Annotated in this window: 41 protein-coding genes and 7 pseudogenes (1 of these 48 running past the window's edge); 29 read left to right on the top strand and 19 right to left on the bottom strand. The window is 61.6% G+C overall.

The window, feature by feature from the left end; all coding sequences use genetic code 11:
• Positions 1-72: 72 nt before the first annotated feature.
• Positions 73-1,443 (bottom strand): MFS transporter, encoded by a 1,371-nt coding sequence (locus OKW39_RS39115; protein ID WP_429565494.1) that lies wholly within the window; start codon positions 1,441-1,443, stop codon positions 73-75.
• Between the two features lie 781 nt (positions 1,444-2,224).
• Between OKW39_RS39115 and OKW39_RS39120 the strand changes: the two genes are divergently transcribed.
• The gene (locus OKW39_RS39120; protein ID WP_429565086.1) at positions 2,225-4,678 is read left to right on the top strand and encodes a glycogen/starch/alpha-glucan phosphorylase; all 2,454 of its coding nucleotides are present in this window, start codon (positions 2,225-2,227) and stop codon (positions 4,676-4,678) included.
• Positions 4,679-4,791: 113 nt separating this feature from the next.
• On the opposite strand, the gene OKW39_RS39125 is transcribed toward OKW39_RS39120, so the two are convergent.
• Positions 4,792-5,181: a DUF6232 family protein gene (locus tag OKW39_RS39125; protein ID WP_429565087.1), complete on the bottom strand. Its 390-nt coding sequence runs from the start codon at positions 5,179-5,181 to the stop codon at positions 4,792-4,794.
• A 549-nt stretch (positions 5,182-5,730) separates the two neighbouring features.
• Here OKW39_RS39125 and OKW39_RS39130 point away from each other — a divergent pair.
• From OKW39_RS39130 to tssJ, 10 genes are all read left to right on the top strand, one after another.
• Positions 5,731-6,387 (top strand): hypothetical protein, encoded by a 657-nt coding sequence (locus tag OKW39_RS39130; RefSeq protein WP_429365154.1) that lies wholly within the window; start codon positions 5,731-5,733, stop codon positions 6,385-6,387.
• Positions 6,388-6,927: 540 nt separating this feature from the next.
• Positions 6,928-9,300, top strand: coding sequence for a DUF2345 domain-containing protein (locus tag OKW39_RS39135; protein WP_429565088.1), 2,373 nt, complete (start codon positions 6,928-6,930; stop codon positions 9,298-9,300).
• 75 nt (positions 9,301-9,375) lie between these two features.
• A complete protein-coding gene (locus OKW39_RS39140; RefSeq protein WP_429565089.1) occupies positions 9,376-11,655 on the top strand; it encodes a peptidase M23 in 2,280 nt (759 codons plus the stop codon).
• A 3-nt stretch (positions 11,656-11,658) separates the two neighbouring features.
• Positions 11,659-11,790 (top strand): hypothetical protein, encoded by a 132-nt coding sequence (locus tag OKW39_RS39145; protein WP_429565090.1) that lies wholly within the window; start codon positions 11,659-11,661, stop codon positions 11,788-11,790.
• Positions 11,787-12,125 (top strand): hypothetical protein, encoded by a 339-nt coding sequence (locus OKW39_RS39150; RefSeq protein WP_429565091.1) that lies wholly within the window; start codon positions 11,787-11,789, stop codon positions 12,123-12,125. Before OKW39_RS39145 ends, OKW39_RS39150 begins: the two co-directional genes overlap by 4 nt.
• Positions 12,126-12,158: 33 nt before the next feature.
• Complete coding sequence (locus tag OKW39_RS39155; RefSeq protein WP_187614594.1) at positions 12,159-12,419, top strand: PAAR domain-containing protein; 261 nt, start codon at positions 12,159-12,161, stop codon at positions 12,417-12,419.
• Between the two features lie 116 nt (positions 12,420-12,535).
• Entirely contained in the window at positions 12,536-13,726 is a 1,191-nt protein-coding gene (locus tag OKW39_RS39160) for a hypothetical protein (protein WP_429365158.1), read from the top strand.
• Positions 13,692-17,252, top strand: coding sequence for an ImcF-related family protein (locus OKW39_RS39165; protein ID WP_429565092.1), 3,561 nt, complete (start codon positions 13,692-13,694; stop codon positions 17,250-17,252). The genes OKW39_RS39160 and OKW39_RS39165 overlap by 35 nt, the downstream gene beginning before the upstream one ends.
• Entirely contained in the window at positions 17,249-19,108 is a 1,860-nt protein-coding gene (gene tssF, locus OKW39_RS39170) for a type VI secretion system baseplate subunit TssF (protein WP_429565093.1), read from the top strand. The genes OKW39_RS39165 and tssF overlap by 4 nt, the downstream gene beginning before the upstream one ends.
• Positions 19,108-19,623, top strand: coding sequence for a type VI secretion system lipoprotein TssJ (gene tssJ, locus OKW39_RS39175; RefSeq protein WP_429336207.1), 516 nt, complete (start codon positions 19,108-19,110; stop codon positions 19,621-19,623). Before tssF ends, tssJ begins: the two co-directional genes overlap by 1 nt.
• A 27-nt stretch (positions 19,624-19,650) precedes the next feature.
• Here tssJ and OKW39_RS39180 read toward each other — a convergent pair whose 3' ends face one another.
• From OKW39_RS39180 to OKW39_RS39210, 7 genes and pseudogenes are all read right to left on the bottom strand, one after another.
• On the bottom strand, positions 19,651-20,034 hold the full coding sequence (locus OKW39_RS39180; protein WP_429365162.1) for a hypothetical protein: 384 nt from the start codon (positions 20,032-20,034) through the stop codon (positions 19,651-19,653).
• Positions 20,035-20,088: 54 nt separating this feature from the next.
• Entirely contained in the window at positions 20,089-21,489 is a 1,401-nt protein-coding gene (locus OKW39_RS39185) for a transposase (RefSeq protein WP_429562721.1), read from the bottom strand.
• 402 nt (positions 21,490-21,891) lie between these two features.
• Positions 21,892-23,301: pseudogene (locus OKW39_RS39190) on the bottom strand (lactate utilization protein B).
• A pseudogene (locus OKW39_RS39195) lies at positions 23,298-24,041 on the bottom strand ((Fe-S)-binding protein). The pseudogenes OKW39_RS39190 and OKW39_RS39195 overlap by 4 nt, the downstream one beginning before the upstream one ends.
• A 32-nt stretch (positions 24,042-24,073) precedes the next feature.
• Positions 24,074-24,250, bottom strand: coding sequence for a hypothetical protein (locus tag OKW39_RS39200; protein WP_429334218.1), 177 nt, complete (start codon positions 24,248-24,250; stop codon positions 24,074-24,076).
• Positions 24,251-24,463: 213 nt separating this feature from the next.
• Positions 24,464-24,868 (bottom strand): cytochrome ubiquinol oxidase subunit I, encoded by a 405-nt coding sequence (locus OKW39_RS39205; protein ID WP_429565094.1) that lies wholly within the window; start codon positions 24,866-24,868, stop codon positions 24,464-24,466.
• A gap of 175 nt (positions 24,869-25,043) precedes the next feature.
• Positions 25,044-25,559 carry a hypothetical protein gene (locus tag OKW39_RS39210; RefSeq protein WP_429334216.1) on the bottom strand — a complete coding sequence of 172 codons (516 nt, stop codon included), beginning with the start codon at positions 25,557-25,559 and terminating at the stop codon, positions 25,044-25,046.
• A gap of 475 nt (positions 25,560-26,034) precedes the next feature.
• On the opposite strand from OKW39_RS39210, the gene OKW39_RS39215 reads away from it, so the two are divergent.
• Entirely contained in the window at positions 26,035-26,448 is a 414-nt protein-coding gene (locus OKW39_RS39215; RefSeq protein ID WP_429565095.1) for a hypothetical protein, read from the top strand.
• Positions 26,449-26,508: 60 nt separating this feature from the next.
• Here OKW39_RS39215 and OKW39_RS39220 read toward each other — a convergent pair whose 3' ends face one another.
• A complete protein-coding gene (locus OKW39_RS39220) occupies positions 26,509-27,180 on the bottom strand; it encodes a response regulator transcription factor (RefSeq protein WP_429334214.1) in 672 nt (223 codons plus the stop codon).
• 277 nt (positions 27,181-27,457) lie between these two features.
• Entirely contained in the window at positions 27,458-28,480 is a 1,023-nt protein-coding gene (locus OKW39_RS39225; protein ID WP_429562353.1) for an IS30 family transposase, read from the bottom strand.
• A gap of 389 nt (positions 28,481-28,869) precedes the next feature.
• Here OKW39_RS39225 and OKW39_RS39230 point away from each other — a divergent pair, with 389 nt between their 5' ends.
• Complete coding sequence (locus OKW39_RS39230; protein WP_429565096.1) at positions 28,870-29,256, top strand: DUF3331 domain-containing protein; 387 nt, start codon at positions 28,870-28,872, stop codon at positions 29,254-29,256.
• Positions 29,257-29,395: 139 nt separating this feature from the next.
• On the opposite strand, the gene OKW39_RS39235 is transcribed toward OKW39_RS39230, so the two are convergent.
• From OKW39_RS39235 to OKW39_RS39255, 5 genes and pseudogenes are all read right to left on the bottom strand, one after another.
• Positions 29,396-30,841 carry a two-component system sensor histidine kinase NtrB gene (locus tag OKW39_RS39235; protein WP_429565097.1) on the bottom strand — a complete coding sequence of 482 codons (1,446 nt, stop codon included), beginning with the start codon at positions 30,839-30,841 and terminating at the stop codon, positions 29,396-29,398.
• A gap of 830 nt (positions 30,842-31,671) precedes the next feature.
• Positions 31,672-31,884: pseudogene (locus tag OKW39_RS39240) on the bottom strand (helix-turn-helix domain-containing protein); the annotation flags it as partial.
• A 795-nt stretch (positions 31,885-32,679) separates the two neighbouring features.
• Complete coding sequence (locus OKW39_RS39245; protein WP_429565098.1) at positions 32,680-34,812, bottom strand: ATP-binding protein; 2,133 nt, start codon at positions 34,810-34,812, stop codon at positions 32,680-32,682.
• Positions 34,809-35,960: a substrate-binding domain-containing protein gene (locus OKW39_RS39250; protein ID WP_429334210.1), complete on the bottom strand. Its 1,152-nt coding sequence runs from the start codon at positions 35,958-35,960 to the stop codon at positions 34,809-34,811. Before OKW39_RS39250 ends, OKW39_RS39245 begins: the two co-directional genes overlap by 4 nt.
• Before the next feature lie 717 nt (positions 35,961-36,677).
• A complete protein-coding gene (locus OKW39_RS39255) occupies positions 36,678-37,154 on the bottom strand; it encodes a hypothetical protein (protein ID WP_429565099.1) in 477 nt (158 codons plus the stop codon).
• A gap of 666 nt (positions 37,155-37,820) precedes the next feature.
• Between OKW39_RS39255 and OKW39_RS39260 the strand changes: the two genes are divergently transcribed.
• Positions 37,821-38,261, top strand: coding sequence for a response regulator transcription factor (locus OKW39_RS39260; protein WP_429334208.1), 441 nt, complete (start codon positions 37,821-37,823; stop codon positions 38,259-38,261).
• Positions 38,262-38,321: 60 nt separating this feature from the next.
• Here the strand turns inward: OKW39_RS39260 and OKW39_RS39265 are convergent, their stop codons facing one another.
• Positions 38,322-38,993: a response regulator transcription factor gene (locus tag OKW39_RS39265; protein ID WP_429334207.1), complete on the bottom strand. Its 672-nt coding sequence runs from the start codon at positions 38,991-38,993 to the stop codon at positions 38,322-38,324.
• A 1,117-nt stretch (positions 38,994-40,110) separates the two neighbouring features.
• Between OKW39_RS39265 and OKW39_RS39270 the strand changes: the two genes are divergently transcribed.
• The 4 genes from OKW39_RS39270 to OKW39_RS39285 all read left to right on the top strand — a co-directional run bounded on the left by OKW39_RS39270 (position 40,111) and on the right by OKW39_RS39285 (position 43,673).
• Positions 40,111-40,536, top strand: coding sequence for a hypothetical protein (locus tag OKW39_RS39270; protein ID WP_090810464.1), 426 nt, complete (start codon positions 40,111-40,113; stop codon positions 40,534-40,536).
• Positions 40,537-40,553: 17 nt separating this feature from the next.
• Positions 40,554-40,913: a hypothetical protein gene (locus OKW39_RS39275; RefSeq protein WP_429334205.1), complete on the top strand. Its 360-nt coding sequence runs from the start codon at positions 40,554-40,556 to the stop codon at positions 40,911-40,913.
• A 688-nt stretch (positions 40,914-41,601) separates the two neighbouring features.
• Entirely contained in the window at positions 41,602-41,883 is a 282-nt protein-coding gene (locus OKW39_RS39280) for a hypothetical protein (protein WP_429565100.1), read from the top strand.
• Positions 41,884-42,308: 425 nt separating this feature from the next.
• Positions 42,309-43,673: a lyase family protein gene (locus OKW39_RS39285; RefSeq protein ID WP_429565101.1), complete on the top strand. Its 1,365-nt coding sequence runs from the start codon at positions 42,309-42,311 to the stop codon at positions 43,671-43,673.
• A gap of 44 nt (positions 43,674-43,717) precedes the next feature.
• Here OKW39_RS39285 and OKW39_RS39290 read toward each other — a convergent pair whose 3' ends face one another.
• On the bottom strand, positions 43,718-43,969 hold the full coding sequence (locus OKW39_RS39290) for a hypothetical protein (protein ID WP_143037265.1): 252 nt from the start codon (positions 43,967-43,969) through the stop codon (positions 43,718-43,720).
• A 25-nt stretch (positions 43,970-43,994) separates the two neighbouring features.
• Here OKW39_RS39290 and OKW39_RS39295 point away from each other — a divergent pair, with 25 nt between their 5' ends.
• The 10 genes and pseudogenes from OKW39_RS39295 to OKW39_RS39340 form a co-directional block, all read left to right on the top strand.
• Positions 43,995-45,080 (top strand): efflux RND transporter periplasmic adaptor subunit, encoded by a 1,086-nt coding sequence (locus tag OKW39_RS39295; RefSeq protein WP_090809417.1) that lies wholly within the window; start codon positions 43,995-43,997, stop codon positions 45,078-45,080.
• The gene (locus OKW39_RS39300; protein WP_429365171.1) at positions 45,077-48,250 is read left to right on the top strand and encodes an efflux RND transporter permease subunit; all 3,174 of its coding nucleotides are present in this window, start codon (positions 45,077-45,079) and stop codon (positions 48,248-48,250) included. The genes OKW39_RS39295 and OKW39_RS39300 overlap by 4 nt, the downstream gene beginning before the upstream one ends.
• Positions 48,251-48,252: 2 nt before the next feature.
• Entirely contained in the window at positions 48,253-49,716 is a 1,464-nt protein-coding gene (locus OKW39_RS39305; RefSeq protein ID WP_429365172.1) for an efflux transporter outer membrane subunit, read from the top strand.
• 314 nt (positions 49,717-50,030) lie between these two features.
• Positions 50,031-50,669 (top strand): annotated as a pseudogene (locus tag OKW39_RS39310) (molybdopterin-dependent oxidoreductase); the annotation flags it as partial.
• A 1,106-nt stretch (positions 50,670-51,775) separates the two neighbouring features.
• Positions 51,776-52,315: a DUF4118 domain-containing protein gene (locus tag OKW39_RS39315; RefSeq protein ID WP_429565102.1), complete on the top strand. Its 540-nt coding sequence runs from the start codon at positions 51,776-51,778 to the stop codon at positions 52,313-52,315.
• Positions 52,312-52,395: pseudogene (locus OKW39_RS39320) on the top strand (hypothetical protein); the annotation flags it as partial. The gene OKW39_RS39315 and the pseudogene OKW39_RS39320, both read left to right, overlap by 4 nt.
• 15 nt (positions 52,396-52,410) lie before the next feature.
• Positions 52,411-52,965: a sensor histidine kinase gene (locus OKW39_RS39325; protein ID WP_429565495.1), complete on the top strand. Its 555-nt coding sequence runs from the start codon at positions 52,411-52,413 to the stop codon at positions 52,963-52,965.
• Complete coding sequence (locus OKW39_RS39330) at positions 52,953-53,408, top strand: response regulator (RefSeq protein ID WP_090809426.1); 456 nt, start codon at positions 52,953-52,955, stop codon at positions 53,406-53,408. The genes OKW39_RS39325 and OKW39_RS39330 overlap by 13 nt, the downstream gene beginning before the upstream one ends.
• Positions 53,408-55,321 carry an ATP-binding protein gene (locus OKW39_RS39335; RefSeq protein ID WP_429565103.1) on the top strand — a complete coding sequence of 638 codons (1,914 nt, stop codon included), beginning with the start codon at positions 53,408-53,410 and terminating at the stop codon, positions 55,319-55,321. The genes OKW39_RS39330 and OKW39_RS39335 overlap by 1 nt, the downstream gene beginning before the upstream one ends.
• Before the next feature lie 168 nt (positions 55,322-55,489).
• Positions 55,490-55,786: pseudogene (locus tag OKW39_RS39340) on the top strand (IS5/IS1182 family transposase); the annotation flags it as partial.
• Positions 55,787-55,794: 8 nt separating this feature from the next.
• Here OKW39_RS39340 and OKW39_RS39345 read toward each other — a convergent pair.
• A pseudogene (locus tag OKW39_RS39345) lies at positions 55,795-57,064 on the bottom strand (epoxide hydrolase family protein); the annotation flags it as partial.
• A gap of 208 nt (positions 57,065-57,272) precedes the next feature.
• On the opposite strand from OKW39_RS39345, the gene OKW39_RS39350 reads away from it, so the two are divergent.
• Positions 57,273-57,671 carry the 5' portion of a GlxA family transcriptional regulator gene (locus OKW39_RS39350; RefSeq protein ID WP_429565104.1) on the top strand. The gene runs 549 nt beyond the window's last position, so the window shows 399 of its 948 coding nt (coding positions 1-399); its start codon is at positions 57,273-57,275; the stop codon falls past the right edge of the window.

Raw genomic sequence — 57,671 nt, forward strand, 5'->3', positions numbered from 1 at the left:
CTCGTGCGCGCTCGTTCGAGGCGCGCTTCATTCAGGCTTCATCCCCGCCTCACGCGCCGTCCGGCGCATATCTCACTTGACCGCCGCCTTCGCCTGCACGCCCGCGCGATGCGACGGCGCGAGCAGCCGCAAGCCGCTCGCCAGGCTCGCCGCGCCGGCGAAGAACGCGCCGAGGCCGAGCGCGAGCGTCGGCCCATGCTGGCGGCCGGCAATGCCGAAGCACAGCGCGACCAGCGCCGCGCCGGTCGCCTGTCCGAGCAGCCGCGCGGTCGCCACGATGCCGCTCGCGCCGCCGCTACGCTCCGGCGGCGCGCTCGCCATCAGCGCCTTCAGGTTCGGCGACTGGAAAAAGCCGAAACCCGCGCCGCAGATCGCCATACGGATGCCGATGTCGAGCACGTGCGGATGGGCGGGCAGCATCGCCAGCGAGGCCATCCCCGCCGACAGCACCGCGAGCCCGATCGCGCCGAGCAGCCCCGGCGGGTAGCGGTCCGACAGGCCGCCCGCGAGCGGCGCGGCGAGCGCGACCACGACGGGCCACGGCGTCATCAGGAAGCCGGTTTCGACCTGGCTGCGCAGCAGCACGTCCTCGAAATAGAACGGCAGCGACACGAACGCGAGGCCCTGCGCGGCGAACGAGCACACGGCCGTCACCGCCGACAGCGCGAACACCGGCCGCTTGAACAGATCGACAGGCAGCATCGGCGCAGGGCGGCCCGCCTCGCGGCGGATCAGCAGCAGCCCGAACACGCCGGCGAGCGCCGCGGCGCTGAGCACGATCTGCAGCGACGCCCGTTGCGCCGCCTCGCCGAGCGCGAAGATCAGCGCGGCGAACGTGACCACGTTGAGCAGCGCCGCCACCGGATCGAGCGGGTGCCGGCTCTGCGCGGTATGCGGCAGCGCCGGCATCGCGAAACTCAGCGCGAGTACACCGAGCGGCACGTTGACCGCGAACAGCCACGGCCACGTCGCGACCGACAGAATCAACGACGCCACCGTCGGCCCGACCGCGAACGACACGCCGACGATCAGCGCATTGGTGCCAAGCCCGCGACCGAGCCGATGCGGCGGGTACAGATAGCGGATCAGCGCGGTGTTGACGCTCATGATCGCGCTGGCGCCCAAGCCCTGCACGATGCGCGCGGCGGCGAGCAGCGGCAGCGTCGGCGCCATCGCACAGCCGAGCGAGCTCAGCGTGAACAGCGCGATGCCGCCGATATAGATGCGCCGATGTCCGACGATGTCGCCGAGCGCGGCGAGCGGCAGCAGCGTCGCGACCATCGCGAGCTGATATGCGTTGATGATCCAGACCGAGGCGGCCGGCGCCGCGTGCAGGTCGCCGGCGATCGCGGGCAGCGCGGTGTTGGCGATCGCGGTATCCAGCGTGGCGAGCGCGACGGCGAGCATGATCGCGGCCATCGCGCGGCGGTTGGCGGCCGACATCGGGCCGTCGGCGGGGAGAGTCGGCGTGGGGACGCCGACGGCGGGGCTGAGCTTATCGGACAAGGCGTGGCTCGCGGGGTTGGGCATGCCGGTGTCGGTCGCTTCCGGAGAGGCGACGCGCTCGGGCGGCGGTTTCGTCGAGGGTGAGGCGCGCGCTGTCGGTCCACGGGGGATCGACGTGGCGGCTTGTGCGGCGCAACGTCGCGATTGTTGCAGAGACGGCACGATCGTGCAGGGAGGCGGGCAGGAACGGGAGGCGGCTAGAAGATGAGGCGCTTTGATCGATCTCAATGAAACGCAACTAACCGCCAATCCCACCCGCCATCTCCAAATCGGCGCGCGCCCCGCATCAAATCCAACACACACACGACAGAACCGCCCGGCAGAACGGGCCGCCCGATTCGATCACAAAATCAGGCTATTCGGGGCTTCATCCGCTCGTCGCGCATCGGAAAAATAATCGATGTGCGGCTCGCAGATGCTTCGGGCGTTTGCCTTCCCCAACCCGCTTTCGTCACCCGACTCACGCGCGCCGATGCCCACCCAGAGTGCCGCTGCCACGCAGCTTTGCACCGCGTCCGGGCGCCCGCCGCGGCTCGGTCGCGCGGCAGCGGGCGAGCTCGCTGGGCACGCCGTATGCATTACCGTCCGCTCGCGTGCCAGTGTGCGCGATCCCTAAAATGTCCTACTCTATTTTTTTAAACCGCTCCGACAGGCACGCGCCTCCCGTCCGTCTCCCGTGCGGTTCGCGTTTGCCATGTCGACCTTCCCGGAGGCTTCGATGACAGCCGTCGATCTGGAATTCGACCAGCTCAACAGTACCGTCGACGCGCTACGGCGCTCAATTTCGAATCGCATGATGTACGGCGTCGGCAAGGACGCTGTCACCGCTCACCCGCACGACTGGCTGCACGCGGCCGCGCTGGCCGTGCGCGACCGGCTCGTCGCACGCTGGATGAAGACCACCCGCCTGCAATACGAGCAGGACGTGAAGCGGGTCTACTACCTGTCGATGGAGTTTCTGATTGGCAGGACCTTTACCAACGCGCTACTCGCGCTCGGCATTCACGATCAGATGAAGGAGGCGCTCGCGAGCCTCGGCGTCGACATGGACGCGCTGATCGATCTCGAACCCGACGCAGCGCTCGGCAACGGCGGCCTCGGCCGGCTCGCCGCGTGCTTTCTCGACTCGATGGCGACGCTCGGCATTCCGGGCTTCGGCTACGGCATCCGTTACCAGTACGGCATGTTCCGTCAGGAAATCGTCAACGGCGAGCAGGTCGAGGCGCCCGACTATTGGCTGCGCGCCGGCAATCCATGGGAATTTCCGCGACCCGAAATCAAGTACATGGTGCACTTCGGCGGCCGCACCGTGCAGCGCGGCGACAAGACCGAATGGATCGACACCGAGCATGTGAACGCGACCGCCTACGACACCGTGATCCCCGGCTACGCGACCGACGCAACCAACACGCTGCGCCTATGGTCCGCGCGCGCGACCGAGGAACTCGACCTCGGCGCATTCAATCGTGGCGACTACCGCAACGCGGTCGACACCAAGAACATGTCGGAGAACGTGTCGCGGCTGCTCTATCCGGACGATTCGACGCCGGCGGGCCGCGAGTTGCGGCTGCGCCAGGAGTACTTCTTCGTGTCGGCGACGATGCAGGATCTGATCCGCCGCTATCAGCGCACGCACAGCACGTTCGGACGCTTCTCGGAGAAGGTCGCGGTGCATCTGAACGACACGCACCCGGTGCTCGCGATTCCCGAGCTGATGCGCCTGCTCGTCGACGAGCATCATGTGCCGTGGGACAAGGCGTGGAAACACTTGACGCAGATCTTCTCGTACACGAATCACACGCTGATGCCCGAGGCGCTCGAAACATGGGATGTCGAAATGTTGTCACGCCTGCTGCCGCGGCATCTCGAGATCATCTTCGAAATCAACGCACAGTTTCTGAAGCACGTCAGCGAGCACTCGGGCCACGACGCCGAGATGATCCGCCGCATTTCGCTCGTCGATGAATATGGGCAGCGGCGCGTGCGCATGGCGTATCTGGCGATCGTCGCGAGTCACAAGGTGAACGGCGTGTCGAAGCTGCATTCGCAGCTGATGACGCGCGACATCTTCGCCGACTTCGCGCGCATCTATCCGGACCGCTTCACCAACGTGACCAACGGCATCACGCCGCGCCGCTGGCTCGCACAGGCGAGTCCGTCGCTGTCGTCGCTGATCGACGCGCGCATCGGCACACACTGGCGCAGCAATCTGTTCGAGCTCGAGCAGCTGCGTAATCTGCGCAAGGACGACGAGTTCGTCGAAGCGTTTCGCGAGGCCAAACGACAGAGCAAGCTGCGGCTCGTGCACCGGCTCGCGCATCACACGAAGCTGCACTTCGATCCGGACGCGCTGTTCGATCTGCAGGTCAAGCGCATTCACGAATACAAGCGCCAGTTGCTGAACTTGCTGCACGTGATCGTACGCTACAACGAGATTCGCGCGAATCCGGAGCGCGACTGGGTGCCGCGCGTCGTGCTGTTCGCGGGCAAAGCCGCGTCCGCGTACCGGATGGCCAAGACGATCATCAAGCTGATCGGCGACGTCAGCGAGAAGGTCAATCATGATCCGCTGATCGGCGCCAGGCTGAAGATCGTGTTCGTGCCGAACTACGGCGTCAGCGTGGCCGAGCTGATCATTCCGGCGGCCGATCTGTCGGAGCAGATCTCGATGGCCGGCACCGAGGCGTCGGGCACCGGCAACATGAAGCTCGCGCTCAATGGCGCATTGACGATCGGCACGATGGACGGCGCGAACATCGAGATCTGCGACGCGGTGGGGCGCGAGAACATCTTTATCTTCGGTCACTCCGCCGACGAGGTGGACGACCTGCGCGCAAGCGGCTATCGGCCGCGGCGGATTTACGAGGAAAACGAAGCACTGCGCACCGCGCTCGATCAGATTCGCACGGGCTACTTTTCGCCGGACGATCCGCTGCGCTTCTCGGATATCTTTCACACGCTGGTCGACTGGGGCGATCACTATATGGTGCTCGCCGATTTCGACGCGTTCGCGAAGGCGCAGAACGAAGTGGATGCGCGTTTCGTCGACAAGCACGCGTGGGCCGAAAGCGCGATCGAGAACGTCGCGGGGATGGGGCAGTTCTCGTCGGATCGAACGATCGGCGAGTATGCGCGCAATATCTGGCGCGTGAGTCCGCTCAGTCTCGACTGAGCGCGAGATGACGGCAACGTAGTCGTTGCTTGCGGGCAAGCAGATCGAAAGCCGTGCGAGGCTGGTGCTGATCCGTCGCGCACGGCTTCGTCATGTTCGATCGTCGCCCCGCGTCAAGCCTTCGGCGCGGCAGCCGCGGCCTTCGCCCGATGCACTGCCTCGCCGACGCGTTCGACGAACTCGCGATCCGTGCTCATCAGCGCTTCGCGCTCGCCGTCGGCCGTCTTGACCATCAGCCGATGCGTGATGTCCTGGGTCACCCAGGTAAGCCAACCGACCACGATCAGCATCACCCCGCATACGAGTCCCGACGCCGAGTGCAGCACGCCTCCGACGATTGCGCCGAGCAGCCCGGCCACCGAGATCACGAGCGGCACGACCTTGTTCTTCTGCACGGTCACGACCCGCACGTCGACGATATCGCGCAGCGGGAAGACCTGACCTGCGGATGAGAGGGCGTTGCGCGTGACCGACACGCCGCGATCGTTGAAAGGGCTTTCCATCGTTTCAATGCGAGGGTGGTGAAGCGCGCAGCGTAGCAGACTTCCTTCAAATTCCTAAAGTTACGGACTTTTCTATCCCCTCTCAGGCCCGTGTTGCAAGGGAGAGCGAATCCAATGACTAAAAAAACAGTTGAGGGATTTTGACTAAAATATGGCGGCGCGAGTCAAAGACTGGTTGCGGCAGCCTTTGTGGCACATCCGTTAGATCCTGGCGCTCAGCTGGAAACTGAAAACCGTATCGGTTACTGAGTGTGCGTAAAATTTCAGTAATGGAGGATCGAGCAATGGGCTCTGAGCTTACGCACGATTCCCCGCAAAGCCGCGCCAGATGAGATTATGCAAAAGTGCCAGGACCCACCCGCAAACAGTCACCCGAGAAAGCTCGAACGGCAGCTTTGTAGCACTGCATACGGGCGTCCACTCCTGGCCTAACGGTGTCCGTACTGTACGGCCCGTACAGTGGCCCAAATCTCGGTTTGTGTCGCCGTCTCGAACACCCTGTCGATCTCGATGCTGAGATATTGAATCTCAATATCCAACTTGACACGATTGAGTAGCAACGACATCTTGCTCGCTGGCGTCAATCGCGTTCAGCAAGGACGCCATGCCGCGCGAATGGTAAGTTGGTGCCTATCTCCGCACGAGGATGACGTCGTACAGTTTGCCGCCGTCGTCTACGCATATGCCGCCACCACTGGCTCCCTGGCCGCGAAGGTCGCATCGCAGCCCGTGACCGTCGCTGGACGAGAGCAGCGCCTTGACGAACTTGTCGCCAATCGAATAACTGTTTCCGAATGCCGTCGCAGTGCCGCCGTGGCTATTGAACCCATAAGCCGACGCGAACCCAAACGTGTCGTTCGATCCAACGAGCCCATAACCCGGTCCGCGTATGACCAAAGCTACCAGGCAACAGCCTTCTTCCCGCCCCCCGTAGATGCGCTTCAGTATGAACGTCTCGCGCTGGCTGCCTTCCATCTTTGTGAACGGCAGGGACAGCAACTTCAACATCTGATTACGCTTGCGACTTCATTGTTCAGGAATCCTTTAACGCCTGAGGAAAGACACGACCGGCGGAATCTGCTTGAGGTCATGATCCATATCGGCGAGGACTACAGGCGCATGAACAATTGCGATCATGAACTGTTCACGGTTCTGGCGCTCGACGCCAAGGGTATTCCGGACCGCAATCCAATTAAGGCGGCTTGATGCCGCCTTTTTCGATTGCACGGCGAGAAGCAGACGTTTATTCGTGTTGCATATTGTGTCTGCATATGTTGTCACGCGCGTCCATCAGATAAATCATGTGCCTCCCGACCCGACCCGACCCGACCCGACCCGACCCGACCCGACCCGACCCGACCCGACCCGACCCGAACGAAACGCGCGAGGAGATGCTGGCCATGATTGAGCGCATCGCCGATCTTCTGGAGGCGCGCGCTCGCGGCGACGCCACGCTTCTCTCTACCACACTGCGCTATCACGAGCAGCAGCGCTGACCGTTTCCCGCGCGCGATCGACTCGCATGCGTCGTTCGCCATTAGGTGTTGCTGCACCCGTTTATCACGCATTTCCATCTCGAAAAAGCAAAGGATTCCGATTTAACGATCATTCACAAAATCGTTGGCAATTTCGCACAGGGTGAGTGGAGTGATTGACGGGCAGCGAGTACCGCCCTAGATTTTTTCGGTTGAAGGTTGCTGATGCAACAGTTGTGCCTCGTTTCTTTAACCATACAGGGATGTGTGGATGAATGCTGTCACGAAGAATTTTACCGCCGCGCTCAGCCACCCGAGCGCGCGCCTGACCCAGCACCTCAGGATCTGGATCGGCTCCCAGCCCCATGACCTCGACGTGCTCGATTTCAAGGCCAGCGGCGGCTTCTGCAAGGACTACCGCGTCGACGTCACGGTTACGTCGCCACGGCTGGAGATCGACGGAAAGCAGTATGTGGGCCGTCGCGCGGGCCTGCAGATCGACGAGCAGGCGGCGGTGCCCTCGGTGAGCTACGTGCAGCCCGTCAGTCACGACGCCGCCACCTTCAACGGCGTGGTGACGAGCTGGAAGCGCATCCGCACGAGCCGCGACGAGTCCGCGTACCGGCTGCTCATCGAGCCGCGCTTTGTGGCCCTCTGCAAACGCATCATCAAAAGCGACACATTTAAAGATGTGACTTTGCAGGAGCTGATCACCCAGGCGCTGGTCGACCGCAAGAATTTCGATGCCTTCGATGTCGAATTCCAGATCGAAGGGCTGCAGGAGAAGATGGAGCAGGTGGTGATGCTGGAGGAGTCGCTCTGGAATTTCATCGCCCGCCATTGCCGCCGCCTCGGCGTTTTCTGGTTTTACAAGCAGGGACGCGGCAAGGATGGCAAGCTCGACACCATCGTGTTCGCCAACAATCCGCGCGCCTATATCCGCTCGGTCGACGTGCCGCTGCTGGATGCCTCGGGCCTGCACGCGAGCTGGCACGAAGCGGCCCAGGCCGTGCATGAGCAGCGTGCGCTGGTGCCGGCCACCATCGAACTGTGGGAGCGCAACTACTGCACGCCGGACGATCCCCTTCGCGCCACGGCGAATGTCTCCATCGAAACGGATGACCGCTCGTCGTTCGGGCAGATCAGTCGCAGCGTCGAAGGCCATCTGACGCCAGCGCAGGGCGAAGCATTCGCGCAGACGCGGCGCGATGAGCAGATCGCGCGTCAGGCGACGCTGGCGGGCAGGACCGACGCCAAGGGCATCGCGGCGGGCGTGGTAATGAAGCTCACCAATGCGAAGATGCCGAGCGCCGAATACGGCTTCGTGATCACTTCGTTCAAGATGAAGGGCAGCCGCACCAAGCCGGCCTATACGCGCTTCAAGGCGATGCCGGCGAACCTGACCTACCGGCCGAGGTTTGACTTTGAGCGGGACTGGCGTTTTCTGCCTGGTCCCGCCGTGGGCGTGGTCACGACGAGCGACTCCGCCCCCTACGGCGACATGGACGACCACGGGCGTTATAGCGTGCTGCCGAAGTTCCTGCAGGACTCGGGCAACACCGACAACAAGCTGCTGAAGCTGCGCCTGCTGCGTCCGTCATCGTCCTACCAGGGCGGCTTCCATTCGCCCCTGCTGCCGGGGACCGAGGTCCTGCTCGACGCCGAAAATCGCGACGTGGACCGCATCTACATAGCGGGGGCCATGCACGACTACGCCCACCCGGACGTGGTGCGTGGAGACCAGTCGCTGTTTAGCTATGCCATCTGGCGCTCGCCGCTGCTGGGGGCCGAGGTCATTTTTAACGATCTGCAGGGCAAGGAAAGCGCGCGGATCGCGACGGTGTACAGCCAGTCGGTCGTCAATCTCGGTTATCTGCTCAACAGCAAAAAGCTCCTGCGGGGTGAAGGGTCCGAAATGACGACCCAGGGTTGGGGCACGATGCGCGCGGCGAAGGGACTGTTCCTCTCGGCGGATGCGGCGGCCGCAGCCGATACGCCGCACCTTGAGATGCCCGCAGCCGTCGCGCAACTCAAGGCGGCATTGCAGCGTGTAACGGACCTTGCGGCGGCGACGGCGCAGGCTGGGGCCGACCCTGCCGACCGGGCCACGCAGGCGGCGCTCCTCGACGGGCTGAACCAGCTTCGCGACGCGGGGCTACTCGCCAGCGCCCCAGGCGGCATGGCGTTCGTCACGCCGAAATCGGCCCAGCACTCGGCGGGGCAGAACGTGATCGTTACCGCAGGCCAGGACATGGACGTCAGCGTCGTGAAGCGACTGCGCATGGTGGCGGGTGATCTGATTTCCTTGTGCGCGCACAAGCTTGGTCTCAGCCTCACGGCGGCGAAGGGGAAGTTTACGGCGGCGGCGCTCACTGACGGCATGGATCTGTTCGCGCAGAAGCAGTTGCGTGTCGCCAGCGAGAGCGCGGACGTCCAGGTGTCGGCGAGGTCGAAGATCACGCTCAACTGCGGCGGGGCCTCGGTTGTCATGGAGGGCGGCAACATCACGTTTTACTGCCCCGGCGCATACACCATCAAGGCCGGCTCGTTCACGTTTGTCGGACCCGACAACGTCCCAGCCGTCCTACCTGTCCTGCCGAAAAGCGACCTAACGCTCAATGAGCGGTACTCCCATACCAACTAACACGCCATGATTATCAGCCCTCCGTTTCTGCCTGAATCCGGCCTCACTTCTACCGACGGATCGAGGCCCGACCCCATGATGGACGCGGTCGACAAGTTCGAACTCGCACACGGCATCTATCCGATCGCGTTCGACCGGCGCTGGCACTGTGGCGCCCATCTCGCGCCCGACGTGCATGGTCCTGTCTATGCCATCGCCGACGGCGAGGTCGTCGCATACCGGGTCTGCCAGCACGCGATGGACTCGGGCAATGGGAACGCAGGCTTCGTCCTGCTCAGGCATTCGACCGAAACGGGCGACGGACGCAAGCTGACGTTCTACTCGCTTTACATGCACCTCCTGCCGCTCGCCGAGTATCAGTCATTCGGGCACGACGGGAGACGGCTGCCCGAGTTCCTGCGCAAGCCTACTGGCCAGGTTGCCCAGGGTGCGGTGGAACCAGCGATGCGTGGCGGCAACAATACGGTACGGCGCAAGGACGTCATCGGATTTCTCGGGCGTTACGACGGCGTAACCTACACGCACTTCGAGATCTTCATGACGCCGTGCGATTTCGATGCGTATTTCGGTCATACGCAACTCGGTAACGCCGCGCCGGACGCGCCGACGAGTTCGGACTGCTGGGGCCATACCTGGTATACGATCCCTGCGGGGCAGCAGTTCTACGCGCTCCCTCCGGGAACTGACGCACACAACACGTTGCACGGTATCAAGTTCGAGACGCGGCAGACGGGGACGAATACGCCGCCGCTCGTCGTCGAGACGTACTTCAGCAAGGGAGCGAAATACACCAACGTCTGGAGCGTTGAGGCGGACGGTTCGCGCACGCTGCTGACGGAGCAGCCGGTGTGCGAGGCCGATTACGAATACGATCTTTATCGCCGCGCGACCGCGCTCTACGGCACCTGTCCGAGCGACGGCTACGAGATGCTGCGCTTTGGGCGCATCCTCTCGACGCCCGCGACCCTCTCCGGGGCGGCCTGTGCGACGTGGGTGCAAGTGACCTACGCTGCGGGAAAGCAAGGCTATATCAATATCAACAACGCGGCGATCAAGAAGCTGTCCGACGCGGATTTCCCGTCGCTCATGGGCTGGCAAAAGCTCAGTGACGGTAATATGCCCTTCAGCAGCGACGGCTTGTGCGATATCGACGCGCTCAAGAAACTGGTCAAGGATGCTGCGGCCAGCGAACAGCCAACGGTCTCGGCGGAAACGACAGAAGTGCAGAAGGCGGACGCGCTTTCAGGCTACGTCAAGGGTCACGATGGTGTTCGCCAGGCGCTGCGCGGATTCATTTGCAACGCCCCCAGTGAATGGGATAGCACGAACAATCAGACGCGCTACGCGAAGCTGCTCGACAAGGGCGGTTTCTATCACGGCAACGAGCAGGGCTACAACAAGTTCCTCAATTACCTCAAGGAAATCCAGTTCTGGGATACGACCGGCTTGCCCGCCGGGCAAAAGCTCTGGTTCTTCCATCCACTAGCGTTTGTCCGGCATTTCAGGAAGTGTGGGTGGCTGACCCGAGACGAGGTGGCCGCTACGTTTCCTCGCTATCCGTTCTATACGCAAAGTGGTAGTCCTCGGAGAGCCATCACTACGGATAACGATACTTTTAGGGTGACGGCGGCAATTGCGCGCCAGCGTATCCAGAATCACGTAGTTTCACTAAATAGCTGTTTTAGAAAGTATCTTGGGAGTAACCCGAAGCGTATCGCTATGTTTTTAGCTCAAGTCCTTTTGGAGACTGCTCAGTGGCGTAATCTTGGTGGCACAAGGCGCCTTATGCACGAATGGGGGTTTGGCCAATATTCAGCGGCCAATCCCGCAACCGAATTCTACGGTCCATTTTATGGTCATGGGATTATGCAGCTTACATGGGCCGGCAATTTTGAGGCATACGGAAATTATCGGTCTATCCCTAGCAATAATAGCGGCTCTTATATTGAGAGATTGGCGGGTGTAGCTCATCGCATTACGACAACGTCGCGTCACTATTCATCAAATCCGAGTGATGGTGGGCAATTGATGCTTTGGTTCCCCCGTTATGATCCAGATATTATTGCGGAGAATCCTGAGTACGCCTGCGATTCTGGCGGATTTTATTGGGTTTCGAAAGCCTTCTCCCAAGGATCAAGCATTAGCAGGATCGCTGATAAGGATTATTCGGCATCGGATGTCGGCTTTATAAATCGCCTAGTCAACGGAGGAGGTAACGGATATTACGAAAGACAAGCATATTCGGCGTATATGCTAAGAATATTGGGCGATGGGACAGACGTGTCCGAAGCAATTTCAATTGCCCCTCCTCACCCGAAAAATGCAATCGTAGCATCCATGCTTAGGCCGGAGTAGTTAATGAAGATGATTGGATTTTTTATTTTAACTTTGTCGCTTATTTCGCTCTCGGTAAGCGCGGCTGAAGATGCGCATATTTTTTCGCCTGCCAATGGGGCCAAGGCAGTAATTAAACCGAAGGGGATGCCTTGACCTGGCAAGTAAATTATGGCGGCAAAAATAATCGAGAACGGGTAGATGTTGATACCGAAAAGCCTATATATGTAGATGTTAATGACTATGATTTTAGTGGTCACCTTGGATTTGCGGTGTGGCATGTAGACGATGGGATGGGAACGTATTCAGTTTACAGGGTTTTTACGTTTTCTCCATCGACGAAGAAATTTGTGGAGCGAAGTCCAGCGCCGCTGTGTGGGGATGAGTTTGTCAATCTGAAGGTTGACAAAAAAGGGCACCGCCTTTTTAGTACATTTTGGGATCAAAATATCCCCAAGGTATGCGCCACTCGTTTGTCGCCTCTCAAGTAGAAATCATCCACTCGCAAAATTGGTAACGTGAATATGAAATCGCCCATCCGTAAAGGCGACAAACTCGAACACGGCGGCGAAGTCGCGGGCGGCTCGCCCTGGACCAACTTCATGGGCCGCCCGCTCGCCCGAAAGGGTGACACGGCTATCTGCAACCAGCACGGCCCGACCGTCATAGACGAAGGTTACGCGCGGTTTCCCGACCGCGATGGCAAGGAGGTCGCCTTCCATCATTATCGCTGCGCGTGCGGTTGCCGGCTGATCTCGTCGCTTCAGAACGTCAATATCGAGTAATGCCGGTCGACCTTTCTTTAGCGGGACGCCCTAGCGCCTACCCGCGCCGCCCCCGGTTCTGGCCGTGGTGGTTCTGCATCTGGCTCGCTTGCAACGTATTCGGCGGTGCCATTGCCATGCTGCTCTGGCCGAAGGGACAACCCGCGAGCGGAGCATGGTTCTGGTTCTGCTTCGTCGGTGGTCCTAACGGTACGTTCCTGATCCTGTTGGCTATCGAGCGCGCCGGCTACGAGGGTCTCTGGTACCGGGCGCACTGGCGCAACCATCATCGTAGCCGGTGGCTGACGGCGCGACTACGCACGGCGCAGAAGCCGCTTCAGGTGCTCGGCGTCGGGTGCTGTTTACCGCTTGGCGAACAGACGCTTGCGGATGCGATTGCCGCCGGGAAACGCCTGCCCGCTGCGCAGATACCGCGTACCGGTTCGGAACGCGTCTTTCACGCCCGCTTCGAGGACGCGAACTGGATGCTTGACGAGCCCGCTACGGTCAGTCCTGAGTTAGGTGAAGAAAGCATTGAGACGGAACAGACGACGAAGCAGGTTTCGCTGCTGACGCTCAAGATTGCCCAAGCGCTTGAGCCACTGAAGCCGGGTCTGCTCGCCCTGACAAGCTATGAGCGGGTCTGGTGGCCGCAGGTCCGCGTGCTGGCCGCGCCGGGCAGGGAGCAGGCCGACGTCGCGCGGGTGATCGAGGCGCTACACATCGCGGGCCTGCCGCCACTCGCGGTCCAGTCGGTACCAGCTTCGGACGGGTTGATCGTCGCTGATGCGTGGCTCGACGCGAAGGAGACGCGCCCGCTGCTAGTCGTGACGACCGCATGGCATGAGGCTGGTCCGCCCGAGGGCAGCGCAGAGGGATGCATCGCCGTGCTCCTGACGGCGGGATACTTCCGGCGACCGGAAACGGTCAAGGTCGCCGCGCTACTGCACCGGCCCGTCGCCGGGCTCGCAGACGAAGTCGAATACGGTTTCGCGAATGCTGCGGTATGGGGCAAGGCTGACTTTGCCGCAATCGTACGCGCGTGGATAACCCGTCCTGTAGACGGATGCGACAAGGCGCTGCGCGAGGCCCACATGGATGCCATTGCGAAAGACGGAGCGCAGCGGCGGCCCGACCGTATCGTCGGCGACCTTGGCGACGGCAACGGCTGGCTCTCCATTGCAGCGGCCATCGAATCGGGCGCGGCAGACGGCCCGCAACTCATCATCGACGGCGTACAGTCCGCGCTCCTGTACGTAACTCCTGCAACAACAGATATCAACCGGAATACTGATGACAGACCCCAGGCTTACCCTGCGCTCGCTTGAGCCCACAACCACGACGGAGGTATCCGCGCCATCGGGCCGTCTGGCGATCTGGGGGCTACCCGTCGCAGCCCTGGTCGTCGCCCTGCTTGCGATCGGCATCGTATCGCTGCGCGGCGACATAGTTGGAGTAACCACAGCCGAGTCGCGGCTCAAAGCGATTATCGCCATTCTCGTAACTTTCGCGGTCGTCGTCGTCGCTCACCTCGTCCTGTTCGCAACCGGCGCTTACGCCTTTGCGGGACGCCTCTTTCACCGGGAAACCGGCGATCACACGAAGGCAGCCAAGCCGTTCAGGCGCGATGCGCGGCTGCAGCGCGTGTACGAGGAACTGCGCGTCTCGCACGGCTGGTTCTGGCGGCACCGCCTGCGCTGGCTGCTGGTGAACGGTACGGATGAACGCGTCGATCAGGTCGCGCCCGGTCTCAGGCAGGCGGGCGTCATGCACGTGGCCGAAACCATTCTCGTGCATGCGTCGCCGGACGGCATCGAGGCGGCGAAGTGGCTGGGCCAGGTCCGTCGGCTGCGCCGCCGCTACCCGGTCGATGGCGTCGTGCACGTCGCGCGCGCGGACGACAGGGATACCGAACTGCCCCGCAAACTCTCGGGCATCGCTACCGCGCTCGGCTGGGCCGCGCCCGTTTCGTTCCTGCACCCGGTTGAGGCGAAGGGTAGCCCGTCCGAACGCTTCGACGCGGTCGGCACCCTCATGCCGAACGATTCGCGCAGGCAGGCACAGGAAGCCGCCGCCAGGTTGCCGGATCTGCTGCACGAGGTCGAGCAGCGGTCTGCGGACGCGGGCGTACACCTTTGCACCCGGAATAACCTCCGGGTGACCTGGCTGATGGAAATCTCGAAGTATGTCGGCGACCATGGTGAGCGCATCGTCGATGGCCTGCGGGGGCTGGCTGCGTCGCACTGGCTGCGCGCGTCGCTCGCGGGCGTCATGTTCGCGCCGGTTTTTCCGGGGGCGACCGTCGTACCTGTACCGGTTACCAACGGCGACGGGACGCCTGGCGAGCCTGTCGACGCGCCGCCAGCAGTAACGGACATGCGCGCACAGCCCGCCGCGTTGCTGCCGGTATGGCGCGAGATCGCGGGCGGATCGTCTAACTACCGGGGGCGGCGCGTCGGCTTCTACTGGCGTAACGCGCTCGCGATGCTCGTCATAGCCGCGGCGATTGTCTGGTGCGTGTGGATGACGGTCTCCTTCGTCGGCAACCAGCAGCTAGCACGCGAAGCAAATCAGACAGCGCAAACCGCTGTTGAGACGAAGCCGCAAACCGCTGACTCCTGGCGCGCCCAGCTCGCGCTCCAGCAACTGATGGAACGGCTCGAATACCGCCAGCAGCACGGCGCGCCGTGGTACCTGCGCGCGGGTCTTTCGCGCAACGACGACATCCTTGCGGCGCTCTGGCAGTCGTACCGGATCGCCGCGACGCATAACCTGCAGGAGCCCGTGGTGCGAACGATCACGGACCTGCTAAAGGCCGCAGGCGAGGCCCGCGCCGACGCACTGCAATCGCAGGACACGCGCGGCAGCACCTACAACGCGCTCAAAACCTACCTGATGCTTGGGGACCCTGCCCGCGCCGACGCCGCATTTCTGCGCCGCTCGCTTGTCGCGTTGTGGCGACGCCCGGTGGACATGGCCGAGGGCGAGCGCGACGACACGGGCCGCCGACTCGCTGCGTTTTACGCCGATCACCTGAAGGCCCACCCCGAATGGCGCATCGCACCCGACCCGAGCCTCGTGAGCGCGACGCGCAACGTGCTGGTGACGCAGATGGGCCTCGCATCGGCCGACGACACGATGTACCGGAGCATCCTCGACGAGGTCAGAGGCAAGTACGCGGACGCATCACTCCAGACGTTGCTCAACGGTGCGGACGCGCAGGGCCTTTTCAATACGTCCCAGACGGTAGGCATCTACACGCGGGCCGCATGGGACGGCATGATTGCGGACGCGATCGACAGGGCGGCACGCGAGCGACGCGTCAGCGGCGACTGGGTGCTGACCGGCGCGCAGCCATCGCAGACCATCGGCAATACGCTCGCACAGGGTGCGGTCCACACCGATGCCGCGATCGACGAAAAGCGCGCGGCGGAGCAACTGAAGCAGCGCCTCACCGCGCGCTATTTCGCGGAATACACAGCGGCCTGGCAGACCATGCTCAACAGCCTCCAGTGGCAGCCGGCATCCAATCTGAACGGCGCGATCGACCAGCTCACCCGTCTCGCCGACGCGCAGACCTCGCCGCTGATCGCGCTGATGAAGTCAGTGCAGTATCAGGCGCAGGCGGGACGGCCGTCGCAGGCGCTGACCGACACGCTGGTGCGTAAGGCGCAAAGTCTGATCGGCAACGACGACGACGTGCAGAGACCGACCGTCAGTCCGCTGGACAAATCATTCGGTCCGCTGCTCGCGCTGATGGGTGAGACCGGTGTTGCGGCGACGAACGGCGCAAACAGCAAGGCGGGCGCGTCGGCGAATGTTGCGCTCAGCGGCGTCAGCCTGTCGCGCTATCTGACGGCGGTCACCACGATGCGACTGAAGCTGCAGCAGATCGCAGGCAGTCCCGACGCACAGGCGATGGCGCGCTCGCTCGCGCAGGCGGTCTTCCAGGGCAAGCTCTCGGAGCTGTCGCAGGCGCGCGATGACGCGGCGCTGACAGCCGCAAGTCTCGGCTCCGCATGGGCAGGCTTTGGCAACGCGGCGTTTGCGCAGCCGCTCGAAGCCGCGTGGCAGACGATCCTGCAACCGGCGGCGGCCAGCCTGAACGAGGCGTGGCGCGCGAGCGTCGCCGCACCGTTCAATGCCACGATGAACGGACGCTATCCGTTTTTCGACACACAGGCTGATGCGTCTTTCGCCGAACTCGGCCGCTTCGTGCGTCCCGACACCGGCCTGGTCGCCCGTTTCATCTCGACGCAACTCGCGGGCGTACTCAAGCTCGAAGGCGATCACTGGACACCGAACGAACTGGCACCACAGGCACTCCAGTTCGATCCGAGGTTCCTTGCAGGCCTGCGCCAGCTCTCGACGGTCGGCGCGCAACTCTACATAAAGGGCGATGCCAACGAGCGCTTCGAGATGATGGCCTTGCCGACGCGGGACGTGACGCGCTCGGAACTGTCGGTCGACGGCAAGCAGATCGTCTACTTTAACCAGCAGGAAAGCTGGACGCCGCTGGCCTGGCCCGGCGACGGGCTGAACGGGCATGCGGGTCTGACGTGGCAGACACTCAACGCGGGCCTGAGGCAGGCGTTCGATTCGACGGGCGACTGGGCATTCCTGCGCCTGCTCGCGAAAGCCGATGTGAAGCAGCTCGACAGTACCCGCTACCAGCTCACGTGGAACGACGCAAATGGCGACCCGTTGCGCTACGTGCTGCGCACCCAGGTCGGAGCCGGTCCGCTCGAACTGCTGAAGCTGCGCGGCTTCCAGATGCCCGAAAGGATTTTTGTTGTCGGCAAGGCTGGTGCCGCACCGATGCTTCCTCCCCTGCCACCGGAATTGCAACCATGACCGCACCCTGGAAGAAAAACCCGACTGAGCACGAGAATCCGTTCCTCAGGTACTACGACGAAGAGATGCGCTACCTGCGCGAGGCAGGCCGCGAGTTTGCGCAGGCGCAGCCTGACGCCGCGCGTCGCATGGGGATGCTCTACGGCGAACCTGAGGGGGCTGTGCGCGCGGTGAACGAAGCCTTTGCATTTCTCTCGGCGCGGCTACGCATGAAGCTCGACGACGGCATGCCCGAGGTGACCGACGCGCTGCTCGATAACCTCTATGAGCACGCGGCGCGCGCTATGCCGTCGCTGTCGATCATCGAATGCACGCCGCTGAACCGAACGGGCGCAACTGCGGTGCCGATCCCCGCCGGAGCCGTCGTACGCTCAACGCCCGTCGGTCCCGATAAGGTTCAGTGCGTGTACCGGACGACGCAGCCCGTCGAGCTGTTACCGCTCTCGGTAGAGGATGCGGTCGTCGCCGTACGTGCCGACGGGCGTACGGTGATCCGCCTGACGTTTGGTCTCTGGCTCGGGGAGCAGCGCGAGCGCATGGACCTGTCGCGTATCCGCCTGTACCTGCATGGCGACCGGCCCGCTGCGGCTACGCTATACGCGGCGCTGACGCGCCAGGTTGCGTCAATCGGGCTGCGTCTGCCGTCAGTACGGGACGGCGCCTTGCAGCCGCTGGACGGGGTGCATGTCGAGGCGGCAGGCTTCGGCCCGTCGACGCGGCTATGGCCAGTCACAGACGCGAAGCGCGACGGGCAACTGGACCGCGAGCAGACGATGCTGGAGTATTTTGTGTTCCCGCAAAAGTTCCACTTCGTCGACCTGTGCGGGTTCGATGCTGCGGCGCTGCCGGCGGGTGAAGCGCAGATGACCTTCGAGATTGAACTCGATGCCCGGATGCCTGGCGACTATCCCGTCAGCCGCGAGAATTTCCGCCTGTTCTGCACGCCTGTCATCAACCTGTTTGAGGTCGATGCGTTGCCGTTGGAACCTGTCGGCTGGCACGACAGGGAGCACTGCATCCGCGTACAGCCTGGCATCGCCTCTCATGTCGAGCCGTACGATGTACTCGCGGTGATCGCCGCCGACCCGGAGGACAGCGCACGGCACGACTACCGGGCGTTTACGAGTTTCCGGCATCGTGGCTGGGCGTTGCGTCACGAAAAGCCTGAGCGCTACTTCCATACGTCGACGCGTTTCGGTCCGCTTGGGCGGGAACTCTGGGTCACGCTGGCGGGGCAGCTATGGGCCGGAACGTACCGGCACGCAGAGAACGACGAGGACCGTCCCGATCCGGACCGCTACCTGACGGTACGCGCGCTCGCCAATAACGGGCGTCTCCCGCGCATGGCGCTGGCCGAGGCGACGATCACTGAAACCGTATCGGACTTCACCGGGATTGCATCGGTGCGCAACCTCACGGCACCGTCCATGCCGCTCTATCCGCCGCGCTATTACCCGGGCTACGACTGGCGCGTATTGGGGCACTTTACGGCGGGTGGCGCGAACGAACTGAACCGGATCCATATGGAGGGCGCACCGGCGCTGCGTGAGACGCTGGAACTCTACGACTGGACGCCAGACGACGGGGTCTCGCGTCGTATCGACGCGATCAGGGACGTCCGTTTCTCCGAGAAGCAGAAGGTGGAGCGGGCATACGTACAACGTATTGCGTGCGCATATGTCGAACTCGATCCGACCGCGTTCGACGGGCCGGGCGACGCTGCGCTATTCGGCGAAGTGCTCAATCACTTTCTGGGGCGCTACGCGAGCCTTCATGTTTCCATGCAACTGGTACTGAGCATCGGTGGCAAGGAGACGGTCTATCCTCGCATCGACTTCGAGGGAGCACCTTTGTGATGAGTGTCTGGATTTTGCGGGGTGCGCTCGGCGTGGGCCTCGCGCTGGCCGTCTCGGCGTGCGGGACCTGGCAGTCGGTGAAGGACGGCACCGTGGATGTCACACGCGCGGTGTTCGAGACGAAGGTCAAACAGATGAACCTCGTGGTGACGGCACGCGGCGCACTGAACGAGGATGTGCGTGGCGCGTCACTTCCGGTTGTGCTGCGCATCTACCAGTTGAAGGACGACAAGCCTTTCGTCACAGCGACCTACGCGCAACTGCTCGCGGGCAACGAGGCGCTGAAGGCCGCGACGCTCTGGAGCCGGGACGTGACGCTGGGGCCCGGGCAGACGCTGAAGATCTCGGAGCCGATCGGCGACGCAGTGAACTACGTAGGCGTGGCGGCGTTCTTCCACAATACGGCCAACACCGAATGGTCCGTGCTCGTGCCGAAATCACAGTGGAAGAAGACCGATCCAGTGAGGCTGCTGGCAGTGGACCGCACACTGCAAATTGACGCGGAGCATCGATGAGGCTTCTGTACAGCCGGATGGTGGCCGTTAGCCGAGTGCATTGACGTTGTATTGCGCTTCGCTCAGCCAGATGGACCCTGTCTCGGCGACAGCAAACGCCGGGCGCACGATCCCGACATCCACGTCATTGAGCGCACGGGGATCGTCAACCAACGCGATGTCACGCGTGCCCGTGAACTCGGGCGTCGCTGAACAGAACACCGTGGCATCGCGGAAACGCGAGCGGACAAATTGCTCGAGGCTGGTGTCCTCCGGCAGTAGGCACCAGACGCCGCCAAGCCGGTCGAGCGATTTGCGGAAGCTCTTCACCTCCGGTGGCAATGCGCTATCGAACATCGGCACCTCCGGCAAGCGGCGCGGCACGGGTGAGACCTCGCGCAAACGGGACAAAATCATATTGCGGCTGCTCATTTACTGCTCCTCTTGAGATACCTCAAGAGTGCCGAGTTCGGCACAGTCTTGGGGCTATGTGGCCAGTCTGAACATCTCGAAGGTGTCAGGGTCCTGTCTTTCGGCGATGAATTTCGCGAGGAAATTGGTTTTGGCGCTATTCACGAGAAATTCGGGCAGGCATTGGCGTAATGCATTGGCGACGACCAACTCCGATGGAGGGATGCCGGGGCGGATGGTGCGCAGCCAGGATCCAAAGGAACTCCAGACGAGTGAAGGAAACACCACTGCCAAGTACTGAAGCAGTCCCTGACAGATGATGCCGGCCTGAATGAAGACGTGATAGGCGTGGATCTTGCGCTTGACGGCGTTGCGGTACTCGAGGGACTCGCGATGAAGGTATTGGTTACCGTTTCTGCGGCGAAGCGGCTTCATGTCTTGCATCCAGAAGTGGTATGCGAATGTGCCGATCCGATGTACCGCCTGTTTGAAGCTGTGTTCGATCTTGAAGCGCAACCCATACAAGCGGATGATCTCGATGGCATCCAGGCCGAGGTCGGTGCACATCAACAGGCACGAACCCCTGCAGGGGTGAATCACTGCCACGAAGCGAACGAGCCGTCCGCACGCCGGCCAAAGTAGATCGCAGACCCGATACTGGATGATTACGTTGTGCTCGCCATAGACTGGACTGGGGGCTGATTGTGAGGACTGTGAATCAGCCAGCAGCGATCTGAGTTTGATCTTGGCGCCGTAGCGCCTGGGGCGGCCCCGTTTGCGCGGTCCTTGCTGCACGTACGGGGCATAGGCGACTGCATTGGACTTCACGCGTGTGACCAGGTGGTTGTCCTGATCGCGCAGGCCTTTGACGATCTTGCCAGCAGCGTAGTAGGCATCGGCGACGAAGTAGAACGGATCGTTGACCGAGACGATCCCCAGCAACGAGATCATCTTGTCGAGCAAGGTACGCCGATCGCGGTTGGACCACACCAGACCTTCGTGAATGCGCACGGCCAGCGGTACGGCGAAGACGCTCTGGGCGGCCCGCACGAGTATGCTGACTGCCTGCATGGAATGCCCCATGATGTACTCGGGCTTGGCGTTGGAGTCGGACTGTTGATGCAGCAGCTTGACGCCAGGCATCTTCTTGCCGGACTTGGCCACCTTGATGCCGTCGCCGACGAGGACGCGCCGGCCATTGACGCGTAGCGGCTCCGGGAACAGGCGCAACACCGCCTGGGTCCACAGCGCCGAGAGCTGATCGAGCTGCACGGCGTCGCTGTGCAAGCTGTCACACAGCTTGTTGTAGAGCGCCGGTCGCAGCTTGAGCGCCCGCACGATGCTGGTCACGCCCAGCAACTCGGTGCGCACCGTCAAGCCTGCCACGGCAGTTGCGAACCACATAAAGCTGCGCAGGCGAGCGAACGCTGGGCGCAGCAACCAGATCGCGTCCCACCAAGCCATCCAAAGTGCCATCGTTTGTCTTCGAATTGCTGTCGACAGCCAAGTATAGTATTACTACGCAATACTAACTATATGAAATCGCCTCCTTCAAATCGAAACACGCATTGAGACGATCAAGGCGAAGCTCGCCGCGATCGATGAAATGCGCCGTGGCACACTCAGCTGTCAATAGAAGGACCCCGCCAACCAGGGTCGTGCGTAATACCAGTTGAGCTATACGCGGGACAGAAAGAGCCGATATATTGCGCGTAACGCGCTGAGCGACGTGCGCCGCCAAATCGACAACTACAAGCACCTCAAGGCATTGACCGAGAAATGGGTCGACTTGAGCATTGAGCAGTCGCCTAAAGATGAGACTGGCGCGCGAAGGCAACTAAGCGAGCCGGATCGGATTACCGAGAACTCAATCGGCGCTCACGAACGCCAAGATGAGACGGTGAGAAAGGCGCAAGAACTCGGCACTCTCGAGAGATACCAATCGCGAAATGTTTCCTTGGGCGCATCAGGCACCTCACGGTGCCTGCCCCACGCATTGAGCGGGTTGTAGAGCACGGCGCGCGGCAACACGGAAACGGCCGTCCCGGCTGTCTTGACGGCCGCCCGGTACAGCGCCGGGTGCGACAGCACCTGGCCGGCCACCTTCATGGCCTCCTGCTTGACGAACGGAAGCTCGTGCTGCTCGGCGACGATCTGCCGCCACTTGTAGATCTGCTCGTGTATGTTGATCCTGACGGGGCACACGCTCGTGCAGCTGCCGTTCATCGTCGAGGCAAAGGGCAACGAGCTGTACTTCTTCAGGTTGAAAGTCGGATTGATGATCGCGCCGATCGGACCCGAATAGACACCGCCATAGCTCAGGCCGCTGCTGCGCCGGTAGACAGGGCATGTGTTCATGCACGCTCCGCAGCGGATGCACTTGAGCGAATACCAGAAGTCGTCCATGCCGAGCCGTTCTGAACGGCCGTTGTCGACCAGCACGAAATGCATTTCGCTATCCTTGCGTGGACCGCGAAAGTGCGACGTGTACTGGGTGATCGGCGAGCCGATGGCGTTGCGCGAGAGCATGCGGATAAAGACGCCGAGATGTTCGAGCTTCGGAATCAGCTTCTCGATGCCGATCGACGCTATATGCAGCGGCGGCACGTTCGCGCTCAGGTCCGCGGTGCCCTCGTTGGTACAGACGGTAATGCCGCCCGTTTCCGCAACCGCGAAGTTGCAGCCGGTCATGCCCGCGTCGGCGTTGAGGATAAGCGGACGCGTGGCTTTTCTCTGCGCTTCGGCAAGCTTAGGGATGTTGCTCTCGTTCGGGTTGGTGCCAATCTTCTCCGAGAAGATCTTCGCTACGTCCGTGGCGAGCTTGTGCACTGCGGGGACCACGATATGCGAGGGAAGCTCGTCATCGAACTGCTGGATTTGTTCGCCCAGATCCGTTTCCACGACGGTGATGCCGCGCTCCTCAAGGTACGGGCGCATCTCGCACTCTTCGGTCAGCATCGACTTGCTCTTGACGAGCAGCCTCGCGTGACGCTGACTCAGGATCTCGTAGACGATGCGGTTGTGCTCTTCGGCATCTTTGGCCCAGTGCACAGTCACGCCGTTGGCCGTCGCATTACGCTCGAACTGCTCCAGATAGTCCGCGAGGTGCGTGAGCGTATGCTCCTTGATCCCCGAGGCGAGCGAGCGCAACTCCTCCCACTCGGCGATGCCATACACCTCTGCGTCGCGTCCGGTGCGCAGCTCCCACAGGCGTTTGTCGTGGAACTAGATGTGCTTTTCGTCAGCGATGAACTTCTCCGAAAAGCCGACATGGTCAACACGTTTCATGCTTGTGCTCCATTGAGAATCTGCGCGATATGGATGAACTTCAGGCCCAGCTCGAGACGGTCCGAGCAACCTTTCTGGTGCATGAGGCACGACGAATCGGCCGACACGATTCACTCGGCGCCATTGCGCTTGTGATCGCGGACCGTGTCGGCGCCCATGCGCGCCGACACCGGCTCCTCCGACACGCAGAACGTGCCGCCGAACCCGCAGCACTCGTCGAGACGGTCAGGCTGGATGAACTCGATGCCCCTGACACCCCTGAGCAGGGTCAATGGCTTCGAGAAAAACGGCTCATCGATCTCTGACATCTTCGCGGTGCGCAGCGAACGCAGCGTGCCGCAACTGTTGTGCAGGCCGACCTTGTGCGGAAATTCGGCCCACGGGAACTCTCGTACCTGCAGCACGTCGTGCAGGAACTCCACCAGTTCGTAGGTGTTGGACCGCACTGCCAGCGTATCGGGCGTCTGGTCTGCCGCGCTCAAATGGTCACGCACGTGGTGCACGCAACTGCCGCTGGGCGCGACGATGTAGTCGTAGCCGGTGAAGTTGCGCACGAAGAGGTTTTCGGTGGCGACGGCTTCCTTCTCGCAGCCGCTGTTGCCCATCGGCTGCCCGCAGCACGTCTGATCCAGTGGATAGTCGACGTCGCAGCCGAGGCGTTCCAGCAACTGCAGTGTCGCAATTCCCACATCAGGAAAGAACGCGTCAATGAAACAGGGAATGAAGAGTGCGACTTTCATTGTCAGTCCTTGAATGAATTGAGTGGGGCGGCTCAGTGATAGGCCTGGTCTTGGGAGACCTTGCCCCGGAACACCGAATACGCGATACACGTGTAGAGCACGATGAGCGGCAGCACGAAAAGCCCTGCGCCCCAGAACATGAACGTCTGGCTCGCCGGCGGCGCAGCGGCATCAGACAATGTGACTTGAAAAGGAATGATGTAGGGCACCCCGAGATCGAAGCCGTCAAGTAAGACCTAGGCGACAAGCGCGAAGATGAATGCTAGTAACCGGAGCCATTCAAGCATGATTGTTCCCCTAGTTACCAATGCGAATCGGCACGGTCGCCAAGCGTTGCGGTAGGCGACTGTCGCTGCTTGGGAAACGGCTTCGCAGAACTGATAATCTGAAAAATCGCGTTTCCATTCCAGAAGCCAATCACCTCACCTGTCGTCACACCGCTCGTCACGATCCGAAGGACGTGGTAGATGCCGAAGCAGAAGATAAACCCGTAGACCGCAACATAAAGCGCCAGCGTCGCAGCTGCGAAGTGCGCGGAGAAGGCCGGGCGTCAATGCGTTCGCGGTACGCAGAACGCCCCATACGGCCCATGGCTGCCGGCCAACCTCAGCAGTAAACCAGCCTGCCAGGATCGCAATGAAGCCAAGCGGGAAGCTCCAGGCTACCGGCCAAAGAAGCCATCGCTGCTTCTGCAGCCTGCGACCTAGCGCCGCGGCGGTACCGATCCATGGTGGGTGGAGGACTGCTTGAACAGATGAACAGCAGTTTCCGTCGCAACGTGGCAAAGACAGGTGGCCTGACATGCTGCACGACGATCTTCGAACCATGTGCAGCTAGTGAGATCAGACAGGCGGAGAGAAACAGATAAGCGGTTACTGGATGCAGACTCGACACAGGTCGACCGTTCTCCGGTAAACGTTGCGGTTAAGCCAAGGGACAAACGTATATTCGTCATATGCGTTTGAGCCGATGTAGATCCAGTGGTGTAAGGAGTTGGCCATGTCAGTCACCTTGGCATGAAGTCGGGCGAAAAGTGTTGTCTACGCTTGGGATGCGCGGTGACAGCACGGATAGTGGGCACGCGTGATTACCGGTGCGGTGGCGGCGGCCATGGCTTCTCTCTGCGGACACAAAGGCGCAGATGAGAAAGAGCGCTTTTGTTGCGCAGCCGATGAAAGACACGGCCGGTTGGAGCAGCGAGTCGTTGAACTGGAGGGCAATCGTCGGTGCGACCGCCAGTATGCTCATCGCGCGGAGAAAGCAGAAAAAGGGACGTGCGATTCGTGCTTCGAGTACGACCGCGAGCCCGGACACGGTCACGATCAACCGTGTGCCTATCGTCGTGGCGAGCGCGGTGTCGCCGTCTGTCATTGCGAAGTCCAGAGCTGTCTCGATCAGTGCCCACCAGCAGACGACGAGCGCTGCAATGATGACCGCGCGCCCGGTCGGCTGACTGCAGCCGCTCGCGTGCGGTTCCGCCTGCGGAAAAAAGCGATGACCTGTACGTTTGCTGAGCATGGTTCAACCTTCGCGCGGGCATGCTGAGACGAGAAAGCGCGTTCGACAGCAATTTGCGAATTGCTGTCGACGCGTGAACAGCTTGCGAGGCATTGCTTCCGACAGACGGGACGGCGGACCTGTCATAACTTCGAAGTAGTCACTCTTCGAGCCGCACCGCCTATGGTTGCCAAGATAGGACGAAGATTGGTATCGAATCCATTCTCCGAATGTTTCGACTTCTGCCAACCGTTGTTTGCCGCAGCTATACGCCGGTATCGCTCGCGCTACCGGCGGGCCCAATGAGAGATGCCGCAGGTGCAGGGTTCTTTCCCAGTCGCTACAGACGTGGGGTGGCGTCATACGGCCCGATGGCATGTCCACGACATGACTGCTTGTTGGTCAGCAACGGTGGCGTTTCGGGATTGAGGACGACGCGGCCCGCCCGGCATAGGGCGGCTACAACCTCGAACGGACATGGGCAGCGTTTCGAGCGATGGCGCGCACCACAAGCCGCAATGTCGTGCCGAGCTTCTGGCTATGCATTCCGGAAGGGATAGCGGAACATACGCCGGTATATTGGACAGGTCAATGCTTGCCCTCACGAAGTCCATCCAGACAGCAGCTGCCGACTCCCGTCTTTGGGACGGTCTGGATCATCGACGACGATGAATCGTCGCGCCTCGCAAGCGAAACCCTTGTGCAGTCGATTGGCTATTCCGGGATGTCGGGCCTGGAGTTGCTCGATCGTCTTGTCGTGCTGGGCGCGGCGCCGCCGACAATCTTTGTGAGCGCGTTCCCCAGCGACGGTTGCATTTGCGGGGGGAAGGCGAGCCCGGCTGTCGCGCTCCTCGACAAACCGGTGAACGCGATAGCCTTGAAGCGCGAGCTCGCCAATATCCGGATCTGAATGGTGACGCGCAAGGCCGGAGCTGTGTCGAACTCTTCTGTCACGGTCTCCAGATAGCGCTCAGGGGCGCGGATGTCCCTGCTGGGGGCCGATGTCGAGTGCGGCGGCCTTGAACACGAGGTCCGCGAGTGAGTGCGCGCCCATCTTCTTCATCAACTGACCGCGATGGATCTTGACGGTGATTTCGCTTACGTTGAGCTGGACGGCAATCTGCTTGTTCAGCATTCCGCTGACGACTAGCGCCAGGATCTCGCGCTCGCGCGGCGTGAGCGACTTATAGGCCTCGCGTAGAACATTTCGGCGGAGTTCCTTTTCGAGGCGCTGCGCGTCTTTCGATATTGCCTCGGAAATCGCGTCGAGCATGTCCTGGTCGCGGAAAGGCTTCGGGAAAAAATGGAACGCGCCGGCTTTCATTGCACGCACCGACATTTCCATGTCCCCGTGACCGGTCATAAAAAGCACCGGCATATGTAATGCCTCGCGCGCCATCGCCTGCTGGAAGGCCAGCCCGCTCTCGCCTTTCAGCCTGACATCAAGGATGAGACAGCTAGGACCGCCGGGTTTGCGAAAATCCAGGAATTCGCGGACGGAACCGAACGGCTCGACGCGATACCCCACTGATTCCAGCAAGTCACGCAACGCCAGACGCATGGACTCTTCGTCGTCCACAACGAAAACTGTGGAGCCGGGGATTCCGCTCGTGGACGGCGGCGCATGCCTATCGGTAGCCATAACAAATTCCTTGAAGAGCGCGCCCGAAGGTTCAGACACTTCGCTTGCCCGATCGGGACGCGTCGCGGCCGATCCAGGCAATGAGACGCCAAGAAGTATGACACGGCATAGCCCCAGGTATGAGGTCAATATCCAAACGCAGCTTTGCGGCCGCTTGCGGGGATCCGTATGCTGGAATCGACGTCTGGAAGAGTCGCACGAGCGGTTGAGCATAAAAACCGGACTGGCTTGCAACATATGGAGAGGGCGGTTTCAAGAGTGAAGCGCAACAGCGGGTTTAATGTTTAGAGCCTTGAGGTTGACTTGCTGATGCGAGGGTCGCGGCGAAGACCTCGAAGGGTGAATGGAAGTTGTGAGTTGCACGAGGCCGGCTGTTCAGACTGTCGGCGATGGCGTCGAGTTCGTCCTGACTGTAGACCGAAAGGTCTGTGCCTTTGGGCAGATACTGTCGCAGCAGCCCGTTGGTGTTTTCGCAAGTGCCGCGTTGCCAGGGACTGTGCGGGTCGCAGAAGTACACGTTCACGCCGGTTGCGGCAGCGAGCTCTTTATGGCGCGACATTTCTTTTCCCTGGTCATAAGTGAAGCTCTGGCGCAGTGGCGCAACAATCGAATTGAGTTTGGCAGAGAAGCCCGCCAGCGCGGAAGCGGCGGTGGCGTCTTCCATCTTGGCGAGCAGCACCAGGCGGCTGGTCCGTTCGACCAGCACGCCTACCGAGGACTGGTTGCCGGCACCCTTGATGAAGTCGCCTTCCCAGTGCCCAGGCAGCAGTCGGTCTTCGATTTCGGGCGGCCTCACATGAATACTGACCATGTCGGGAATCTGTCCGCGCCGGTCGGTGCCCCGTGTACGCGGCATGCGCGTGCTGTGGCCATGGCGTAAGCACGCAATTAGCTGACGGCGCAGTTCGCCGCGCGGCTGGGCGTAGATGGCCGTGTAGATGGTTTCGTGCGAAACCTGCTGGGTCGGGTCGGTCGGATACATACGCTTCAGTGTGCCCGATATCTGCTGGGGTGACCATTTCCACTCGAGCAGGGTGAGAACGATGCGCCAGCAGACGCTTTGCAGGCAAAGCTTTGTGGGGCTGCGACCTGCGCTGCGGCGTGCGGCACTGAGCGCTTCAGCCGGCACGGACGCGTAGCCAGCAGGCAAGCTGTTTCGCGCCAGTTCACGGCTAACGGTGGCTGGCGAGCGCCCGAGTATCCGGGCCATGGCCCGGATACTCGAACCCTGCAGATGCAGACTTGCAATGGTCAGGCGCTCTTCAGGCTGAAGTTGCTGGTACTGAGTTCTTTCGTGCATCGCAACACCTTATACGAAACAGGTGTTGCACTTCAGATTTGAGGCCGCCAGAGAAATATGTCGTTCGCATCGCAAGAGTGCTTCAGACCATATCTCTATGCCCGCGGCCAGGCGCGGCCCGCACGGCCCGCACGGCCCGCACGGCCCGACCTGGCGCGCGCAATGGCGCGCAGCAGACGATGCAGAACAACGTTCGCGCCCGGCCGATGCATGCTTGGCATCACGAAGGCCGCGGCCAGCCGCTGTTACCGACTGACGAGACGCGGACTGTGAATGGTGGATAAGTCGCCAGCATGCCCGTCGCGGGAGGAGAACGGCGCGCTGCCCTTCGCCGCGTCCCAAAGTCCAGAAGCAATGCTAACCCGATCGCTTTCGCAAGGAGTTTCCACATGCTGGCAAACGAAAACGTGATGGATCCGTGGGCGCAGACCATCTGTCTGCTGGGGACACCTTCGCGCCTGTTGGCCGCTGTGGAAGGGGCCGAGCAGCGCCGTCAGAAGGCGCACTGTGCCGATGGATGCTTTACCGCCGCAGTGACGCTGATCGACCGTCCGACGTCGTCGACGGCCACGATTGCCTGGCGCGATGCGACGCGCGGCTGTTTCGGCGACCAGGCCTGGCGCATGGCGCGCGCCCGCATGCCGGGCTTCTGCGCGATGAGCGGGCAAGCGATCAATCCCGGCGACGCCGTCTACAAGCCGACCTCACGCCCAACGCCCATCAATGCGGAAGCGATGATCCTGGCCTGCGTGATGCACGACGCAGCGACTCTCTGAACCGCGCACATCGTTTTTTGCCGCAGCGAACGATGCCTGCTGCAATTTTGGCCGCGCGGCGTGGATAGCGTGTCCGCGGCCTGCGTACGATGGATTCGGCAGTAGAAGTGTTTGGGGGAAACCCTTGACCGCGTGGGGGTCAAGCCATATGCGCGGGAGCAGCCCCAGAAGATTCATGTCGTTCGACTGGCAGGGTCAACCGGAATACCGCTCCGCGAGGCTGGTTTTGCTCAGCGTCGATGCGTCCGCCGTGGGCCTCCGCAATCGACCTGCAGATTGCAAGGCCCATGGCCATTCCCTCCGCTTTCGTCGTATAAAACGACTCGAACAGGTGTGGGAGGTCTGCTTCGTTTATTCCGACGCCCGTATCGCGAACCTGCATGAAGGCATAGCCGTGCCCGTCGACTCCGGTCGTAACCGTCAGTATGCGGTGGTTGTCGACGACGCCATGCATTGCCTCGATGGCATTCACGATCATGTTGATCAGCACCTGCTGCACCTGAACGCGGTCGCCGCTGATCGAGAGCGAGCTTTGCTTGAGTTCGCGCCGTAACTGAATGCCGTTGCGTGCGACGTCGGAGCGGGTTAGTGCAATCACTTCGTCCACCGCCTCGTTCACGTCCCAACGCCCAGCACGCGTCGGCGCCTTTTTGACAAGCGAACGCACACGAGCGATAACCTCGACTGCGTGGTTGCCATCATCGACGATGCGGGCGATCGCCTGAGCAGCCTTTCGCATCGCCGGCGGGTCGTGATCGAGCCAGTTCAGCGCCGCCGTCGCGCTCGTCATCATCGCCGCGATCGGCTGCTTCATCTTGTGCGCGATCGACGCCGTCAACTCGCCCAGGACGAGCACCCGATTCATACGAACCAGGTCGGATCGCGCCTGCTCCAGCGCGTCCTCGAGCCGTACGCGCTCGGTGATGTCATTGTTGGTCTCGAGGACCATGGAAGCGCGCCCGGCCGCATCCCGCTGCAAGGTGAGACGGCAAGTCACAATGCGCGGGGCGCCGTCGGCGCGACGCCTGGCGAACTGGCCTTCCCAGCTATCGTGTTGATGAAGCCGGTCAACGATCTGCTCGAGCGGTACGACGAATTGCGTGTTGAGCAATGTGTGCACGACCTTGCCTATGGCCGCTGCCCGGTCGAAGCCGTACAGTGCTTCGGCGCCACGGTTCCAGTAGAGGACCTTCCCGCTCATGTCCCACGTAAAGAAAGCATCGCGCGTCAGTTCGAGCAGGCTGGCCTGATATCGGTGCCGCTGTTCTGTGCGAAGGCTGCGGATAGTGAGAACGGTCACCAGTGCAATCGTGAGATTGCTGATCACCTCATTTACGATGCCCTCCAGGATGGGGCCGGCAGGGCGGGTGAGCCCCCAGCTGATCACCGCGAGCGCGATGCAGCCTGCGCCCACCAGCATGACCGTGCGCGTCGATCCGAATCTCGCCGACAGCAGCACAACAAGCACATACAACGTGGCGACGGCGATGTCGAGAACCGTGACGGTATCGGCGAAGAAGATCAGCAACGCCAGTATCGACATCGCGATCATCGCCCGTCCGTTAGGGAAACGAAGGACATTCATTTTCGTCTGGTCTCTGATGGACGCGCGAAGCACCGACGGACGTAAAGCCGCGTTGGTTCAGCGCTCAATCGACGGTTCAGGAGGGCGCACGAATGAATCTGTTTTGTCGCGACAGTATAGATCGCGCGGCATGTGACCGGACAGGTCACGGTCGCTCGCTCCGTGTTTCCGCGGATCGCTTTGCGCCGCAAAGACAACGGTCGCCGACAGCGCGGAGAACATCGCATATGCCGGTAATGGCAGCTTGTAACGAGGCGCATAATTAATCCGTCGGCAGTAGTCTGGTCATCCACAGTGGCCAAAAGACCGCGATATGGTGCCCGTCGCGGTGGCTGCACCTGTTGGCGACTTGTGCACCGCGGTAGGTCGTTAGCTACCAGGCTGAGGACCGCACTCGCTTTCCGATTCATTGCAACCGGACAATCAGGAAATCCATGCTTCCTGGCGGTGACTATTTTTGATGTCCCGCAAAACGTCGATGACGGTCTGGCGCGGTGGGAGTTCGCCGCGCTCGGAGCGGTCCGGAAGCCCATTCACTGTGACAGGAGATTTTGCGCTCGTGCGTCCAATCTTGAATACAAGCGCACCTACGAGTGCCGGTTCGATGCCTGTCGATGCGAAATGTGTGAAGCGCTCGCCCGAATCGGCACGACTGCGCGCCGTGAAGCGCTGGGCGGCGAATGGCTTGGGCAGATGCCGCTTATGGGGTGCCCGTCGCAGTCAAGGACAACATCGACGCCGCCGGGCTCAGGACTACGGCCGCCTGCGAGCCGTTCTCTTACACGCCGCACGAAACCGCTTTCGCAGTCAGCTACCTGCTGGACGCGGGAGGCCGCCGCCCGACGGCTCGAACTGATGGCCTGCGCGTGAACCGAAGCGTAGCCACGCACAGCACAGGTATTGCGTGCCAGCTCGCGGCTTACGCTCGAAGCCGAGCGGCGGAGCGTTCGGGCCATGGCCCGAACGCTCAACCCCTGCTGTTTCATGCTGGCAATAGTGAGACGTTCTTCAGGCTGCAACTGCTGATATGTTCGCGAATTCATGTGCGGACCTTAGCAGGTCCAAGGTGTTGCACTTCACAATTGAGGCCGCCGAGTGAATAAGGCTAGCTCGCAGTCGGACAGCGACATGCCGGACAACCACAATTCGGGTCAAAAGTCGGATTGACTCGCCGCATGGACAAACGGCTGCAAAGGCCGATTATGCAAAGTTGTCGATTATGGAAAGTAGTTGGTCGGAATCCAGGTGGAGAGCTGGTGGGCAGCGGCTAGCATGAATTCCGGCCTTTGCATAATCACAGCGCCTTCAGGAAGCTGAGGCACCCACGCGCTCAGCCGGCAACGAAAAGCGGAAGATGGCACCGCGCGGATCGTTTGGAGCGGCTTCCAGCCGTCCTGCGTGCGACTCCACAATCGAACGGCAGATCGTTAATCCCATGTCCTTGATGATCCTTGCGATGTTCTCGCACGTCCTTTCCACATTGGGCTCATCCCGCTGGAGCCACCCCAAGCAGGAACTGGCAGAGGTGACTATCACGGCAATGGGCTGTTTTAGCTCGTGAGACAGGGAGGCGGGCAGCTCTCCCAACATACTGACCCGGTTCATATGCACGAGATCAGCTTCTAGCCGGCAACGGTGGATCAGGCAGCTCCATGAACGCAACGGCTATCACAAAACGCTGATCGCCATTGCCAACAAGCATGCCCGCATGCTGTGGGTGATGGTCGCGAAGGACTTCGTTGTCTCCATAGCTGCGCCGTTTGCTTCCGGCGGGAGCGGTTGTCGGGCGGCGCTTGCGCCCGCTAGAAAGCGCCGCTTTTTCACGGCGCACACCCATTTCAGTCGATGGCACCGCGTGAACGAACGTCTGCACCCGTCGTGACACCGGACGGGCATGGCGACACGGCCAGGGTGAACTGAAACACGGCGCCGCGGGGCTCGTTCGAGCTCGCCGACAGACGTCCTCCGTGCGCTTCTATAATCGAACGACAAATCGAGAGCCCCATCCCCATGCCGCCAGCCTTCGTCGTGTAAAACGGCTCAAAGAGATGCTTCACGTTGTCGACCGCGAACCCGGGTCCCGAATCGCGCACGGAAACGAGGACGTGGCCCGAATTGTCGTTGGCGGTGCTGATGATCATTTCCCGCCGGCCGTCCTCAACGACGCTCATCGCCTCCACGGCGTTGATGATGAGGTTCAGCATGACCTGTTGGAGTTCGACGCGATCGCCTTCAACGGGCGGCAAGTCCTCCGCAAGCTGCATCCGCGTGGATACGCCGCTTTTCGCAACCTCACTGGACGTGAGGGCAATGACCTCATGGATCACCTCGTTCATCTGCAGGCTTTGCTTGAACGGCGGGACGTTCCGGACGAGACCGTGAACCCGGTTCGTGACCTCGCTGGCGCGCTTCGCGTCCTTGATGATTCGATCGAACGCTTGCCGGGCTTGCTCGAGAACCGGCGGATTGGCACCTAACCAAAGCAGCCCGGCCTGAGCATTGGCGACGGTCGCCGCGACCGGCTGCTTGATTTCATGGCTGATCGAGGCCGCGAGGTGCTCCATCGTCGTCACGCGATTCGCGTGCGCCAGCGCCGTCTGAACTTCGCGGTAGCGCCGCTCGCTCTCCCGTAGCTCGGCTTCCGCGCGCTTTTGCTCCGTGATGTCGCGTGAGATGCCGAGCAGGAACTGCGGCTCGCCGCGCGCATCGAAGATCGGGATCTTCATCGTGTGTACAAGGCGCGGCCCATGACGCGTTAGAACCCGTTCCTCCGGCACCTCGACCATCCGCCGCGACTCCAGCACGGCACGATCCTTCAGCGCAAAGAAATCGGCCTCCTGAACCGGAAACAGGTCATGGACGGATTTGCCGATGAGTTCCTCGCGCCGGTAGCCGAGCAGTTGCTCTCCTGCCTTGTTAAAGCGCACGAACTGCAGGGTCACTGCATCCTTGACGAAGACTACATCCGGGATGTTTTCGATGATGCTGTCCAGGAAATGTTCGCTCGCTTGCGCTGCCTCTTCGGCGCGCTGTCGTTCGGCGATCTCGGCCGTCCGGCCCGCAAGCGCCGTGGTGAGTTCGGCCGTGCGCTGCGTGACACGTGCCTCGAGTTCGGCGTTGAGTTCCTTCAGCGCATCCTCGGCCTGCCTGCGCTGGCGCCGGTCTTCGAGGAACTGCTCGACGGCGCGCGCCATATCGGCAATCTCGTCGCCGCCGTGAACGGGGACGCCGGCTTGCACGCTGTCGACGTCACCGTGCCGCAGGAAGTGGCTGACTCGGCGCAGCCGTGCCACGACGTGGCGACCGAGGAATGCGCGGGCGATCAGCCAGGCAAGCAGCAGGCTCACCGCAACTTCGCCGATGACCCACCTGCGCGTGCGGTCCGAGTCTTCGGCCAAAGACTGGACCGCTTTGCGGTAGGCGCGCGTGAAATAATCCGACTGCTGGCGCGCCGCGGCCGCCAAGGCGTCGGCCTGGCGGCGCAGATCGTCGTCCAGGCTGGCCAATGACGCGCCGGGCCGCGACGAGGACGCCGGCGCGGCTGCGGCGCGCAGCGCGGTTTCGCGCACCTGCGCCTCGATGTTGACTGTGTTGCGGAAGCGCTGGCTGGACCGATGCAGCGCCAGCGCATCGACGGTGACGGCGTCACTCGCCGCGGATGCCAGACGGTCTACCAGGCGGTCAAAGGATGCCAGCTGTTCGATGACATGCCGATGCGTCTCGCGCACAGCGTCCACCGTATCGTCACTGGACAACTGCAATGCCAGGCGTTCGATCATCAGCGTGCGCTGCGCCAGGTCCTGTGCATCTTCCTGGCGCGCCAACCGCTCTTCGGCCAACTGGCGGATCGCGTGGGCCGAACCGGCCAACGAGTAAATGGTCGTGACACCGACCGCGACCACCAGGGCGGCCAGGCACGAAGCGACGAGCGCAAACTGAGCGGTGAGCGACTGGGGGCGCGGTAGTTTCATGGGCGTTGCCAGACGCGGCGATAAATATCGCGGTAGCCGTTGGCGGGGTCGTAAATCAGACGATCACCACCGTCCGCGGCGATGTTGTCCGCCGTCACGAGATGCACCGGAAACACGTAACCCGTGACGTCTCCGCCGGCAAAGAGCCGGTTCATCTCGTCGACCAACTGCCAGCCGTGCAGATTCAGGGGTTCGGCCACGGTGCCGGTCTGGAACGTGCCCGTCCGGATACGCAGGAAGGCGGACTCGCTGCCGTCGCCAGCCGACAGCATGGCCATGGCGGCGTTCGGCATTCCGGCCTGGGTCAGCACCGGGGCGGCGTAGTCGAAGTAGATGTCGTTGACGGCCAGCGCATATGTCCAGCGCTTGCCATATCGCGCGAGCAAGGCGCGTGTCGCGCCCGGCATCAGTTCCTGGCTGCGCGAGATCGGCACGTCGCGCACATCGAGCAAGGTGCAGCCGCTGCACGCGCGCACGACGGCAGCCATTTCATCCGCCTTGCCTTGCGCAATTCGGAAATTGGAATCGGTGAAGATGATGACTCCCGCATGCCCGCCGGACTGCACGATGGCCGCCAGCGCGGTCACGCGCGCGACCTCGAGCGGATCCGTCGTCACGTTCATCGCCACGGGCGTGCCAGGCACCGGTCCGGCTCGGGCCGCGACATGCCAGCCGACGATCGGAATGCTCCGCTCGGCAAACGGCCGTAGCCCTGGCAGCAGGGCGCGTGCGTCGCCACCGACGATGATCAGGCCGTCTGGACCACTTGCCAGCGCATTCGCAAGCATCTTCAGCCGCAGGTCCGGCGTGCCGCCGGAGTCGAATATCTTTACGCTCCAGCCGATGACCTTGGCCGCCTCCAGCACACCGTCGACCACGCCGACGATGCCGCCGTTGCGCAAATCCTCGGCGACGATGGCGACGCGTTTCCCGGGTTGCGCGCGCGGCCCGTTGCGCGGCCCGTTCCAGGGTGCAGCGGGTTGCGCCGCCGCATCGACCACACGCTTCGCTTCGGCCAGGTGGTTACTCGCGGCGGCGACAATCGCGGTGACCGAGGCGGAAGAGGCGGTGGACACGGGGGGAGTCAACAAACCCTGCGCCGCGATAACCGACGGCATGCATACGCATGCCAGAATCAACGCCCTCATGCTGCTCCCTAACGGTCCGCCCGGGGTCGATCGACCCAATTGAAGACGTACCCAAATGCCGCTCGGAGTGCCATCCAAACAAGATACAGCCCAGGCCGCCGCGAGTCATCGTCGCGCTGGGGCAGCGGACTTGCGGGTCGCCGCAAGGAGCCCCCGCGGTGGCGTATCACCACTTGTGCAGTGCATTGGCGACCGCGGACCATCTGCCGATGCCGGGATAGCCGAGTCGCTGGCGCTGTCCGGCGCAAAGGCCGCCAATCATGTAGACAAGTCTGCCACACGTGACGCATCGATGATGCTTATCGCAGGCCGGCGATGAAGGGGGATAACCCTGGGCGGTTTCAAGGGTGAAGCGCAACGGGGTTAATGAAACGCAGGCGGAGGCAGTGAAGCGGCTTCGAGCATGCGTGCGAAGACCTCCAGAGGCGAGTAAACACTCCTGCGCAAACTGAACAAGACGAGCACTCGGACCTCAGAAAGGCCGCTTGACGTCGAGTGCTACCGGTGAAATGAGGGAAGTCGGATAGAAATGTATCGACTACTATTGGATGCAAACTCTGCAAAGGTCGACGGTTCTCCGGTAGACGTTCCGCTTAAGCCATGGGACATAGGTGTATTCGTCGTAAGCGTTTGCGCCGACGTAGATCCAGTTATGCAAACAGTTGGACATGAAAGTCACCTCAAAATGAAGGTTGGGGAAAAAGCGTTGTCGGCGCGTCAGTCGCGTGGCGGCAGTACGGCTACTTCAAAAACATGACTGTGGTTGCGCTTGTCACGACCATTCCTGCCAGACGAGGCGAACGCGCAAGCGAGAAACAATGTTTTCGTTACGCAGTCGATGAACGAGACGGCTGGTACCAGGAGCGAGTCTGTGAGCTCAAGCGGGATGGCCGGACCAACTGCAAGCACGCTCATCGCGCACAGAAAACAGAAAACGGGCCGCGCGAAGGGTGCGTCGCCTACGACCGCGAGTCCAGACACCACCACGATCAGTCTTGTGCCTACTGTCGCGCCGAGTGCCGCGTCGCTGTCGGTCAATGCGAAGTCCAAAGTTATCTTGATCAATTCCCACCAGCAGACAACAAGCGCCGAAATGGTAACTGCGAGCCCGGCCGGTCGGCCGATGCTGCTGCCGTTGGACGCCTTTGTTTCCGCCCGCGGAAAACAGCGATGACCTGTGCGTTTGCTAAACATCGTTAACCTTTGACGGGCATGCCGAGACGAAAACGTGTGTCTCCAACACGTAACGCATCTGAGCCTGTCGACGCACACAACGACTTGCAGGTCAACGCTCACCGATAGGCGGGGGCGGGACCTGTCGTGCCTTTAAAGGGAGTCGACTTGTCAGCAGCACCGCCTATGATTGCCAAGATAGACGGCCGGGTAGTATCGAATCCATTCTGCGAGCGTTTGGACTTTCGCCCACCGTTGTTTGTCGAGCTCATACGTCGGTATGGCTCGGCTTACCGTCGGTCTGAAAGATCCGAAGCGTAGGTTTTTGCGTTTGAAGACAACGTCGACGCGGGCCGCCGTGGAGCAGTTCAGTCGCGATAATCGGTAATGGAACTTGCCGGCCTGCGCGTCTCGCTCTGCAGAAGACTCTAGCAACCGTAAGGAAAAGATATGGGGACAGTCAGAAGAGGTTCGGGGGCAACATTCCGAGGCAGCACCGCGGCGGTCAGATTAGCCACGAGAGGTGTACTCAAGGTTCCTTGGACGGCGCTCGTACGATGAAACCCTGGGCGAGGGCGCGCCCGGCAAGTCTCGATGCGGGGGCCGACGCACTGCGTCTCATCATTCCGGAAGGGATAGTCAGACATACGTCGGTATGATGGACAAGTCGACGCTCCGGGGTCTAGATTGAATAAGCAATCATTGGCAAGCGACCTTATGTCCTCCCGAAGCCCCTCGCAACGACAGCCGCGGGCTTCCGTTTCCGGGATCGTCTGGATTGTCGACGACGACGAATCATCCCGCCTGGCGCTCGAAAGCCTGGTGCAATCGCTTGGCTATTCGACCGAAACTTACTCGCTGCCTGCGGACTATCTGGCGGCGCGGGCGTCGCACCGTCGCACCGAAAACGGAGTCCTGCTTTCCGACGTCCGCATGCCCGGCATGTCAGGACTGGAGTTGCTTGACCGTCTTGTCGCACTGGGCGCCGCGCCGCCGACGATCTTCGTGAGCGCGTTTCCCAGCGACGCGCTGCGAGCGCAGGTGCAGTCCAGCACAGCCATCACGCTGCTCGACAAGCCCGTGGACGCGGCGCTCCTGAAACGAGCACTCGGCAACGTCGGGATTTAGGCAGGGGCGCTCAAAACAGCGTTTTCGGACCTCTTTCCGTCAATGGCGGCTGGCGCGAGCCTAAGGGCGCGGCTTTGTTTGTTGCCGCCCAATTTCGAGTGCGGCGGCCTTGAAGACGAGATCCGGGAGTGAGCGCGCGTCCATTTTTTTCATCAACTGGCCGCGATGGATTTTCACCGTGATTTCGCTCAGGTTGAGTTGGGCGGCGATCTGCTTGTTGAGCATTCCGCTGACCACCAGCGCCAGGATCTCGCGTTCGCGCGGCGTCAGCGAGGCATACGCGGCGCGTACAGCCGCGAGGCTGTGTTCCTTTTCGAGGCGTTGCGAGTCTTTCGAAATTGCCTCGGAAACCGCGTCGAGCATATCCTGGTCACGAAATGGCTTCGGGAAAAAATGGAATGCACCAGCTCTCATTGCTCGCACCGACATTTCCATGTCGCCGTGTCCCGTCATGAAGAGAACCGGCATTTGCAGTCCCTCGCGTTCCATCGCCTGCTGGAACGCCAGACCGCTTTCGCCTTTGAGCCTGACATCGAGGATGAGACAGCTCGGGCCGGCGGGTTTGCGAAACGTCACGAATTCCTGCACGGAACAGAACGTCTCGACGGAATACCCGACGGACTCCAGTAGATCGCACAGCGCGAGGCGGATGGACTCTTCGTCGTCGACGACGAAGACTGTCGAGCCGCGGATTCCACCCGTGGACGACGGTACATGCCGATCGGTAGCCATAAACGAGTCCTCAACACGCCACAATGCGGCGGACAGATGAAACATTTCGCCCGCTTGACAGAGACGCATCCGCGCCTTTTTGCGCCCGTAAGACGCGTTTCAAGTATGACACGGTAAAACGGGAGTAGGTAAATGTCCGAATGGAGGTTTGCCGCCGCCCAAGCGGCCCGCTACCCTTGCATCTACGTCTGCAATGCGTCGCACGAAGCGGCTAGAACATGAACCGCGGCATGGGGCGAGGGTACACCCCCTGCTGGCCCCGCTTGACGCGGGGGCAGCACAAGAGCAGGAGATACCGGAAAACAGCTGCTGTTGGCCGCTGCCCGGCAGCACAAACGCAGCCGCAAACCGCCCCTGCCGCCGCGGGCTTTTAACCGGCGGTCTTAGGCGCGCTGAGTTGCTGCACGCGGACAATCGTGCCGTTCGACAGGGATGGCGAAGCGAAACACCGCACTGCCAGGCTTGTTCGGCGCCTGCGTCGATGCGCTCGCCATGAGTCTCGGCAATGGACCTGCAAATGGCAAGGCCCATGCCCTTGCCTCCCGCTTTCGTCGTATAAAACGATTCAAAAAAGGTGTTCCAGCTCTCGGTCGCGCAGCCCCACGCCGGTGTCTCATGCTTCGAGCGATGGTATCCGGCGCTCGCGGGCAACGATCACGCTCACCATATCGCGGCGTAGAGCCCCCGCTTTGGCGCGGTGACCCGGAAGAGCTGCTCGAGCAGCATGCGGCTACGGCTCCACAGTCGCCCACTCGCGTCGCGTAAGCAATCGTTATCGAAATCTCGGAGGCAGAGCCTATACGCCCGTATGTTCACGCAACACTGAGCACTGTGCCGGTGCATCCCAACGTAGAGGCGTTCCTTCCTTCCGTGTGATAGCCCAATTTCGGTCGCGGCTGTACCGTAAACCCATGCCCGATGCAGCCGCGCGTTGCGCCTACAACGGCCTCCGGTCTGACTAGCGCAGGCGGCTTCGAGCCAAATCGAGGTTCCGTCAAAACTTCGCGTCGCTTGTATTCGCAGCAGCCCCTTTGTTCCGGCGGCGACGTTTGATACTTAGAGCGCAGGCTGCCCGTTGTCAACGACTGACCGATGCGAAAGACGCAAAGAGGTGGACATGAAAAGCCGGAGCTTCCTGACACGTCAGGAGATTTTCGACCACGCTGTAGAGCATTTATTCGGCCAGGCGCGAGCCTCCCTGCTGCCTCGCGGCGGCGGCGCCTATCGAGGCTACTGCGGTAGCTGTCCGGTCGGCAGCTTCATTAAGCCGCGCGACTATATGACGGCAATGGAAGGCGTGCCCATCCGCTACGTCGCAAAACCGCCAAAGGACGTGCCGGCTTATATGGATATCGGTGTCGCGGCGCTCAAGCGCGCGCTGCTTCGCTCGCGCATCGATGTGTCCGATCCGGTGACTGTCGAATTGCTTAGTTGTCTGCAGAACGTCCACGATGTATTTGGCACATGGGAATGGAGTGAGCGGCTGGCATCAATTGCTCGACAATTTGCCCTGTCGGCCACGTTTCTGAAAGCCGCTGCTTGAGGGTTGCAGGTGTCGTGATGCAGTGCGCAAGAGAGATCTACGAGCGCGTCAGCGCTCATCTGCTTAACCAGGGGGCCGTCTCGGAGGACGAGAACGGCTCATGCCGGCTGCGCGGCGACAACGACCGCGTGTGCGCGGTCGGATCGCTCGTTAGCGACGAGTTCTATCACCCAGACATCGAAGGGATCGGCATTTCGTACTATCGGCACGCCCGGGACGGCAAGCTGCTGCAGGCGCTGTATGCATCCAACGTCAATGCCTACGATCCGGGCATTGTCGATCTGCTGTGCGAACTTGAGGAGATTCACGACGGCGCCAGCGTCGATCAGTGGCCAGATCTTCTCGCCGCTCTCGGTAAGCGGTACGGGTTCGTCTGATGCGAGGGTTCGCGAGTCGTAGCGGCCGGTGGCATGCTGATTGATCAGCCACAGGATAGTGAAGCGTGCGTCGCGACCAGGTTCCGTCGTTTGCGAGGAAAACCGACGTCCGTTTTCGCCACGACCGTCGTCGCGCATTTCCAGGAGGCAGTCGCGGCCGCTTCGCTCCAGTGTATTGGTGACGGTATATGTTGATACCTCGACGGACGCGACAAACGTTTGGCTCGTCACCGATATCTCGGTAAAACGATAGCTGCTGCGGTGCAGGCGCGAGCGATGAGATGGCGAAAAAACGAATCGCTTTATCGCGGCCACCGGAACAACACGCATGGGTACACGCCGGCTTTCCGCACGCTGCTGAACGACGGTATTGGACCCTACACCTGAGCGGATTGGTCTTATCCCTGTCGCCGCCTGCGCTATACCGCCGTATAGGCTTTAGACGGGCAGGTAGAAGCGCGATAACCGACGGTACGATATCTTCCTGGGTCGCTAGCGTCTATCGTGGGAAATGTGGACAGCGCCTTTGCACAGGGGCGATCGACGGAGTCTGATTCATCCGGCGGCGTCCGAAACGTGATGGTCCAGTGGCATTCGCGCGGCTCGGATGCACGGTAGCGTGCGAGCCAGACCTCGATACGCATACTGATAATGGAGATCCCGTCACACCCTCCTGGAGAAGTAATCCATGTTTGACGAACGAGCACGAGTGAAGGCATTACAGTTTGCGCAAGCACATCCTTGGCGTCGGGACGTCAAACGGCGAAATACCGGATTCTCTGTCACCGCTGCGACGCATGTCGTCTCCTGGCGAACGCTCATCCAGACAGTATCTGACTTCCTGTTGAACATCGGTGACGCTGCGTTCACCTCGGCGGTGTCGACAAGACCGGTGTTGTTGGCCCAGGCATTGCCGCGCTACTCGGCGCCCGCCGTGCCGCTAAAGTTTTCTCTTTCCTGTGCGCGGTGAGCCTTTTTTGCGGTTGCCCCATCGACCCCAATGGCGTTTTAGCGTCCGCGCGCCTTGGCTTCGCGATAGTCATCGACAGCGAAACCGGGGTATTTCCTCGGCCCGTTTCTGCGCCGAGTCGGTGCACTCCGATTAGCCGTCAGAAATTACCCGCATTGGTCGCCGGAAATCAACATGCGGCTATACACCGGCTTCACGAGATCGTGGTCTCACCAACGGCTGCTAAGGAAGTGACATGTCAAACATTTTGCGTAACTGGCTCTATCCAGGCACCAATGCCTGCCGCGAATATAGCTTCTCGCCTCGTTGGACCGGAACGCATACCGACGAACCCCGTCCGAACCAGCTCTGCCTTTGATAAGCAGAGCGGCCGCTATTGGCTATTGCGTGTCTTATGCAAGCACTCATCCTTGGCAGGAGTGAATATGGAGATCGGCAGACCAGGTTTCCGGGTCGAATACGATTCGCTGGGCAAGCGGGAAATACCCGAGGAAGCGCGATATGGCATTCACACGCCTGGCGCCGTCGAGAACTGTCCCATATCGGGGACGCCGGTAGGCGCATACCCAAACCTGCGGAATGCGCTGGCGGCAGTCAAGCAGGCTGTCGCAGAAGTGAATGCCGAGTTGCATCGACTCGAACCCCCACCTGGTGACGCAATCGTCGCCTCTTGCGTGGAGGCGCAGAAAGGACGCTTGTGTGACCAGTGCTTCGTCGACGTGACTCAGGGCCGCGCTGACACTGAGAACGACATGAACGCCAACGAGGTGATATGCAACCGCGCTCTTGAACTTCTGGGTCGTCCGCGCGGCGACTATGTTCATCTGGATCCAGGTACGCGCATGTGTCCCGGAGGCGGCAATGTCTATTCGACCGCACTTAGGATCTCGATCTGCGTTGCGATTGAACACCTATGTGACGGGTGCGATGCGTTGCGGTCGGCCTTCGTCAGAAAGGCGGAGGAATTCCGCGATTTGCTGCAACTCGACCGAACCACCCAGTTATACGATGCAGTTCACACCACGCTGGGTTTCAAGTTTTTGACGCATGCGCTTATGCTGGACGAACAGATGGTCAGGTTGCGAGAGTCATCCGCGCAGCTTCGTGAAATCTATCTTCGCGCGACGATTGACGCGGGCGTTACGGCCCATTCCGGATATGAAGTCGAAGCGGTTGAAGTTGAAGCGGTTGATGCAGTAAACGCAATGACCGCGCTCGGTTTGCCTATGGCGTCAACTCCGATTGAAAGAACCCAGGAACGCGCCGCGTATTTGCGGATTTCCGGCATTTTGACCGACATCGCCGTCGAGCTTTCGAACGCGTGCAGTGACCTCCATCTGATATCCATCCGGGCACTATTCGACGTGCCAGAAATCGATCTCGCGTGGATGCGGACCGACTCCTTTGTCACGCCTGGCAGACCGAATGCGGTGATTTCCGATGTCGTCCGTCAGATGGCACTCCGGATTTTGGCTAGCGACGTCGCGGTCACGTTCGCGGCTGAATCGGTTCAGGTGCATCCATGCAAGACGCTGGCCGAGCATTGCATCAGGGAGATCGCGGCCAATTCCGAACAGATCCGGGAGATGCCCGAGTGTCGTCGCGCGATGGCGACTGCGGCAAATCCCTATATTGGCGGCAAGAGTGCTCGCATACCCGGTGCGCATTCCAGATGCAGCATGCTAAGAGAGGCGGTGCTGCACCGGCAGCTGATAGCCGAGGAGGAACTCGACCGGGCCCTGCGCGCTGGCGCAGGCGATTTATCGGTAGTTTTGTCGATGCCGGCGTAGAGAGCAAAAGACCCGTGAGGCAAGTATGCATGTAAGCGCGCGAATCAGACACTGAGTGCGCGCGTCCCATCGGCAGGGCGCATGTCGCCGGCATGCCATGGCGATATGTAGGAATCCAACGTACTGATAGAGATTGTTTGCGCGCCCATGCTGACGGCGAACCGTGCTTCATTGCATGGCGGGTCTACAGCATCGGGAAATTTTTTACCTGGATCAATCCTCTGCCTTGTGAACATCGTGAAACATTCCGTTCCTGTCGCGCCTGAAATTGCACGTATCTTCTTATCTTCGTTCATACGATCGCCCAAGCGGAGGCACGTGATGGTCGCGGCTTGCAGCGCAATCCTGCTGTCGGCATGCCAGTCGCGCGAAGCCGCCGCTCCTGAGCCGAAGCCCGTGGTCGCTCTGGCCGTTCACGCCGACGGGCGCGCGGTAGGTGCGTCGCTGCCGGCTCAGGTGCAGGCGCGCTACTCGACGGTGCTTTCGTTCCGGGTGGGCGGCAAGATCATCGAACGGCGGGTTCATCTCGGCGATGCCGTCAAGGCGGGACAGGTTGTTGCACTGCTCGACCCGACCGACCTGCGCAATAACCTGGCCAACGCACGAGCCCAGCTCGATGCCGCCGAACATCGACTTGTCTACGCGAAGCAGCAGCTCGACCGCGATCAGGCGCAGGCGCAGGCGAACCTGATCGCGCCGGCGCAACTTGAACAGACGCAGGACGCCTACGCCTCCGCGCTCGCCCAGCGCGACTCGGCGCTCGCCCAGATGGCGCTCGCCTCGGACAATCTGCGCTATGCGACGCTGACAGCGGACCACGACGGCGTGATTGCCTCGGAGGACGCCGACACGGGCCAGAACGTTCAGGGAACCCAATCGATCTATCACCTCGACTGGACGGGCGACGTAGACATCGTCTGCGACGCGCCCGAGCGCACGCTGAGCTCGCTGACAGTCGGCAGCATGGCGCGCGTAACGCTGCCGGCGCTACCCGGCAAGACCTTCGAGGCGCGCGTGCGCGAGGTATCGGCTGCTGCCGATCGAGAAAGCCGCACCTGGCGCGTCAAGCTGACGCTGGCCGCCCCGAGCCGCGACGTGCGCCTCGGCATGACGGCGATTGTGGGGTTCGATGTCGTCGGCAACGCGCCCGTGGGGCAGATTTTTACGCTGCCTGTGACGGCGCTCTTTCACGAGGGTGAGCACCCCGCTGTCTGGGTGGTGCGCGCCGGCAGCGACACACTCGAACTGCGCCCGGTCACTATCCAGCGATATGACGAGCGCACCGTCTCGATCAGATCGGGCCTACGCGACGGCGACCGCGTCATGCTCCAGGGCGCACACGCCGTGAGCGCGGGCCAGCATGTGCAGGTGGTGCCCCCGCTTCATCCCGAGGACTTCCCGTCATGAGGGCGCGCGACAGTGAATCCGCAGGCAACAGCGCGCCCGTCCCGTCTTCCGGGGCAGACAAATCTGGCGAAGGCGGCTTCAATCTTTCCGCCTGGGCGCTACGTCATCAGCAGCTCGTGATCTTTCTGATCGGGCTCGCCACGCTTTTCGGCGTGATCGGTTATACGCAACTCGCGCAGTCGGAAGATCCGCCGTTCACCTTCCGGACGATGGTGATCAAGACCTACTGGCCTGGTGCGACTGCGCGCGAGGTGCAGGAACAGATCACGGACCGGATCGGCCGCCAGCTGCAAGCGGCGCCGTATATCGACTACATCAAGAGCTACTCGCGCCCCGGCGAGTCGATGATCTTCTTCGCCATGAAGGACTCCGCGCCCGTCAAGGAAGTGCCGGAAACCTGGTATCAGGTGCGCAAGAAGGTCGGCGACATTGCCGCGACGCTGCCGAAGGGCACCGTCGGCCCGTTTTTCAACGATGAATTCGGCGACGTCTACACCAACATCTATGCGCTTGAAGGCGACGGCTTTTCGCCGGCGCAACTGCACGACTACGCTGACAAGCTGCGCACAGTCCTGCTGCGCATACCCGGTGTGGCGAAGGTCGACTATTTTGGCGACCCCGATCAGCACATCTTCGTCGAGATATCGAATGCGCAGCTCACGCGGCTTTCGATCACGCCGCAACAGCTCGCTCAGGCGATCGACGCACAGAATGCCGTGGCGCCCGTCGGCACCATCACGACCGCGGACGACCGCGTGTTCGTGCGGCCGAGCGGCGCGTTCAAGGACGTGCAGGCACTCGCGGACATGATGATCACCATCAACAAGCGCACGTTCCGGCTGGGCGACATCGCGAAGATCACACGCGGTTATGACGATCCACCGGTGACCCAGATGCGCGTCGGCGGCCAGGCGGTGCTCGGCATCGGCGTGACGATGCAAAAGGGCGGCGACGTGATCGACCTCGGCAAGGCGCTCGATGCAAAAGCCGCCGAACTGCAGGCCACGCTGCCGGCGGGTCTGAAACTCGCTCCGGTTTTGAGCATGCCGCACGCGGTCAAGCAATCGGTGGATGAGTTCGTGAAATCGGTTGGCGAAGCGGTGGCGATCGTGCTGGTCGTGAGCCTCGTCTCGCTCGGTCTGCGCACCGGCATGGTCGTCGTGATCACGATTCCGATCGTGCTGGCGGCAACCGCGCTGTGCATGCACATCTTCAATATCGGCCTGGACAAGGTCTCGCTCGGCACACTCGTGCTCGCGCTGGGTCTGCTCGTCGACGACGCGATCATCGCCGTCGAAATGATGGCGGTGAAGCTGGAGCAAGGCTGGAGCCGGGCGCGCTCGGCAGCGTTCGCGTATACCAGCACGGCATTCCCGATGCTGACGGGCACGCTCGTCACCGTATGCGGCTTTCTGCCGATTGCGCTCGCCAAATCGAGCACGGGCGAATACACGCGTTCGATCTTCGAAGTGTCGGCCATCGCGCTGATCGTTTCGTGGTTCGCGGCCGTCGTGCTGGTGCCGTTGCTGGGTTATCACCTGCTGCCGGAACGCAAGCCTCAACCCGGCGGTGCACACCATGATCCGCATGAAATCGGCAACACCGGCTTCTACCGGCACCTGTCGGGATGGGTTGCGTGGTGCGTCGAGCGTCGATGGGTCGTGCTCGGCGTCACCGTCGTGCTTTTCGCGATTTCCATGCTGGCCTTCACGCGCGTGCCGCAGCAGTTCTTCCCGAACTCGGAACGGCCGGAACTGCTGGTCGATCTGCGGTTGCCGGAAGGCGCCTCGTTCGAAGCGACGCTGCGTGAAGCGAAGCGCCTGGAAAAGGTGCTCGACGGCAAAGCCGGGATCGACCACTTCGTCGACTTCGTCGGCACCGGCGCGCCGCGTTTTTACCTGACGCTCGACCAGCAGCTTCAACAGCCGAATTTCGCGCAGTTCGTGATTGCGGCTAAAAGCGTTGAGAAGCGCGAGGAACTGATGCGTTGGCTCGACGGCATGCTCGAGAAGGACTTCTCCGGCATGCGCACGCGTGTCTCCCGGCTCGAGAATGGTCCGCCTGTCGGGTTCCCGATCCAGTTCCGCGTGAGCGGCGACGATATCGCGACCGTGCGATCGCTTGCTCAAGAAGTGTCGGACAAGGTCCGCGCCGATCCCCGCACGCGCAACGTCCAGTTCAACTGGGACGAGCCGGCGGAGCGCTCGATCTCGTTCGAGATCGATCAAAACAGGGCGCGCCAGCTTGGTGTCACCTCGGAGGACGTGTCGAACTTCCTCGCGATGACGCTATCGGGCTACACGGTGACGCAGTACCGCGAGCGCGACAAGCTGATCAACGTCGATCTGCGTGCGCCAAAGAGCGAACGTGTCAATCCGGCGCAGCTTATGAGCCTCGCGATTCCGACGCCCCACGGCCCGGTGCCGCTCGGTTCGCTCGGACACGTGCGCGATACGCAAGAGTACGGCGTCATCTGGCAACGCGACCGTCAGCCGACCATCACGGTGCAGGCGGACGTGCGCGGCGACGCGCAGGGGATGGACGTGACCCACGACATCGAACGTGCGCTCGCGGCGGAAACCGCCAGGCTGCCGGTCGGCTATCGCATTCAGGTGGGCGGCGCGGTCGAAGAAAGCGTGAAGGGCCAGACGTCGATCAATGCCGAAATGCCGTTGATGATCATCGCCGTGCTGCTGTTGCTGATGATCCAGCTCAAGAACTTCGCGCGGACCTTCATCGTCGTGCTGACGGCGCCGCTCGGCCTGATTGGCGTCGTGGCCGCGCTGCTGCTGTTCGGCAAGCCTTTCGGCTTCGTCGCGCTGCTGGGCGTGATTGCGATGTTCGGCATCATCATGCGCAACTCCGTGATTCTGGTCGACCAGATCGATCAGGATATCGCGGCAGGGCATGCGCGCTTCGACGCGATTATCGGCGCAACCATAAGGCGTTTCAGGCCGATCATGCTGACGGCGGCCGCCGCCGTCCTCGCGCTGATTCCGCTGCTGCGCTCGGGCTTCTTCGGTCCGATGGCGACCGCACTGATGGGCGGTATCACGATCGCCACAGTACTGACCGTGTTCTTCCTGCCCGCGCTGTACGCGGCGTGCTTCAGGGTCCGGCACGACGAGCGCGGAATGCAACCGGTCGTGGACGAGCATACGGAGATTTGAGCATGAGCCTCGTGTATAGAACATCCGTTCTTGCCGTGACAGCGGCACTCGCATTGACGGCCTGCTCGTTCGGTCCCAGCGGCGCGCCCCCGGCGATGCCTTCGCCTGCGCACTACGGTGCCGAGGCACAGCCGGCGAAGACCGTCGCAGCGGGCGGCGTGGCGCAGCAGTTCGATATCGGCGCAGTGGGCGTTCCGCAATGGTGGCAGCTTTACCGGTCGGACGCGCTGAGTGCACTGGTCGAGGAAGGCTTGCGCAACAGCCCCACGCTCGGGGCTGCGCAGCGGACGCTCGCAGCCGCGCAGCAGGAACTGCGCGCCCAGGTCGGCGCATCGACGCTGCCTTCAATCGATGCTGCCGCACAGGTCGATCGCGGGCGTACACCGCTTGTGCCCGGCATTGGCCCCAGCGAGGTTCGCTATAACTTTTTTGCCGGACAGGTTCTCGCGTCCTACACCTTTGACCTGTTCGGTGCGACGCGTTCGGCGAACGCGGCCAGCGCCGCTCGCGTCGACGTGCAGGCGTATCAACTGGAGGCGGCGCGGCGCGCGCTCGCGGCAAACATCGTCGGTACGACGATCAGCGTGGCGGCACTCGATCGCCAGATCGCGCTCACCGAACGGCTCGTCGCCGTGGCCAGGACGGTCGCGAACGAGGACCAGCAGCGGTACGCACTCGGGTCAGTTTCCCGTGCGCAGGCGCTCGCATCGACGCAGGATGCGGCTACGGCTGCGGCGAGTCTTCCTGCATTACGCCAGCAGCGCGCCACAGCCCTCCATGCGCTCGCGGTGCTGATGGGCCGCACGCCGGACAACGCCCCGGCCGTTCCCGATCTCGACAGCCTGGTGTTGCCCGAACACGTGCCTGTCGAGGTGCCGTCGGTCCTGCTGCGTTCGCGCCCCGACGTACAGGCAGCCGACGCCGCCCTGAAGGCCGCAGCCGCCGATGTCGGCGCTGCGACCGCGCAGCTCTTTCCGAGCCTGTCACTGACGGGCTCGATGGGCCGCGGCGGCTTTAGCTGGCCGGCGGTGCTCTCAGGCGCGGGCGGACTCTGGGCCATTGGTGCGAGCCTGACGCAACCGATTTTCCATGGCGGCGCGCTGCTCGCGCACCGCAAGGCGTCGATCGACGCTTACGATGCGGCCGTGCTGAACTACAAGTCCACCGTTCTGTCGGCGTTCCAGAATGTCGCGGATTCGCTTGCCGCACTGGAAAACGACGCACAGACACTCGCGTCGACGGAAGCGGCGGCGGAGGCCGCGAGGGCGGCATTCGATGATACGGCGTCGCGCCATCGCATGGGCTCCCTGCCTTCTACGGCACAGTATGCCAGTGAGCAGCGGTTTCTAAGTGCACAGCTCAGCTCGATTCGCGCAGCAAGCCAGCGTATGAGCGATACTGCGGCGCTGTTCCAGTCGATGGGCGAACTGCCGGCCGGGCAGCCGGTAGCCGCGTCAAGAGAATGATCGTCCCTCGATGAGTTCGGGATGAGCGGCCCTTGACCGGGTCGCCATCCATCGAGAGTAGCTGTGGTGCCAGGCGCTAGTTAGGCACCCACAACATAAATGAGCCGGCATTTCAGCCGCGTCGAATGACACCAGAAAATTCATCCTGGTCGGTCCGTATGGAGCGTCAGAAACTGATTGCCTGCCAGGAATGCGATCTGCTATTTCGCAAACCTTCGCGTCTGAAAGGGCAGGTTGCCAGTTGTTCGCGCTGCGGTGCGAGCCTGAAAGGGATGCATGGCACCGGGCTGCCGCTTGACTGGATCTGCGCTGTGACCCTTGCGCGGTTGATCGGCTTCACCCGGGTCGCGGCCAATCCGGATAGCTGGGAAGGCTGGTACTGGGGCGCCATGCAGCATTTCGTTAACTCGATGCGCGTCGGCGTGCCATCCGGCAATGGTGGCGTCGAGGATTGCCTGAAGGAAGCCGACATGATCGTGTTCTGGTCCTGCGATCCCGAAAGTACCAACGGGGCCTACGCGGGATTCGAGGGCACGCCGCGGCGCCTGTGGGCCAAGGACCTCGGCATAGAGTTCGTTCATATCGACCCACACTGCAACCCTACCGCGCAGTTGCTGGGCGGGCGCTGGATTCCGGTCCGACCGCAAACCGATGCTGCTCTCGCCACCGCCATCATGTACGTATGGGTCATGGAGGGCTTGTACGACGAGGATTACATCGCCACCCGCACGACCGGGTTCGACGAGTGGAGGGCCTATCTTCTGGGCGAAACCGACGGCGTTCCCAAGACGCCCGAGTGGCAGGAGGGCGAAACCGGCGTGCCCGCCAAGGACGTCCGTGCGCTTGCGCGCCGATGGGGAAAAAAGAAGGTCCATCTCGCGGTCGGAATGACCGGCGCGGGATTCGGCGGCGCGGGCCGCGGCGCCACCGGAGCGCAATCGGCGCGCTGCATGTCAGGGATGGCACATAACCTCAGACGCTCGTGCGAGGCCAATCACGGCGGCGTACGCATGCGAACAACGGCCATTCGCCAGGCATGGTCGGAGCCGAGCCGCTGCAGCCGACTCCTATCCCAACTGCATCGTTCGCTCATAACACGCACACGCGGACGGCGAAAATCTACGAGACTACAGGCTGGCTCGTGTTTTGCCGGTCGACCCCGCGGTTCTGGCAAGTTCACCATGGCAATCCGTCTTCTAAAAGTACTCGTCATACTGCTGGTGTCAGGCGCAGGCTTCCGGCCAGTCGCGGCGCACGCGTACGCGCTTGATGGGCAATTCGACTGCAGGGCGAGTCCACACGCGTTTATCGGGCAGCTCATCAACAACCAGTACATCGACCCGAATCCGATGCACGTTGAGGCGAATTCGGTCAACGCGTTTCGGCCAACGCAAGGCAGCGACATAACGGCCTTCGGCTTTCGTGTCTACGCCGTGCTTGGGTACGAGCAGGACGACGGGACGTTCAAGAAGGGCCGCGGCAATGCGTTCGCGGGCCCGCTGTATGGCGCTGTGCTGTCCGCTCCCAGCGACGCGGTCGAATCGCGCGTGCGCGATGCTGGCAGCAACGCTACCGTTCGCACGGTGATTCCGTTGTTGCTGACCGCGGTGGTCTGCAGCCCGTCTTGACGCGCGGCGTCCGTACCTTCACGGTGGAAGGCTTCCTGTCTGCCACGCCTCTTCGGCGCCGAAGTCAAGCTGGAGCCTGCCAATGACCGCTTCTCCAGAGAGCCGAATGGGTACTTCCGACCCATTGAACCCGGCACCCCATCTGCGGCAGCTACTGAACCCCTGAGCTGCCATTCGCCGATTTGCCTATCCATGTTTGTCAAGCGGTGTTGATCGGTTTAACGGAAGACTTCTGGCGGTCTATTTGGCAGACGAATCGTTGGTGGACCACACCCGCACCATCGCGATGATCGAGGCGGACAACGGGCACAAGCATGAGCCGGCTCGCCAACGCATCCGCGTTGGGGCGTCCCCGCCTGCTCAACTATCGGAACTGGGACGACTATAATTTTTAGTTCAGGGGATCCGCACCTTTGGAAATGAGGCGAAGCTTGGCGCACTTGCACCTGGACTTGCAAAGTCGCTCACCGATTCTGCGCTACGGCTTATCCGTCGTCTGCGTTGGGGCTGCACTTGGGCTGGCGCTCGTGTTCCGGTTTTTCGGGATCCACGACATCTACGGGTCCCCTTTTAACTTCGCCATCGGGGTTGCTTGCTGGTACGGAGGGGTAGGACCTTCCGTGCTGGCAGTCGTGCTATCGGCGGCATCCTACGATTATTTTCTTTCTGCGCCGCTGTACACCATCGGTCTTCAAACCAAAGATTTTCCGCGTTTTTTAGTTTTCACGGCATGGGGCTTGATCTTTGCCGGTTTCGTCGCTGCGCGACGGCGAATCGAAACTGAGCTTCGTCACACCAGCGATCGCCTTCAGGCCGAATTGCAACAGAGAGTCAGCATAAAGAAAGCGAGATTCACAGGCTCAATCAGGAAGTCACCGCGCGGGCTGAGCAGCTTGAAACGAGTAACAAGGAACTGCAATCTTTCGCCTATTCCGTCTCGCACGATCTACGCGCGCCACTTCGCCATGTGATCGGATACTCCGAGCTACTACAAAAACAGGCGGCCTCTTCGCTCGATGATAAAAGTCGTCGCTACATACAAACGATTGTCGACGCGGCAAAAAGAATGAGTAACCTGATCGACGATTTGCTGGCCTTTTCCAGGGTCGGACAGGTGGAGACCACAAAGACGCCGGTGAGCCTCGATCAGCTCGTCAAGGAGGTCGTTGCGGAGATCGGGCAAGAAACGAGCGGGCGAGACATTGTATGGACAATCAACCCTCTTCCGGTCTGCTACGGGGATCGTCCCATGCTCCGACTGGTTATCGCCAACCTCGTCGCCAATGCGGTCAAATTCACACGCATGCGAACGCGGGCCGAAATCGAGATTGGTTGCGTGGACCCAAATAAAGACGTGGTGGAGGTGTTTGTGAAAGATAATGGTGCAGGCTTTGACATGCGGTATGCGCATAAACTGTTCGGCGTTTTTCAACGTCTGCATCTCCCGGAGCAGTTTGAAGGTACTGGCATCGGACTAGCTATCGTTCAACGCATCATCGTCCGCCACGGAGGCAAGGTCCGTGCAGAGGGGGGGGTGGATCAGGGCGCTACTTTCTATTTTTCAGTGCCTAAGGCACACGGTGCAACGGCAAAGACTGCGAGGACACCATGGACCAACTAGGACGCATTCTGCTCGTCGAGGATGACCCGAGAGACGTCGAACTCACTCTGGCCGCGCTGTCAGACTGTAACTTGGCAAACGAGGTAGTGGTTGCCAGAGACGGACAGCAAGCCTTGGATTACCTCTATTGCAGGGAGGAATTTGTCGATCGCTACGACGAGAACCCTTCAGTCATGTTACTGGATCTGAAACTCCCCAAGGTCGATGGCTTGGAAGTCCTGGACACAGTGAAGTCGGACGAACGTTTGAAGCTCATTCCCGTGGTGGTGCTCACATCGTCGCACGAAGAGAAAGATATGATGCGAAGCTATAAACTCGGGGTAAACGCGTACGTAGTAAAGCCGATCGACTTTCATGAATTTATAAATGCCATCAAGGAGCTAGGCGTATTCTGGGCACTGATCAATGAGCCGCCGCCAGGCAGCATGAGGAAGGGGCAATAATGTCGGGGCTTCGCATTGTGTTGCTGGAAGATAACGCGAATGACGCCGAACTCATTCAAGAGTTCCTTCAAGCCGATCATCTCTGCTGCGAAATCGTTCGCGTGCAATCGCGTGCGGACTTCGAGGCTGCGTTGAAAACCGTTGGAATCGACCTGATTCTCGCGGATTACAAACTTCCGGCGTTCGACGGCCTCTCGGCATTGGAGGTCACTCTGCGCGAACGTCCCGAGGTGCCCTTTATCCTGGTTTCCGGCACGCTTGGCGAAGAACTGGCGGTAGAGGCGCTAAAGAGTGGCGCTACCGATTTCGTTCTGAAGACGCGGCTGTCGAGGCTGGTGCCCGCAGTGCGGCGCGCGCTGCGCGAAGCAAGTGAGCGAGCCGAACGCAAGAACGTCGAGCAGGCGCTACACCGGAGCGAGATGTATCTGGCGGAAGCCCAACGACTGAGCCACACAGGGAGTTTTGGCTGGTACCTGTTGAGCGGCGAGATCTATTGGTCAGATGAGACTTATCGAATATTCGAGCTCGACGCTGCCATCAAGCCCACCGTGCAGGCCATCATCGACCGGACGCATCCGGACGATCGTGTCCATGTGCAGCAAATCATCGACCGCGCCGCAAGCGAAAGGAAGGCATTTACGGTCGAGCATCGTCTGCTGATGGCTGATGCTTCTATCAAGTATGTTCGAGCTGTGGCGCATGGCGTGAACGGCTGTGATCCGGATCGCTTCCGTTTCGTGGGCGCGGTAATGGATATCACCGAGCGCAAACGCACCGAACAAACACTGCTCGAACGCGAGTCGAAGATCCGGCGCCTCGTGGATGCCAACATCATCGGGATCATTGTCTGGAATTTCGATGGTGAGATTCTCGAGGCCAATGACGCATTTCTGCGCATGGTGGGATACGAGCGTGAAGATATAGGCTCAGGTCGCGTAGGCTGGAGGGATCTGACGCCGCAGGAATGGCTCCCGCGCAGCGAACGGGCCCTGGTGGAGGCCGGGCAGACGGGGCGCGCCCAGCCTTACGAGAAGGAGTACATCAGGAGGGACGGTAGCCGTGTGCCCGTTCTGGTCGGTTTGGCCACGTTTGACGCAAGCGGGACGGAAGGTGTGGCATTCGTCGTGGATCTGACCGAGCGCAAGCGTGCCGAAACCGAAGCCCACGAGAGCGATCGGCGTTACCGGGAGGTGCAAAGGGAGCTGGCGCACGCGAATCGTGTCGCAACCCTGGGCCAACTCACGGCCTCGATCGCTCATGAAGTCAACCAGCCGATCGCCGCGACGGTCACCAACGCCCAGGCGGCGCTGCGATGGCTCGCCGGCCAGCCTCCTGAAGTCGAGAAGGCCCGGCAGGCGCTCGGCCGGATCGTCAACGACGGTAACCGAGCGGGGGACGTAATCGGCCGCATCCATGAACTGATCAGGAAGACGCCGCCACGGAAGGAACCGGTGGACATCAACGAGGCAATCCGCGAGGTGATTGAGCTCACCCGTGGCGAAGCGTGGAAGCACGGCGCCTCGGTGCAGACGCATCTCGCGGACCGATTACCGCTAATTGAAGGAGATCGGGTCCAGTTGCAACAAGTCCTCCTTAACTTGCTCATCAACGCGATGGAGGTTATGAGCGGTGTCAGCGATGGCGTGCGGGAATTGCTCATCAGCACGGCAAGAGCCGACTCGGGCTGTGTACTCGTGACGGTGCTCGATTCGGGGCCTGGCTTTGCCGCGGACAGTGCCGAGCGCCTTTTCGCTCCTTTCTACACCACCAAGCCGACCGGTTTGGGGATGGGGCTGCCGATCTGCCGTTCGATCGTCGAGGCGCACGGCGGCCGATTGTGGGCAAGCGCGAACGTGCCGCGCGGCGCGATCTTTCAATTCACGGTGCCCGCCCATCCAGACGCTTCATCGTAACTGCGAGCAGCACGAGCACTTCCTCGCGCTGCTGTCCGTCCGTTGGCCAAGGCAGAGATGCTATGTGGGACTACCCAAGCCAGACCCGTCCAGGGCAACGCTAATTAAGTCCACCGAACCGGTACGTCAGGCGTCAGAGATCGGATCGAACGAGGAAGGCGAAACAGGATGAAGCAGCAGACGCTGGCGATGGCAGCCGATCAAGGAACGGGTTTCGAGACGCACCGCAAACGCACGCGGCGCGACGAGTTTCTCGACACGATGAACGCGATCGTGCCATGGGCGCAACTGTGCGCGGTGATCGAGCCGCATTATCCGAAGCGCGGCAATGGCCGCCCGCCTATTGATCTTTAGCGCATGCTGCGGATCCACTTCGTGCAGCACTGATTCAATCTGGCCGACTTCGCCTGTGAGTGCCATAACCGCGCAAGTGCGGAACGATTACCCGATAGCCCGCCGATGCGATCCGCAGCGAAGCGGGGGCGAATTTCTTCCGAGAAAAGTTGCGGTTGTTCCCATGCCGCGAAGTGGCCGCCCTTGTTCACTTCGTTGAAGTAGATGAGGTGGTGATAGCTGCGCTCGGTCCAACTGCGGGGCGCCTGATAGATCTCGCCGGGAAACACCGTCACGGCGGCTGGGATCGAGATGTTCACGCTATTGAAGTTGTTCGCGTTGTTGGTCCAGTACAGCTGCGCCGCCGACGTGGAGGTATTGGTCAGCCAGTACAACGTGATGTCGTCGAGCATCTCGTCTTTGCTCAATGACCGTTCAGGATCGCCGCCGCTGTAGGTCCAGTCCGCGAATTTGTCGTACATCCACGCAGCCTGCCCGACCGGAGAGTCCGCGAGCGCCATAGCCGATCGTCTGCGGACGTGTGACCATCATCGCCGCATAGCCGCCGCCGCGCGTGTACAGATTGTTCAGCGACTGGTAGGCGATTTTCTCCTTGTCGGGAAGTCCGCGCGGCGGCGGATCGCCTGCCTTCAGCCGTTTTGCGATTTCGGGCGGGACAGTCGCTGGCATGTTGACGTGAATGCCGAGCAAGCCCGGCGGCTTTTGCGCGGCCATCTTGTCGGCGATCACCGAGCCCCAGTCTCCGCCCTGCGCGACGTAGTGCTGATAGCCCAACCGCCGCATCAGTTCTTCCCACGCTCGCGCGATGTGATCAGGCGTCCAGTCGGCCGTTGCCGGCTTGCCCGAAAACCCATATCCGGGCATCGATGGCAGAACCAGATCGAACGAATCCTCCGCCCGTCCTCCGTACGCTACCGGGTCAGTCAACGGTCCGATCACCTTGAGCTCTTCGAAGACCGAGCCGGGCCAGCCATGCGTCATGATGAGCGGCAACGCACCGGGATTTTTCGAGCGTACCCAGATGAAGTGAATATCGACCCCGTCGATCGTGGTCACGTACTGCGGCAGCGCGTTGAGCTTCACTTCAGCGTTGCGCCAGTCGTAGTCGGTGCCCCAATACTGCACGAGCGCCTGCAGCTTCGCGAGCTGCGCGCCTTGCGACCGATCCGTCACCGTCTCCGGTTGCGGCCAGCGCGTCTGCGCGATGCGTTTCTTCAGGTCGGCTAGCTGCGCGTCGGAAAAGTGCGCCGTGAACGGTCGGAACGCCGTGTCGTCCGTCGACGCAGCCGACGTCGCGGCCGTTTCGGCCGCAAGCGCGGTCGCCGGCAAGTTCGCGATGGCGGGAGCCGCCATCAGCGCGGTGACGAGTAGGGATTTGAGGACTTTCATGAGGAGTTCTCCTGACCTGCGATAAGGAAACGGTGACTAGAATGGGAACTGAAAGAGTCGGTCGACCGCTGGTGCGGAAGGATCGTCGAGGGCCGCTCATTCGCGTTCAATCAAATCCGCGCATCCATAGCGCATTTATATGGGCGGCCGCCGAGATCGCAAAGGACGTAGAAACTACGGTTTCAGGACACCACTCAAAGGAATCGCCGTGCCGTCAGTCGCGTTCGTCGTGTTCGATGGGTTTCACGCCATGTCGCTCGCCGCGCAGCCGGTGTTTTCGTTTGCCAATCAGAAATTCGGTGAATCGTTCTACGAAGTACTCACGCTGTCGGAACATGGCGCGCCGGTCAGACCGATCGGTGGTCCCACGGTGATGACCGAACCCTTCGAAGAGCGAACGTTCGACACGGTCCTTTTCACGGGCGGCGATCCGGGCGCGGCGCGGCCGTCCCATGGGCTGCTCGCCTACGCACGTCACAGCGCGGCGACGGCCCGGCGCGTCGCCGCTATTTGCACGGGCGCCTTCGTGCTGGCCGAAGCGGGCCTTCTCGACGGCAAGCGCGCCACCACGCACTGGGTCTATGCGTCCGCGCTGCGGAAGCATTTT

This window comes from Paraburkholderia sp. MM6662-R1 (genome assembly GCF_050436245.1).
Taxonomy (GTDB): domain Bacteria; phylum Pseudomonadota; class Gammaproteobacteria; order Burkholderiales; family Burkholderiaceae; genus Paraburkholderia; species Paraburkholderia tuberum.

Bases quoted from the DNA above. Each gene is read 5' to 3' on its own strand.
- OKW39_RS39115 (WP_429565494.1), bottom strand. From the start codon at position 1,443: ATGTCGGCCGCCAACCGCCGCGCGATGGCCGCGATCATGCTCGCCGTC.
- OKW39_RS39120 (WP_429565086.1), top strand. From the start codon at position 2,225: ATGACAGCCGTCGATCTGGAATTCGACCAGCTCAACAGTACCGTCGAC.
- OKW39_RS39125 (WP_429565087.1), bottom strand. From the start codon at position 5,181: ATGGAAAGCCCTTTCAACGATCGCGGCGTGTCGGTCACGCGCAACGCC.
- OKW39_RS39135 (WP_429565088.1), top strand. From the start codon at position 6,928: ATGAATGCTGTCACGAAGAATTTTACCGCCGCGCTCAGCCACCCGAGC.
- OKW39_RS39140 (WP_429565089.1), top strand. From the start codon at position 9,376: ATGATGGACGCGGTCGACAAGTTCGAACTCGCACACGGCATCTATCCG.
- OKW39_RS39145 (WP_429565090.1), top strand. From the start codon at position 11,659: ATGAAGATGATTGGATTTTTTATTTTAACTTTGTCGCTTATTTCGCTC.
- OKW39_RS39155 (WP_187614594.1), top strand. From the start codon at position 12,159: ATGAAATCGCCCATCCGTAAAGGCGACAAACTCGAACACGGCGGCGAA.
- OKW39_RS39160 (WP_429365158.1), top strand. From the start codon at position 12,536: ATGCTGCTCTGGCCGAAGGGACAACCCGCGAGCGGAGCATGGTTCTGG.
- OKW39_RS39165 (WP_429565092.1), top strand. From the start codon at position 13,692: ATGACAGACCCCAGGCTTACCCTGCGCTCGCTTGAGCCCACAACCACG.
- tssF (WP_429565093.1), top strand. From the start codon at position 17,249: ATGACCGCACCCTGGAAGAAAAACCCGACTGAGCACGAGAATCCGTTC.
- tssJ (WP_429336207.1), top strand. From the start codon at position 19,108: ATGAGTGTCTGGATTTTGCGGGGTGCGCTCGGCGTGGGCCTCGCGCTG.
- OKW39_RS39180 (WP_429365162.1), bottom strand. From the start codon at position 20,034: ATGAGCAGCCGCAATATGATTTTGTCCCGTTTGCGCGAGGTCTCACCC.
- OKW39_RS39185 (WP_429562721.1), bottom strand. From the start codon at position 21,489: ATGGCACTTTGGATGGCTTGGTGGGACGCGATCTGGTTGCTGCGCCCA.
- OKW39_RS39205 (WP_429565094.1), bottom strand. From the start codon at position 24,868: ATGGTTCGAAGATCGTCGTGCAGCATGTCAGGCCACCTGTCTTTGCCA.
- OKW39_RS39210 (WP_429334216.1), bottom strand. From the start codon at position 25,559: ATGCTCAGCAAACGTACAGGTCATCGCTTTTTTCCGCAGGCGGAACCG.
- OKW39_RS39215 (WP_429565095.1), top strand. From the start codon at position 26,035: ATGGCGCGCACCACAAGCCGCAATGTCGTGCCGAGCTTCTGGCTATGC.
- OKW39_RS39220 (WP_429334214.1), bottom strand. From the start codon at position 27,180: ATGGCTACCGATAGGCATGCGCCGCCGTCCACGAGCGGAATCCCCGGC.
- OKW39_RS39225 (WP_429562353.1), bottom strand. From the start codon at position 28,480: ATGCACGAAAGAACTCAGTACCAGCAACTTCAGCCTGAAGAGCGCCTG.
- OKW39_RS39230 (WP_429565096.1), top strand. From the start codon at position 28,870: ATGCTGGCAAACGAAAACGTGATGGATCCGTGGGCGCAGACCATCTGT.
- OKW39_RS39235 (WP_429565097.1), bottom strand. From the start codon at position 30,841: ATGAATGTCCTTCGTTTCCCTAACGGACGGGCGATGATCGCGATGTCG.
- OKW39_RS39245 (WP_429565098.1), bottom strand. From the start codon at position 34,812: ATGAAACTACCGCGCCCCCAGTCGCTCACCGCTCAGTTTGCGCTCGTC.
- OKW39_RS39250 (WP_429334210.1), bottom strand. From the start codon at position 35,960: ATGAGGGCGTTGATTCTGGCATGCGTATGCATGCCGTCGGTTATCGCG.
- OKW39_RS39255 (WP_429565099.1), bottom strand. From the start codon at position 37,154: ATGTTTAGCAAACGCACAGGTCATCGCTGTTTTCCGCGGGCGGAAACA.
- OKW39_RS39265 (WP_429334207.1), bottom strand. From the start codon at position 38,993: ATGGCTACCGATCGGCATGTACCGTCGTCCACGGGTGGAATCCGCGGC.
- OKW39_RS39270 (WP_090810464.1), top strand. From the start codon at position 40,111: ATGAAAAGCCGGAGCTTCCTGACACGTCAGGAGATTTTCGACCACGCT.
- OKW39_RS39275 (WP_429334205.1), top strand. From the start codon at position 40,554: ATGCAGTGCGCAAGAGAGATCTACGAGCGCGTCAGCGCTCATCTGCTT.
- OKW39_RS39280 (WP_429565100.1), top strand. From the start codon at position 41,602: ATGTTTGACGAACGAGCACGAGTGAAGGCATTACAGTTTGCGCAAGCA.
- OKW39_RS39285 (WP_429565101.1), top strand. From the start codon at position 42,309: ATGGAGATCGGCAGACCAGGTTTCCGGGTCGAATACGATTCGCTGGGC.
- OKW39_RS39290 (WP_143037265.1), bottom strand. From the start codon at position 43,969: ATGAACGAAGATAAGAAGATACGTGCAATTTCAGGCGCGACAGGAACG.
- OKW39_RS39295 (WP_090809417.1), top strand. From the start codon at position 43,995: ATGGTCGCGGCTTGCAGCGCAATCCTGCTGTCGGCATGCCAGTCGCGC.
- OKW39_RS39300 (WP_429365171.1), top strand. From the start codon at position 45,077: ATGAGGGCGCGCGACAGTGAATCCGCAGGCAACAGCGCGCCCGTCCCG.
- OKW39_RS39305 (WP_429365172.1), top strand. From the start codon at position 48,253: ATGAGCCTCGTGTATAGAACATCCGTTCTTGCCGTGACAGCGGCACTC.
- OKW39_RS39325 (WP_429565495.1), top strand. From the start codon at position 52,411: ATGAGTAACCTGATCGACGATTTGCTGGCCTTTTCCAGGGTCGGACAG.
- OKW39_RS39330 (WP_090809426.1), top strand. From the start codon at position 52,953: ATGGACCAACTAGGACGCATTCTGCTCGTCGAGGATGACCCGAGAGAC.
- OKW39_RS39335 (WP_429565103.1), top strand. From the start codon at position 53,408: ATGTCGGGGCTTCGCATTGTGTTGCTGGAAGATAACGCGAATGACGCC.